The following is a 57,671-nucleotide window of genomic DNA, read 5'->3' as shown; positions in this document are numbered from 1 at the left end:
CATTGCTAGTATTAATAAAATTACTTGCTTCATTAAAAAAAATATCAAATATTATTTTGCCTCAGTTTAAAAAAACCAACGGCTGTAGATTTTCAATTATTGAAATCTATGTTAATTACAAAAGCTAGTTGATGTGGTATTTACTAACTAATTATGTTTTTTATTGTAATCTTTCTTAAAAATGCCCATTCCATAAGATGTGCGACATTTTCAAACTTTATAAATCTAAAATTATTCTGAAATTTTAAAGCTGCAATCTATATCGCTATCGAATAGAAAACAAGCTGAAAAAGTTTTAAAAATACCACTTTAAGGTATTTTACTTTTTTCTAATTAAATCTACAATGACTAAAAATGAAATTATGATTCATTTTTAGTTTGCCAAAATACTAACTGCTGTGGTATTTGTTAGCCTGGCACTTTTTATTATGATTTTTTTTATGTTCATAAACACACGGTTGCAAACCTAATAAATTATTATGTAAGAATACAAATTATTTTTTGTAAATTTTATAGTAATAATTTTTGGAATCTTAAAATAATAAAAACTATTTTTGCGAGCAACTTTATAAAATATATTCTGACTTTTGTGAATTCTTAAAAATAAAAAATGAATAAAAAAAACATCGATATTAGGGTTATATTCTTCTTTGCAGTTTTATTATTGATAGGAATAGTTGCATTTATAATACAGTTTTTCAACCATGTAGATTGCGAAGATGTTAAGTTCTATATTTTCTCTGACCACTCGCAAAGCGAGGAATCCATTGAGTTTTATGACCGAACACATAATGCAAAAACATGGGAATGGGATTTTGGAGATGGGTCTTTATTAGATGTAAGAAGACATACTTTTCACGTGTATAAAAAACCTGGAAAATATAAAATTACATTAACCATAAATGGGGATTGTACCCATACTCGAGAACTCGTAATTAAGGATAAATATGCTGCAGATAAATTTGGAGCACCACAAATTATTGTCCCAAAAATAATCACCGCAGGACAACCTACCTATTTTAGATCCGTATCTGATGATGCAAAAACATGGGAATGGTCATTTGGGGAAAATAGAAGAGGAATTGACGAAACTTCAGAAAATCCTGTATACACTTTCTCAACTCCAGGTGAGAAAACAATTACGCTTATTATAAATGGAGATTTTAGTACTGTTGCCAAAAAAACGATCTATGTACATACCAGAGTAATTAAGAAAACAAATCCGCTGGATATAACGTCTTATGTGTATGAAAAAAAGGCAGAAGCTTTCTCATTACCAAGAGGTTCTGTTAAAAAAGACCCTCTGGAAGATATGCTACAATATGTGCCAGTTGCTCCAAAAACTAAAACACAAAAAGATAGTGTTGCCGCAGTAAAAAAAGCACCTAAAATATCCGAAGATCAGTTCGAAATCTTACTAACTAAAGTTGCCGAAGGAAGTAAAGTCAAAGATGATTTTTCTGAATACTTATGCGATGATTTAGACATTCCGATTGTAAAAAATGATAAAGATTTGTTGACTTTTTCACAATTATGTGCAGCTATTAAAGGCAAAAAAATAAAGATAGAATCAATACGATTAAACAAAGACAAACAAAATAATTGCATTAAAGGATTAAATATTAGCTATAAAGTAAAAAAATACTTGATCTGGACTAAAGATTAAAATAGTATGGAAGAAGAAAAAAACATTTTCAGCGTAGAATTACTAAGTGCATTTGAAATAGCAAGAAAAATTGCTAAAACCAATTCAAACAAATACTACTCGGCAGCCCATTTATTAAAAGCTATTTTAAACAGAGATTTATCTCTTTTGAAGCAACTTGAAACAATGGGAAAAGATGTTTATTATCTTGACGAATGGGCAGAAGTTCGAATGGAAGATGAACCAAAAACAAGTCAAGTTCTTAATGCAGAACCGAGCGATGTAATTGATGAAATCATCAAGGAAGCCGAATCGGTAAGATCCATATTAAATGAAGACGAAATTAGTCTTTATGCTATTATAGTAGCGTTAAGCTCACCTGGAGTAGGATTTAATTTCGACCAGATGAAAACATATCCTATTTCTCGAAACGAACTACTAGAAGACCAAACTAACATACCTCAGGAACTAAACGTTGCAAAACAGGAAGTTAAAAAAGGCTTTTTGGGGAAATATTGCATCCATAAAAATCTTGAAAAAAAGAAAAAGAGAATAGTCGCTATTGGTCGTGAAACTGAACTAAATACGATTAAAGAAATTCTTTGCAGATTTTCTAAACCCAATGTATTATTGATTGGTGATCGAGGTATTGGAAAATCAATTTTAATTGATACTCTCGTTCAAAATGTAATTGCAAATCAGGTTCCGGATGTTTTAAATAAAGTACAACTTTTTGAACTAGATTTATCTTCCCTAATTGCCGGAGCTTCTTATAAAGGTGAAATCGAAGACAGATTAAAAAATTGTATTCAGGAACTAAGACAGTATCCTAAAGCAATTCTTATTATCGAAGAAATTCATATTCTACTAGATAAAAACGGTGGAGATTCAGGCGTATCTAATGTTTTAAAAGGTGAATTAGCCAAAGGATTAAACATTATTGCAACATCTACAATCGATGAATACACCAAACGAATTGAGAAAGAACAAGGTTTATCGGGTATGTTTGAGATTGTAAAACTTGAAGAATCTGATGATGATACTTTGTTCCGAATGATTCGCGAGTCGATTAAAACATATCAGGAACATCATAAAATACAAATCGATGATGAGACTATTACAGAGTCTATTCGCCTATCTAAAAGATATTTAAAAGAAAAAAGTCTTCCAGAATCAGCAATTAATCTTATCGACCATACCATGTCGGTTTTAAAAACTTCTGGTGAAACTTTCCTTAAAGAAAAACAATCTATTCTGGATAAATTACAGCTTTTAAAACAAAATGAAGCTGGTTTATCTGAAGAACAATTAATAAAAGAAGCGAATTGGTTTCTGATAGATTTAATCAATAAAACAACATTTTTAATGGTTGTTGAGGAGCAAAATGACAATAAAACATTTGAAACTTCTGAGTCTATCATCAATCATATCGAAAGCCTGATAAGTGCTATTGAAGAAAGAGCTTTAGACAAACGTGTACATATTGAAGCTTTTGATTTATCGCTTATTATTGCTCAAAAAACAGGCATTCCTGCAGGAAAACTAAAAGAGGAAGAAAAACAGAAACTAAACAATATTGAAGAGGTTTTAGGCCGAAGAGTAATTGGTCAGGATCATTGTATTGCTACTGTTGCAGGATCTATTTTAGAATCAAGATCAGGCTTAAGTAAAGCAGGACAACCTATTGCATCATTCTTCTTTTTAGGGCCAACAGGAACAGGAAAAACAGAACTAGCAAAGAGTTTAGCAGAATTCCTTTTTCAGGATGAAAATGCTATTATACGCTTTGATATGTCTGAATTTAAAGAAGAGCATTCGGCAGCATTACTTTATGGAGCACCTCCGGGATATGTAGGTTATGAAGAAGGTGGATTATTGGTGAACAAGATAAGACAAAAACCATATTCTATCGTATTATTTGATGAGATCGAGAAAGCACATACTTCTGTTTATGATGTATTCTTGCAAATTATGGACGAAGGAAAGCTTCATGATCGTTTAGGTAAAGAAGGGGATTTCTCTAATGCTATTATCCTTTTTACTTCAAACATTGGTGCAGATCATATTGTAGAAACTTTTAATAGTGGTAAAATTCCAACTTCAACTTCCTTAATGGAAATTATGGGGAATTATTTCAGACCTGAGTTTTTAGGGCGATTAACTGAAATTGTTCCTTTTGCTCCTATTAGCAAAGAAAATGCATTAAAAATATTTGAAATCCATCTTAAAAAAGAGTTCATGGATTTACTAAAAAACATCAATATAACTGTTGAAATCCCGATGGAAGCTAAACTACATTTGGCAGAAAATGGATATAATGCTAAATATGGTGCAAGACCTATCAAGAGCATTATTCGCAGTCATTTAAGAAGACCATTGGCCAAGAAAATAATTTCGGGTGAAGTAAAAGATGGAGATAAAATGATTGTCGTAATCGAAAACGAAGAAGTAAAATGGATTAAAGAAGAAGTGTTAATTGACTCTCACAATTAATTAATTCTATTTTATAAAATGAAAAACGCTAAGTATCCTTAGCGTTTTTTTGTTTTTAACTATTTTATTCTTTCTAAACGCGTGGTAGATTATTCTAAAACCAAACCAATTTATCCATCGTCGTCTAGTTTTATTCCAATTTATTATGTCTTTATTTATTCTTTAAAAAAAATAATATCAAGATAAATATGCTTAATTAATAAGTATTTTTATAAATTCTTACAAGGATAAAATTTTAAATGTTTTTTTTGTAAAAAAATGTTAATTAAATTTTTACTCAGCTTTTAAACAGCTAAAAATAAAATAGTTAATACATGAATACGCTTTTTTTATTGTGTAAGATTTTTTCTAAACGGATAGGAATAATTAGAAATTAAGGTTGTAAATAATGGGATAATAGCAAAAAAGCCCAATCCTTAGTAATAAAGAATTGGGCTTTCTATTAAGTTTAACTCCTTTTTTAATTAGTAAATCAGCAGTTTTGTTTAAATAAATCTATTTAAACAGATTTAATTTTTAAAGATAGTATCGAGTATATATTGGCAAACCGTATTGCTTTCTATTTTATCTAATTTACCATTTTTACTTATAAATACGGGTTTATCGGCATCACTTTCAGGAATGCATCCATGAGAGCCTTTAACTAATGTCGCGTCAAGCGGAATCACATTCATAAGGGTACGAAAGCCAAGTTTTTTTCGAATTAATTTAAAAATGATTCGAGGCAAAATGAACTTCTTTTTAGGATCAAGAAAAAGTTCTACGGGATCATAACCTGTTTTTTTATGAATTTCTACAGTACGCGCAAAATCAGGTGCATCACTATCATCCAACCAATAGTAATAGGTAAACCAACTGTCTTGATTTGCAATAAGTACAAGATCACCCGAACGCTCATGATTAAGATGATGTGCTTTTTTCCCTTCATCATCTAAAACTTTAGCTACTCCAGCAATCTTTTCGAATAATTCTTTAAGCTCTTGGAGATCATTTTTATCTTTTACATATATATGCGCTATCTGATGATCTGCTAGTGCAAAAGCTCTGCACTCTCCAGCGTCTAATAATTCTAATCCTCGCTCAACTCGTATTTGTAAATATCCATTAGAGCGTAAAAATTTATTGATATGAATAGGGTTTGTAACCTTGGTGATACCATACTCGGATAAAACAATAACTTCTACTCCATTACTTTCGTAAAATTCAATTAAATCTTTGCATACTTTATCTATAGCTTTTACATCTTTGATTATTTCTGGCGATTTTGGAGCATATTTTTGACAGCAATAATCTAAATGAGGCAAATAAATTAATGTAAGCGTGGGTTTATACCATTCGTAAACCAACTTTGATGCATCGGCAATCCATTGGCTGGAACGTATGGTTGTTTTTGGTCCCCAAAAGTCAAATAATGGAAATGTTCCCAATCTCTCTTGCAAACGATCTCTTAAATTGGCTGGTTTGGAGTAGCAATCTGGTTTTTTCTGTCCATCTGCCCAATATTGCGGACGTGGTGTTACTGTATAATTAGCATCTGAATACATATTGTACCACCAAAACATATTGGCGCAAGTAAATGCTGGATCTATCTTTCGTGCTAAATCCCATATTTTTGGAGTCTGTATTAGTCTATTTGATTGTTTCCACATTTTTACTTCGGCATCAGTTCTATCATACCATCCATTGCCGACGATTCCGTGTTCAGAAGGCCATTTTCCGGTTAAATAAGTAGTTTGAGCCGAGCAAGTAAGAGCAGGAAGTACAGGTTCTATAATGCTTAAATGATTATTTTTTTTAAACCATTGGTGCAAAAAAAGTTCTGAATCCTCGAGTAAAGTAGTCGTAAGCCCTACCACATTTATAACGACTGTTTGTTGCATTGTTTTGTATTTGTATTTAAAGTAAGCTTAGGTGTATAACTGGCTCTTTTATATTATTGGTTACTCTGTTTATAACCCAATTTAATTCTCTCTCGATAGATTTTTCTAAGTCTGTTTGTAAATGAGTTGGCAGTACTTGCCACGTATAAGTCTCAACCTCTAGATGTTTGGTAAATGCTGTTTTACGCCAATTTTCCAAAACATTTACGATATCATTTTGTGTAGATTGTAATAGTTGGTAATCTTCTATAAATATAGGGACATGAAAATGCGTGCGAAGCTCCTTAAAGTCGTCCCGTTTCATGGCTTCTATTCCGTTTTTTAAATCATTAAATTTTAGTAACTCATCATTTGTAGTTTTAATTACAGCCTGATGCAAATACGTAGGTTCATCAAAAGTATGTAGGCATTTTTGCAATTCGTCAATTGGTACATTTGCAGAAGCGGTACATTTTAGAGCTGCGCTAATTTGCAATTTTCCAATCTTTAAACCATGCTTTTCCATTTTCTTAATTACGTCTTCACTTTCTTCAAACCCAATGGCAAAATGACAAACATCATAACAAAGCTGTATATGATTTCGTATGTATTCTTGTGCCTGAGATACAGTGCAAGAAAGGTTTATTGCTAATAATAAAGCGCCTTCTTTAAGTAAATAGTCTTCAAAAAAGGCAATATATTCATCACCGTTTTCAATAATACCATCAGGTTCTGGTTCTATATCCAGATGCATCATTATACCTTTGGCTTCATAAAATTCTACTAACTGTGTAACGACTGTTATTAATTGTTTTGTAGCAACTTGCTTGGCCTGAATTAAATCTGCTTCAGTTTTATACCAATGTTTATACGAAAGTGGTGAGGTCGAAATCCCTCCTTCTATCCCTGAAGGTAAAAGTTGTCCTAAAATGGTAAAAAGTAATTGTGTATAATTTAATCTTTCGCTACTTGTCCAATCAGGCAAATGAACTTTATCTTTAACTGGCTCATTATGAAAATTTCCATACGGAAAACCATTCATGGTAAATACATACATTTCATTTTGTGCTAACCAATCTTTAAAAAGGGATAGATTGTCATCTAATACCAATTCAGTTGCTGCTTGATATGAAAGACGTAAACCTATACCAAATGGCATATCTGGTGAAACTTTCTTTTTGAGAGGAACACAATAGGTCTTGATGCTATTAAAAACAGCTTCCCAAGATTCACCTGCATGAATGTTGGTACAATAGCTTAAATGACCATTTGTACTAATTAGCATACTTCGGTATTTAATTGGCAAAACGAATACAGATATTGAACAGATTCAGCAATTAGATTGTTATCAAGTGCATGTACTTCTTCTCCTGTACCAATATCACTTAATAACATAATTGTAAGCTGACCTCCCAAGTGTTCTCTAAACTCATCTAATCCTTTTATAACCTCATCAAAATGAGTGTCAAGAATAGGGTGATTTATGGCAAAGCCAAGGATTAAGAAACATTTTAAGATTCGATCCAAACTCGGTTTATCTATTTTATTTGATAAATAAGAATAGGCAACATCTAGAGCAATACCTATTGCAACGGCTTCTCCGTGGGTAATTTCGTAATTAGTAAGTTGCTCCATTTTGTGCGCTGCCCAATGTCCAAAGTCTAACGGACGTGATGAACCTTTCTCAAATGGATCTCCTTTTTTAGAAATATGATCGGTATGCAAAGCGGCACAACGGATAATAAGTGTTTCCATTACCGAAACATCCCTGTTATTGAGGGCTTGTGTATTGTTTTCTATCCAATCAAAAAAAGAAGCGTCTTTAATAAGTGCCACTTTTATAGCTTCGGATATTCCGGATCGCCAATTACGCTCGCTTAAAGTGGTTAAAAAATCAGAATCATTAAGTACAGCGTATGGTGGAGCAAATGTGCCCAGAAAGTTCTTTTTACCAAAATAATTCATGCTATTCTTTACGCCTACACCCGAATCATTTTGCGATAAAACAGTTGTAGGTATTCTGATAAGGCGCACGCCACGATGTGCAATTGCAGCAGCATAACCTACAGCATCTAGCACTGCTCCTCCTCCTATTGCGATAAGAAAAGAATGTCTGTCTATTTTGTTATTATTTATTAATTCTAATACAGCTTCAATGTATTCTGAGCTGTTTTTTACGTCCTCTCCTCCTTGTACTACAAGTATATTAGCTTCGGTAATAGCAAATTGATGCTCATTAAAATACCGAATAACTTTTGTTATAAACTGGCTTGTAGCATCTACAACTCCATTATCTATTACTATTGTTACTTTGGGTTGCTGAAAACCTGGTTCTTTTTTAATCACATCGATAAGTGATGTATTGTTTACTTCAAATAAGGAACGACTAAATATGATGTCATAATTAAATGTGACTTGAAAATTTTGCTGAAGTATATGTTGATGTTTCATTTTATGGAATTTATATTCAGGTAACGGCAAATTTTTTGGATAATAAAATAGACAATGGCAATAATGCCAGAACAAATAGCGCATAAACCAATCCTGCTGAGCCTGCTACATAACTGGCATTTAGCGGAATTAAAGATAGTACTCCTGTTTTTACAGCTTTTTGTATATTAACTGGTTGGTTATAAATGAAAGCTTTATATTTTGCAATAAAATTAATTCCGTACCAAAAAAGAAGAAACGGTAATAAGATCAAAAATCTAAAACCGAGTAACTGTCCTATATAAATAAATAGTGCTACAACTATAGCATCTAGAAATAAGGCAAAAAGTATAGATCCTTTATTATTACCAGATGCTTCTTTTTTGGCAGTAAGCGTGATGGCTGCAATAAATAAAATAGGAATTATACCAATGTACCAATAATTATAAACGGCATCATTACTAATACTCATTCCTAAAAGCAAATTCCCTCCCCGACAAAGTCCCATATTTAATGGGCCTATAACTGGGTAATGTTTGCTTATCTTATCATAACTAAGTGCGAGAAGACTAATGATAAAAGCTAAAATTCCGCTAAGAACTGATACTATAAAAGCTAGTCCAACTCCCATAAGTAACATTAGGCATCCAAGAAAAACAGCTTCTTTTTTGCTAACTAATCCACGCGGAAGTATTCTTTCTGGGCGGTTAATAGCATCTGATTTTAAATCGAAAATATCATTAAATACAATTCCGCCACCGTATAAACCTATAGTTGATGTTATTAGCAATAATGCATTAATTATAAAATTATTATTGTCACTATAAAAAATTAAAACTCCCGAAATAGCGATACCCGCAAGAATATCTGTCACGGCTGTAACAATATTTGCGGGACGCAATAAGGTTAATAAATAAAATAATTTACTAGACATTTAGTTTTCTATAATAATATTAGGATATACTATTTCTTGGGCTTCTTGTCCTCTTAGCACGCTACTTCCTTCAAATAAGGTGTCTTGGGTAATAACCATTTCGTTTTTCCAGTCATCTTCATGCATTTGCCCGCTTTGCCCATAAGCTGTAAGGGCATTTTTGTAACAGGTTAAATGCACATCTTCTTTGGCAATTCCTCTTTCGAGCATTAAAGCTGCTGTTTTAGGAACTGATAAAGGATCACTTACACCCCAATCGGCAGAACTATCTACAATAATACGGTCGGAACCATATTGTTTTACAACCTCAACCATGCGTTCATTTCCCATTTTTGTATTAGGATAAATGGTAAAAGCTGCCCAATATCCTCTATCCAGAACTTGTTTAGCGGTTTCTTCATTATTATGATCTATAACTACCATATGAGGCGCAATACCGTGTTCTTCTAACACATCCATGCTTCTAATAGTTCCGTTCTTTTTATCTCGGTGTGGCGTATGAACCATTACTGGTAAATTAAATTTTAGTGCCAGCTCAATCTGTAACCTAAAATATTTATCCTCAGCTGGAGTTTGATCATCATAACCAATCTCTCCAATAGCAACAACTCCTTCTTTGGCAGCAAATAATGGCAATAAGTGCATTACTTTTTCTGCAAGAGCTTCGTTGTTTGCTTCTTTAGAGTTTAAACCTATGGTACAATAATGCTTAATCCCGAATTGTGAGGCTCTAAATCTTTCCCAACCTACCAAAGTGCTAAAATAATCTTTGAATGAAGAAGCTTCTGTTCTAGCTTGTCCTAACCAAAAAGCGGGTTCTATAACGGCTACAATACCTGCAGCACGCATAGCTTGGTAATCATCAGTCGTTCTGGATACCATATGAATATGTGGATCTATATAATACATATACTAAGATTTTAATTGTGAATAATATTTTGTTCCTATTTCATTCCATGTAATAGCACTTTCTAATAGTACTTCATTAGGAATTTCGCTCTCTTTGTAAAACGAGCTTTCTTTTAAAACTTTTATAGCCGCTTGTTTGGTTAATGTATCCCCAGTTTGTAAAGCATTTAGCAAATCGGCAGCTATTTCCTGATTTACATAACCATCAACTAATCTCCATATTTCGGGTGTTACTAATCTGCCTGCCGACCAACGCTCGTGAATGTAATCATGAACTATTAAGGCTAATTTTTCATTTTTACGCAAGTCTAAATCAATGATTTGATACAACGGTCGTCCCATAAAAACGGCTTTTAAAACCAATTGATTCCAAGGATCTGTAGGCAAATATTTTGCAGGAAATGGATTTGCTAATGCAATTGCATCAAAAACGGCAACCATATTTGTTCTGATTCCTTCCTGAACCATTAAGACAAAATCGGGAGCATTCTTTAAGAAATACAATCCTTTATACAAACAAACAAGCTCTTTTATAGCGGCCATTTCGGCCAAATTTTTTATTATCTCAACATTTTGCTCTACTGGTAAATGAACCATTAACAAACAGCGACAAAGCTGTTGCAAATCCCAATTGCTCTGTGTAAAACCAGGATATAATTCTTCTAGTTGTACCTTTTCCTGTTCAGTCCATTCTGGAATAACGGGAGAGATATTTCTAGAGATTAATCCAAACACTTGAAAAAACTGTGCGGAATTTTCAAAAATGATATTTCCTCTAAACCAATCTAATTCAGATCCCGAAAGTTTGCTCTGAATTATTTCTTTTATTAGTTCTCCAGAATCTGTTTTGGTTGGTGTTGCTATCATTGTTTTATAACTTTACTAATTACGCTATCACAAGCTGTTACTTTAAGATGTTCTCTCGAATAACCAAAGAATTGTTATCTGGATCTCTAAAAAAGAAAAACTGATCTACATATCCTTTGTTTGAAATATTAGAGATAATCTCTGCGCCATCTATTACATCAATTACTACATTCTGGGATTTAAAATAAACGAGTGTTGCCTGTATATCATCTACAATAAAAGTTGGTACGGTTCCCGTTTCTGGCAATGGATAAAATGGCGAGTCAATATCTTTATATAATCCAAGCATAAAACCATTTTCGGTTTTATGATTTAGATACAATTGTATAAAAGACTCCATACCATAATTTCCATCGGAATTAAGAGTGTATTTATCATCAACCTTAAATGCCAGAACTTCTTCATAAAACTTTTGAGACACAAGAATATCACTCACTGATAATTTAATAACTACTGCTTTTGACTTGAATTTCATTTTAGAATTTTCTGTTTTTATTCCAATAAATTACTCTCCAACAACATATTCATAACTAGGACCAGCTACAAAACCCGGATGATTAGGATCTGGAATCGCCAACAACTTAATAGCATATAATCGCAAAGAGAACATTAGCCCCATTGCAGTATTAATTTTCTCTGGTTCGCCATTAAATGTTTCGTGTAAACTATTAAGTAATGAAGTATAGTTGTAATTAAAAAACTTGCTATTAATGTATGCTTGAGAATCCTTTGGATAATCGTCCATTTTAGGATTTGGCCACATATTAGGTACTAATTTCGGATTAAAAGGAATTAGAGGTTCACCAAACATATACCCTCCTGTAGGATCTTGCTGTATTGTTTTACCTTTATAAATTTCTTCAAAACGATAATAGTGTGCTAGTTCAGTAACATTCCCATCATCTGCAGAAGTTACAAATGGATTTGTTGTTGTTCCTTCTCCCTGATCAATAATGATGTCTATACCTCGTATAGCTGTTTCTTCATCGACAATTGGAAATAATAAAGAAGCATCATAAAAATTTTCAAAAGTCATTTGATAATTCGGATTTCCAACAAATATTGTCTTTCCTTCTGCTTTTGCAGCAGCTTCAAGTTCACTTATTATTTCCTTTATTCTAGTATAAAACACTCCAATAGTAATTACATCAGAAACTGCCATACGATTATGAATATCAATTGGTTTCTCAGGCTCTTCAATTGCCATAAAAACCTCATTAACAAGTTCTAATGTGAATTTTTTAATTGGCACCTGTAGCCCATCTACCACAGAACCTGGTAATGGTCCGGGATATGTTGGTATAAAACCAGGTTTATTAATAACTGGACTACCTCCTATTGCATTTAATATATTACAGGCTATTGACATGTGTAACATTTCTTCGCCAACTACAGAACTTATTAAATTTGCTATCTGGTCGTTACCCGTTTCAAAAAGTGTAAATTTTGCCGTTAGATAAGGAGGGATTGTTGCATGTTCTAATTCAATGGCATTTTGCAGTGCCACTTTAAGATCCGCAAGAGTTTCTATTTTTATTGTTTTTAAGAATATCATAATTAGATTTTTATTTTATGAGTACTATGCTTTAGTTCCAGTTCCATTATCAATAATACCTTGTAAGTAGTTTAAGATAACCGTCTTTTTATATTTAGAAAGATCTCTTGTAGCAGGCATATAATTTGGATCTTCGGGATCTTTGCTAAAAACTAAATGCAATATTTGTGCGTTATTTTCAAACACCGCTTTATCAGCCAGATTAAAAATTCCTTTGGACATCAACGGATACAAATTGGCGTATTGCTGCATGATAGGCTGTATAAAGCTTTCCCAATCTGGTTGAATTCCCGAAAGCGTTTTAGGTCCATTAAAAATTAGAACACTTAAAGTATTAGAAGGATTTATGTTATTTGGAAAAGTTGCTAGTTGACTCTGTAAGCAATAATTAATACTATAATATTGTCCATCCATAAACTGTGGCGGGTCATAACCAATTAAGTTATATTCTGTTTTATCGCTATTTAACTGATAATATTTAAATTCACGCACAAGTCCTGGATCACTATATGGAATAGTAATGGAAACAAATCCATTATTATCTGTTGCCAGGGTAGCAGAAGGATTTTTTTGGTCTGCTGAAATACCCAATGCTGTTATCGGAGTGCCATTTATTGGACTTGGAGCTAAATTCTGAAATGAATATGGGGGTAATAACGGAGCGTTATTGGCGCTAGGCGGATTTTTAAAATGTGATTTATAGCCGTTGTCATTAACACCTGACTGGAATATAGAAATTACTGTATTTGCCAAAGGTTTCCCAAATGATGTTGCGTAAAAATTAACAACAAATGGGTCGTCAATCTCTTGATCAGGATCTAGTCTGAATACAAATTTATCTGCACACACATAGTCTACAGACTCTGTATAAATTACGCTTGAAGTTTGATTTTTTGTCACAGTAAAAACATTGTCTGGACTAATAAGGATTTGCGTAATAGCTAATGGGTATTGGTTAATGAGATTCAATTGCTCATCAGACAACGGAAAAGTTAAGATTCCTGATGTTCCCATATACCAATCAGGATTTGAATAATCAATTTTCCCAATATCTACATAACTTACTGTTTCCGCAGTACTTGTATCAATAACTAGATGCAAATCTACAAATGAGTTTACTACTCCTCCTGTAGAAAATTGTAGTGCATTACCAAAATCAAGAACAACTTGATTCAATTTTTCATCTACTAATGCAGTAGCATAATTGTAACCTGGTACTGCAGGAAATAATTGTCTCCCTAACACAAAATGCTTAGGCTCGCTGTTACTTGAAGGCCCTATCGAACCCGTGATTCTTCCTAAGGTAAATTGTGGAGAGGTGTAATCTCCATTATATCTGTCTACATTAAACTGTATCGATAATTGATCTGCACTGGCAGATTTTAACTCATTAAGATATCTTGAGTTAGATATTTCAAAATTCCATTCGATATTTTTTAGAATGGACTGATAAGTTGCTCCTGCCGCTGAATCTGCTGATTGATCAACTGATCTGTTAAACCAAATATTGCTAAAGGCAGCTACATCATAATCTCCTTTTACAAGGGTATCGCCCTCATTATTTACAATTCGTACAATAAATCCCCAAAGTTGAGAAACCATTTGTTGCTGACTATCTAAATCTACAATTTTACCTGCTGTACGTGCATTAGTATCTATGATAGTCATACCAATAACAGGATCTAATAATGAATCATCAGTACTTGTTCCGTCCTGATAGGTAACGCTTGTAATTTTACAACCTAAAAATCTCCAATTGCCCGTACCATCTGGATTCCACCAACCGTTTGGAGTATCAGCCGTACTGTAATCCTGAAAATCAGGTTCGAATGTTTCATTATTAAAATGTGAGGGATCATTATTTACAGTCGAAGGATCGGCCTGAAATTGCCCAGAAAATGTAAGACGAGGGACGTTTAGGTATGACATGAATTTAATGTTTTAGCTATTATTAAAAATTACTATTGAAATAAATCGGATTGAAAGTAGGTTTCTCTAGTAAATTTAATTTATCATAATAGTCAGGCATGATAAAATGTTATGTAGTCCGTGTTTTTAGGTATAAACAGGAAAAAAATGGGTATGAGTTTTTTTGAGAAGAAATAAACTGAAAAGCCTAATCTCACTCATAGTTTTTGCAACTTAATTTAGCAAGAAATGGATTTTTAAGAAGACAGCCGGAAATTATATTTGTGTAAATATAAAAAGTCATGAAAAATTTTAAAATTGTTCCTTTAACAAAAGAATTTGCAGATAAGATTCGCAAATCGAATACAGATAATTTCGGAAACCAAGTGTACGAACAACTCGCATCAGGCAAAGGACCGTGTAGGGTTTCTTTAAAGCCATTTAAAGTTGGTGAAGATATGCGGTTGGTTTTTGCTCATAGTCCATTTTCTATACAGAATGCCTTTAATCAATCGGGGCCGATATTTATTCATAAAAATGAAGTTGAACAATATACTGATATTTACAATTTCCCTGTAGAAATAAAAGCCGATAAAGTAAGTTTCCCTTTAACATTAATTGGTTATAACTCGGAGCAAAAAATGATTTTCACAAAATTGGTTGGTGATAACGATGTCGATTTATTGATTTCTGAAATTTTTAAAGAAGAAAAGAATATTGAGTATCTGCACGCAAGAAACGCCGAAGCTGGATGTTTTATCTGTAAAATAGAAAGAGTGTAATTACACACATTCCGTAAATATTTCAAATTAACGTTTTAATTATACCTAAAAAAGCGATAAACCCTGAGATTTATCGCTTTTTATATAGCTAAATAGTTTTTGAACTTCGTTTTACTCTCTTGCCATTTTTACTTTAAACTCATGCTCTACATTTTGATAAGCATCATTACTTACATCATAGACCACTTTGGCAATAGTTCCTCCTGCAAAATCATATTTGGCTTTGTATTGTTTGCTCACTGGATCACCAGAATCGCGACCAATACACAAACCTTCGCCTGAAAGCGCATAATGACCTGCCTGAGTACGGAAAGGTTTTTCTTCTACCACTTTTCCATCTACATAAAGTTTCATTGTTCCTAAAGTTTCATTTTTATCGGTCATTTTTTCTTTTATAAATTCAACCCCAACAATATGTTGTCCGCTTGCAGGCAATGATGTACTTAAAACTTGCTCAGGAGCCAGTCCCAAAAAGTTGTATACATAATTTAGTTTGCCTCCGCTAACAAATAAACTGTAACCACCAAAACGGGAACCTTGTGAAACAATAACACCTTTTGTGTTTTTTGTAAAATCTACTTCGGCCAAAATTTTAAAAGAACGCCCAAGCGTTGGTGCTGCAGAAGCTTCTGGAATTTCAGTTGTTCCGGGATAATAAATAAATTTACCGTCAGCAGGAATTTCTTTATGATATTCCATTGCATGAAATTCGTTTACCGAAACGTCATTTAATGGTAAAACATTATATTTTTTAGCTTCATCCATCCATACTTGCTCTAGTTCTTTAACCTTATCTGGGTATTTTGCTGCAAGATCTGTAGATTCTGATCGATCTGCATCTACATGATATAATTCCCATTGATCTTTATCAAAGTTTCCTATATTTACCGGAAGCGCACCGTGAATTGCTGTGGCTTTCCAGCCATCTTTCCAGATTCCTCTGGTTCCAACCATTTCATAATATTGCACTTTTTTGGTTGTTGCAGCTTTGCCATTATCAAAGCTATATTTCATAGAAACACCTACTAGCGGAGTTTGTTTTACACCATCTACAACATCAGGCATTTTTACCCCACAAACGTCTAATATAGTTGGTACAATATCAGTACAATGGTGGTATTGACTTCTAATTTCTCCTTTGGCTTTAATACCTTTTGGCCAGCAAATAACAAGCGGATCTGCAGTACCACCACTATATCCAGAATATCTCTTAAACATTTTAAACGGAGTCGAAAAAGCAACTGCCCAACCCGTAGGATAATGATTATAGGTATCTTGTGAACCTAATTTATCAATCATGCTTAAATTAACTTTCATATCGTCTGGATAAGCATTAAAGAAATTGTTTTCGTTTACAGAACCATTTGGCGAACCCTCTCCAGATGCACCATTATCTGCACAATACATGATTAAAGTATTATCAAATTGTCCTGAATCTTTTAGGTATTTAATTACACGCCCCACCTCAAAATCGGTGTATTCAGAGTAAGCAGCGTAAACCTCGGCCATACGGCTGAATAATTTTTTTTCATCTGCCGTGAGCGTATTCCATGGTCTTACCGTATCCCCTTCAGAAAATTTTCCTTTTGGCATTGGGTTTATAGGAGTTAGTTTAGTGTCTTTAGGTAAAATTCCTTTATCAATCATTCGCTTTAATACCCAATCTCTATATGCCTCATATCCATCATCAAATTTGCCTTTATATTTAGCAATATAATCAGCCGGTGCGTGATGCGGCGCATGATTTGCTCCCGGATTATACCACATAAACCAAGGTTTATCGGGTTTAGACTGTTTTGTGTCCTGAATATATGCAATTGCTTTATCTGCAAGATCTTTACTTAAATGATAACCATCTTCAGGCTGATAAGGCTGTTCTATAAAATGATTATCTTCTATTAAACCTGGATACCATTGATTTGTTTCGCCACCTATAAAACCGTAAAAACGATCAAAACCTAGTCCCAAAGGCCAACGATCTTTGGAGGAAGCCATATCGAGCGCATCAACAGGAACATTGTGGTTTTTTCCAATCCAGAAGGTAGACCATCCTGCCTGACGAAGAACGGTAGCAAGAGTAGCATTTTCTTTAGGAATATGTCCGCTATAACCAGGGAATCCTACAGCAGACTCAGATATAGAACCGAATCCGTTTTGGTGGTGATTTCGTCCTGTTAATAGTGTAGAACGTGTAGGCGAACATACAGATGTAGTATGCCATTGGGTATAGGTTATACCATCTTTTGCAAGAGCATCCATAGTTGGCATATTAATACGACCGCCATAAGGAGACCAAGCTGCAAAACCAGTATCATCATACAATATAATTAATACATTAGGAGCGTCTTTTGGTGCTTTAGTTTCCAGAAATGCTGGCCAATCCCCTTTTGAATCACGAATATCTAATTTGATATCCCCTTTAAAAGTTTTATCTCCTTGGCTAGGAGGATTTTGTGCCATTGCTGTTACGCAACATAATAAAATTAAATTTTTAAAGATTTGTTTCATAATCATAAAGGTTTATTGTTAATTCATGTCTTTAAAATCAACTAAATTCTTGGCTTCAGCCTCATAGAAAACATATTAAGATTGAGCTGCTTAAGTTGTTTTGCTTTCCATTTTTTATTCTGTATAAATCAAAGTTACATATTGTATAAAGTGCTACTAGAGGTATTTTGTTGCATCTTATAAAATGAAACAAGAAACTGAAACACGTCAATCTAAATATCTTTTTAAGAGAACCTCAGAATATTTTTTTTAACAGATAAAAACTATCACAATAAAGGCTTAAAGAGGGTAGCAAATAATATAGTGTTTCATCATTTTTCTTTAACTTAGCACAGTAAATCTTAAATTATAAGATTAAAACAAACTTTGTTTTTTGCAAACGACTGAATGAAAAAACGTTACTTATTTTTTTCTTACATTTTTTTGGAAAAGCATTTTTATAATAATTTTAGTTAATTGAAAACTATGAATAAATTTGATTTTGGAATCGTAGGACTAGGTGTTATGGGACGTAACTTACTTTTGAACATTGCGAGCCATAACTTTGCGGCTGCAGGTTTAGATTTAGATACCGAAAAAGTTAATTCTCTGCAACAAGAAGCAGATTCTGATCACACCATTGAAGCTACAACAGATGTTAAACATTTTGTAGAACTTATACAAAAGCCAAGAGCTATTATGCTACTTGTTCCTGCAGGAAAACCTGTAGACAGCGCAATAGCAAGTTTACTGCCTCATTTAGATCAGGGAGATATTATAATTGATGGAGGTAACACTTATTTTACGGATACTGACAGAAGGTTTTTAGAATTATCTGCTAAGGGAATTCACTTTTTTGGAATGGGAATTTCTGGTGGAGAAAAAGGTGCAAGATTTGGTCCTGCAATGATGCCTGGTGGAGATCAGAAAGCATACGAAAGACTTCGTCCAATTTTTGAAGCTATTGCTGCAAAAGTAGATGGTGAACCTTGTGTAGAATATTTAGGAAACGGTTCTGCCGGAAACTATGTAAAAATGGTTCACAACGGAATTGAATACGGAATCATGCAGTTAATCTCTGAGATTTATGACCTAATGAAACGTGGTTATAATCTTGATGAAGATACGATTCAGAAAACTTTTGAAGAATGGAACCAAACCGATGATCTTAAATCGTATTTGATCGAAATTACGGGAAACATTCTGAAAGAAAAAGATACTGACGGAACCCGATTAATCAATAAAATTTCAGATTGGGCAAAATCTAAAGGAACAGGAAAATGGACTTCGCAAAACGCAATGGATTTACAAGTTCCTGTACCAACTATCGATGCTGCTGTAGTTATGCGCGATATGTCTAAAACAAAACCAGAAAGAATTGAAGCCGCTAAAAAATTAGTTTGGAATGCTGCCGAAACCGATGTAAATACAACCGAAGCAATTGCTGCATTAAAATCTGCATTATACTTTTCTATAGTGGTAACTTATGCACAAGGATTAGCTCAGCTTCATACTGCTTCTAAAGAATATAATTACGGATTAAATCTTGAAACTGTTGCCAAAATATGGCGCGGTGGATGTATTATTCGTGCCAACATTTTAGAAGATTTCAGAAAAGCGTATGTTACAAAAACAGATTTACCTAACTTACTTTTAGATGCTGGAATCGCTTCAAAATTAACAGAAAACCAATCAGGAATGAGAGCAGTTATACAATTTGCTGTACAAAAAGGATTGCCTGTAGCTGGACTCATGAACTCATTGGCTTATTTTGATGCATACAGATCAGAAAATCTACCAACAAATTTAATTCAGGCACAACGTGATTATTTTGGAGCACATACCTACGAACGTATTGATACGACAGGTGTTTTCCATACACAATGGTCTGAATAAAGAACTTTAAGCAACACAACACACTAAAATGAATAAGTTCAAGAATATAAATCCAACAATCATTGTTATTTTTGGAGGAACCGGTGACTTGGCAAAGAGAAAACTCTTTCCAGCATTTCAAAATCTGTATCTGGACGGTCGTATGTCTGAAAAATTTCAGATAATCGCACTAGGAAGAGCAGAAAAAAGCAATGAAGACTTTCGTAGCTATGTATTAGAAAATCTAAATACCTTTTCAAGAAAAAAAGGACTTTCAGATTCAGAAACTCAAAAATTTCTTTCGCACATAAGTTATCAAAGCTTTGATATTGATAAAGAAGATTCTTATCAAAGATTAAATGAAAGAATAAATAGTATTGATGAAGCCTTTGAAGAACGTGCTAATCGTCTTTTCTACCTTTCTATTACGCCCTCTTTTATAACTACAATTTCTAGTAATATTAAGAAAATTGGCCTTGCGGCTAATGCCAAACAAGACCGCATTATTATTGAAAAACCTTTTGGTTACGATAAAACTTCTGCGATTGAACTTAATGAAATGCTTTCGCACACTTTTAAGGAAGAACAGATTTACAGAATTGATCATTATTTAGGTAAAGAAACCGTTCAGAACATTCTTGCTTTCCGTTTCGGAAATTCGATGTTTGAACCTTTATGGAGCCGTAATTTTATTGATTTTGTACAAATTACAGTAGCAGAAGAAGTTGGTGTTGAAGAACGTGGCGGATTTTATGAAGGAGTTGGTGCATTAAAAGATATGATTCAGAACCATTTGCTTCAAATTTTATGTATGACAGCTATGGAAGCTCCTGCATCATTAGAAGCTGATGATATCCGAAACCGTAAAGCTGATGTTTTAAAATCTATTCGACGTATTAAACCCGATGAAGTTGATCATTACATTGTAAGAGGTCAATACGATGCAGGTTTTATAAAAGGAAATCCAGTTCCGGGATATCGTCAGGATAAAGGAATTGCTCCAGATTCTAATACGGAAACGTACGTAGCAATGAAAATTTATCTGGATAACTGGAGATGGCAAGGAATTCCGTTTTACCTGCGCACAGGAAAAAGAATGGAAGAAAAACAATCTTCAATCATTATACAGTTTAAGCCTGTTCCGCATTCTTCATTTTCTTATGGAAAAGAAGGTATGACACCTAACAGACTTATTATTAATATTCAGCCTTCTATGGATATTAAGTTGCAGTTTATGACCAAAAAACCTGGACTGTCACTTTCTCTAGAACCAGCAGAAATGATTTTTGATTATTTTTCTTGCTCTACAATGTCACCAGAAGCTTACGAAACACTAATTGCCGATGCGTTGGCAGGAGATCCTACCCTATTTATGCGTTGGGATCAGGTAGAACAAGCTTGGGATGCTATTGATACTATTCAACAAGTTTGGAAAACTATAGCACCAACCAATTTCCCTAATTACAAAGCTGGAAGTTGGGGACCTGAAGAAGCCGACGAATTATTGGCTCGCCAAGGTCATGCTTGGATTAGAAATACACAGAATAAAATAAATGAAGTAACTCCAGATGATACAGATATACAATAATACAGAAGAAATTAATACCGCAGCCGCAGATCTTTTTGTAGCAGCTGCACAAAAAGCAATTACAGAAAAAGGTAAATTTACAGTTGTACTTACAGGAGGTTCTTCTCCTGCAGGGATTTACAAATTATTAGCTTCTGATGATTATAAAAATAAAATAGACTGGAGTAAAGTTTTTATATTTTGGGGTGACGAACGTTGGGTTCCTCTTAATGATGACTTAAGTAATGCGAAAATGTCTTATGCTGCTTTATTAAGCCACGTTCCTATTCCGTCAGAAAATATTTTTGAAATGTATAAAGACGGTGTTACACCCGAAGATTATGCGGTTACTTATGAAGAGTCTATTAGAGAGGTCTTAGGAAATGAAGGAAAGTTTGACCTTATTTTATTAGGAATGGGCGACGACGGACATACAGCTTCATTATTTCCTAATCAAGCAGTATTAGAGGAACAAAACAAATGGGTTTCTGCCTATTACCTAGAACCTCAAAAAATGCACCGTATTACACTTACTGCACCATTAATAAATAAAGCAGAAAAGATTGTTGTAGTGGCTTTTGGGGAGAAAAAAACACATGCATTAAAAGAAGTAACAACCGGAGAATACAATCCTACGCTTTACCCAATGCAATTAATTAAACCAGTATCGGGAGAACTATTATTTCTTGTAGATAAAGTTGCTGCTGGCGCTAATTAAGAGATTGTTTTTATTAGCCTTTTGCTAAAAATTATACTTTACAGTAATTAGGATATCTATAAAAAAAGAGATAAAGAAGAAAATCTTCTTTATCTCTTTTTTGCTTTAATTTTATTCATATTAAAAATAAAAAAAGCTCGAAGTCCCGCAAAGATAACTCCACGGGATTCAAACCTTAACAAGAAGTGTTTACAAATCAACCTTCAATTAATTTCTTATTTTACTGTATACGTCATACGGTTTGCTTCACAAAGTCTGAAATAGCCTAATGCAAAATTATTAGTATCTGTTGTATTAATTATATTTCCTCTAATATTGCCTGGTACTGCAGCAAAAGGATTCGAATTTGTAACCTCTAAAATTAGATTCATATAATTATAAAAGTTCTTAGAAATACCACGATGTGTTATGTTAAGAGTTATTCCTGGCTTAAGATCTGCATCAGAAAATTTTTCAACCAATTCATTCCCATTAGCAAACTCGTCACTTGATGATGTGTACTCCGGAAAAGGAGACAAAACACTTTTATAATCTGTCAGATAATAATTAGTCTGATCAGCTGGGTCTTTATAATAAAATGATACTACAATAAGATCCGGTCCAGATATATCTGGCATAAATTCCTGATCTATTTTTTCAACTACCGGCACAGATACTAATTTTTCAACAGCCGTTAAGCTTTGTCCATCGACTTGTGCAAATAATTTGTATTCCATATTAATTACAGGAACAAAATTAGTACAGACATATAATCCCGGCTCAGACTCATTAAATGTAAAAACAACTCCATCACTATTTTCAACTCTTACCTGCGCTCCAGAAACCTTTGGTGTAGTGGCACTGTAATAAGGGGCCATTCTGCTTATTTTTATCGTCTGTTTGCTACCGTCAGTTCCTTTTACCCAAACTATCTCGGCGTCGATTACAATTTTAGGTTCTCCAGTTTCTAAATCTAGCTCAACAACCTTATCACAGGACAGAAAAAGGGAAACAAAAAGAAGGCTAAATAAAGTAAATGCTTTACTTTTTAAATTATATTTTTTTAATCTTAGCATGCTATTAAAATTTAAAATTATAAGAAACACCGGGTACTAATCCGTAAATAGACAATTGTTTAGACTCATTTGCTCCGGTATTATTATTTTGCGAAAACATCATCGATGCAGCATTTTGCCTGTTATAAATATTATAAATACTAAATACCCAGTAGCTTTGCCATCCTTTCTTTTTATCTGGTTTAGGAGTATAAGTTGCACCAATATCCAAGTGATGATATGCAGGAAGTCTGTTTGAGTTTCTCAACGTATAATTAGGTACGTTTCTTTCTGCAAATTCATAATAACCATTTGGGTATGTTACTGGCTGACCTGATTGTAAGGTGAAATTAGCGTTAAAAGACCATTTGCGATTAAACTCATAGTTTGCAGTAATATTCAGATTATGCAATTTATCATATCCTGATAAATACCAATCTCCATTAGCAATACCCGGCTCTTGAGGAGTTCTTCCAGGTGTTTTTTGTTCTGCCTTAGACAACGTATAAGCAACCCATCCTGTAAAACGTCCTGTATTTTTTCTGAATAATAATTCCATACCATACGATCTTGCTTCTCCATTTAGGATATCCTGCTCTATATTATTGTTACCCAATAAATTTGCACCATCGATATAATCGATACGGTTTTTAATTTTTTTATAAAATAATTCTCCCTCAAAAGAATACTCACGTTCCTTAAAGTTTTGGAAATATCCTACTGCATATTGATCCAACATTTGTGGTTTTGTAAAAGGTCCGCTTGGAGTCCAGATTGTCATAGGCAACGGCGCACGGGTATTAGACAACATATGGATATATTGCGCCATTCTGTTGTAGCTTGCTTTTACTGAAGTTTCATCATTAAAAGCATATGATAATGCTAATCTTGGTTCAAAATTACCAAACTTACTGATGGTTTTTCCTTTTCCGTAATATGTACTTCCTATTGGTGTAGCTTGTTCGTAAATATGATATAGCGGATTGTATACTACTGACTCTCCATTTTCATAAGTGCTAATGGTTTCGCCGCCTAAACGATAAAACGTGCTGTAACGAAGTCCGTAACGAAGATTCAGTTTATCTGTAATCTGATTTTCGATATCAAGATATGCAGAAGTTTCTAAAGCATATTTTTTATCTAATTGTTTGTAATTATACTGCGAGTTAACACCATACGGACGGACAGTTCCCGGATTAAAATCATAATATAAACCATCAATACCATAGTTAAGTTTAAAATTATCTGATATCGTATGATTCCAGTTATATTTAAGTCCGTAGTTAGTAATCTTACTATCCCATTGAAACTTTTGAAATGGTATTTCTAGATTAAATTTATAATCGCTGTAAAAAACAGAAAGGCTTGTATTTAACTTTTCAGAAAATTTATGTTTCCAGTTAACCGTTCCCATAGTATTACCGTACGTACTGCCAAAAAAATTATTAATATCAAATAAATCATTTCCTAGATAACCCGAAAAAGAAATTGTGTTATTGGCTCCTAAACGATAATTAAGCTTGGCATTAATATCATAAAACATAACAGAACTCTTAATATCGGTAAGTTTTAAAAATAAATGCGCATAAGAAGCACGACCTGCAATAACAAACGAACCAACATCTTTTTTTAGAGGTCCTTGCACCAAAAGGCGGCTTGATATAAGACCAATACCTCCGTTTATTTTATAATCATTAAGATCTCCTGTTTGCTGTGTTACATCCAAAACTGAAGAAACGCGTCCTCCATATTTAGACGGAATCCCTCCTTTATATAAGTCTAATCCGCTAACAACATCTGCATTAAAAATAGAAAAGAAACCAAACATATGTGAATCTCCATATACTGGAGCTCCATCTAAAAGAATCAAATTCTGATCTGCAGCTCCTCCACGAACATTAAATCCTGATGAAGCTTCACCTGCATTTGTGACACCTGGCAAAGTCAATAATGATTTTAAAGGATCTGCTTCACCCATTGCAGTTGGCAATCTTTTAATCTCTGCCATCGAAAGTTTATTAACACTCATCTGAGTATTTTTTACATCAACCGCCTTGCTTGTCGTTATAACTACTTGCTCTAACTCGTGGCTGTCTGACTCTACGCTAAAATCAATTTTTGCATCCTGAGAAACAGTAACTTGTCTTTTTTTATTCTTAAACCCCACGTAACTTACCAAAATAGTATAAATTCCGTTATCTAAGTCTAGAGAATATCTTCCGTTTATATCGGTTATTGCTCCTTTTTCGATTTCCTCAACATATACATTTGCGCCAATTACGGGTTCTCTTTTTTCATCAAGAACTTGTCCTGTTAATTTATTTTTTTTGGCTCCTTTTGTAACCTTTTGTTTTACAAAAATATTATTGCCTACTATCGAAAAATGAATTGAACCAGCCTTATTAATTTCATTTATAAGTTGTTTTATATCGATATTAGTATAAGTCTTTTTTTGGGTAAAATACTTTTGACTTATATTAATCTGATCCGTATAGGCAAATTTAAAGTCGGTTTGACTCTCAATTTGCTTAAAAAATTCCTTTAATGTTACGGTTTGATCTACAGTTACGGTTATGTTTTGAGAGAACATACTCCAACTGAGTAAAAAAAAGCACGTTGAAATTATATGCTTCATGAATTTTTGTATTTTTGAATATTATTAAATAGATAGTTTCATACTATCTTAACTATAGGAAGGATGTTTAGTTTCGCGGCTAGTGCATCCTTTTCTTTTCTATTGAAAAGTAATCTGCTTTAATTTTTCATTTACTTCATAGTTTAGGTTATACATTTCGGATATTAATAGAATAATTGTTTTTAAATCTTCCTTTTTATTTATTCGCACAGTAATTCGTTGGTTATAATACTCTTTTGGGATTGTCACTTTGTAACCGTAATTAGATTCGATATAAGTACTAATAACGCTTAGTTTTTCATCATCAAAATCTACAAACCTACTAAATTCAGTTACTGAAGCAGTTTCGTTCCCGTAGATGAATTTCTCTCCGGGTTTCAAAATCCATTTTTGAGTCTGATTTTTTACACTCATCTCAACACTTCCTTCATAAAGTTCTACCGCCACTTCTTTTTTAGGATATCCTTTTACTGTAAAAGCAGTACCTAATACTGTAGTTGTGGTTTCGTTGCAAAACACCTGAAAAGGATGTTTTTTATCTTTTTTTACTTTAAAGTAAGCTTCTCCATTAATCTCTACTTTTCTATTGATAGCAAAATTAGTGGCATACATAATTTTAGAATTCGGACTCAATTCTACTTTTGTACTATCTGGTAAGGATACAATTTTGATTATAGAAGTAGTATTTACTATTGTATTTTCGACAATTTCGATATTGTTACTTATCGGATCATTAGTAAAATATAGACCTGTTCCTACAAGGGCAAAAATTAAAACTGCGGCTGCTGCATAATAACGCCATGGTTTATTTTTTTGCTTTTTAGGTGGGAATGCTTTTAGTTGAAATTCTTCCCAAGAATTCTCTTTTTCAATATCGGAATGTGAAAAGGGAGTTTCGTCCCATAATTTTTTTAATTCCTCATCTAATTTCTTTTCGTCCATATCTTTTATGCGTTAAAGTTTTTGACAATAAAATCCTTGTTTATTAAAAACACCATAAACCATTTCTTTTATATCTCTATTGGTTTCGATTCTTAGAATATGGTCACTATTATCCAAATCAAAATTCATTATACAATCAGAAATGATAAACTGCAGAAGCACTACAATAAAGCTTGCATCTTCTTTGGTTGTAACATCTGTTTTATAAGATTCAGTACGCATTTTATGTTTCCGTTTATATCTATAACAAACGAGAACATAAAAGTTCCTAATGCTCTTCGATTTTTTTTCGAATAAATTTACTGGCGAGATAAATATGATTGGCAATGGTCTTTTCAGAAAGATCCGTAATCTCTGCAATCTCCTTATAACTAAGGCTTTCCAGTTTATGTAAAGTGTATATTTTTTGTTGTTGCTCAGGAAGAAGATTTATGAAATTATAAAGTTTTTCTTTTCTTTCTTCAAAAATTATTGCTTCTGTATCTTCTTCTTCAACTCTTACAGGGAAAGTATCAAGCTGAATAATCTTATTTTCTCTGTTAACATGATTAATAATGATGTTCTTGCATATGGTAAACAATTGTTTATCAAACAAAACATCTTCATTAAGCAATTCTCTTTTATTATATAATCTTAAAAAAGTTTCCTGAACAAAGTCTTGTGGAGTAAGGACTGTAAAATTAAATCGTTTGGCAATGTTTATCAGTTTATCATAGTAATTAAGATAAGCCTCTTTGAAAGATGCTTCATTACCATTTTTTAAACTTAATATAAACTTTCTGTTGTCCATAACGCAAATATGATCTTAATCTTAAACCTAATGCCCAAAAATAATAGGGCACTTTACAGTAATAGCTAAGACTGGCTGGTTTATTTTTTTTAGTAAACCTTTAGGTACAAAGAACAGAAATTTTCTTCTAAAATTATTTAACAGGAAAAAAATAGTTTAAAAAAAATTTCTCACGGCATTCATAACACTATTATTACTCCCAATACAAATGCATTCTAATATAGATTCTTGTAGTAAATGACCTAAAACAGACTTCTCCTCCTCTATCAGTACGCTCCTTTCTTTAGCAAATACTTCTTTCTCTTTGTTTTTTGTTTTTAACCCGTTGGGCGTAATTTGTTTACACATAGTCCCGAAGCCTCGGGATAGAATTACACCCAAGGAATTTGCATTTATATTGAGTATGAAATGAAAAACGAGTAAAAATACCTAGTTGGCTTTTGAATTTTAACTTTATTATTGTGGAAATAAAATTCTAGAAAAAGTTAGACGATAATAACGGTTTATTCTTAATGAAATAACCTTCTAATGTTCAAGATAATGCAGGAGTAACTTTTTAATAAATAGTCTATTAACTTTAAAAAATAATATTATGTTTAAACGTAAAGACCCCACAGAAGGAAATGATTTATTTCAGGCATCTTCCTTTTTGACAGAAAAGGGAAATGACGCATTATTAAGGTCTGCTGAAGAAAACAAGAAAGATATATTGTTTGATTTAATGTCAGGATATGAAAAAGTTCAAATTAATGATCCAATTAGGGCCTTTCATGAAAGTGACTTAGAAAATATAGGAAACAATGTAAAATACGGTGTTTTAAAAGTATTAGAAGGTACTTGGGTAAGTTATAAAAACAATAATTATAATGAGCTAAGCAAAAATAAATTAATTGGAAGCGGAATACATACTACTATTATGCCTTCGCCAGGTACAAATTTGGGTACTATTCCGGGGAAATATAGTTTTGATTGCGAAGAGTATATAGAGAAACTAACTTTTAATCTAGTTGAAGGTGGCGTACGTAATCGTGGTGGTGCAAATGAACAATTTTGTGGTGCTGTTAAATATGAACAAAGTATTAAAAGTGTAAACCGTATAGAAGGTGAAACAGCGCTAAAATACACTCCTATTCATGAGGAAAACGGTATGTATTTATGGCTTAGTGATATTTTTAACCATGCAGCTACCGAAAAATCTATTAAAGAAGACCGTGGTTTACACCCTATAGAGCCAGATGACAAATATAAAGACCTATATAAAAGTGGATATAAAGATGAAATTCTTTATTTGGTTACAAACGCCGATGGCAAAAATGAATATGTAACTCAGGAAAATTTAAACGGACGAGAGTATTCTCAATTTATTCCCGCCAAAGAGCTTAAACCAGGTGATGGTCAAAAAGGGCCTTATTTTATACCTGATTATTCTATTTCTCGAAGCGGAGTGATTCCGCATGGTAGTACCATCACTTTATTAGGAGATTTGGTTCAATCAGGACCTAGTTGTTTAAATACTGGTGCTCCAAATTTCCCTAAAGGACTAGCTGCCTGGGATTTTGATCATCTTTCGATTTCGAGAACTATGGGTGGTGCTGATGCAAAAGCAAATCCTATAGATCTTGATAAACCTGCGCCTGATTGGGTAACTCAAAAACTTGACAAGCATAATGACCCTAGAGAAAATAAAATATATTCACAGCGTATACTTGCGCATCATTTATATCCTTATTCCGTAAGACCTGATTTACGCCTTCGTGACTCTATTAAAGGAGAAGTCATAAAAGACCATGTGCATATCCAGATGTCATCTAAAAATAAAACGGGCGCTCAAGGCGGAATATTAAATGTGCCGTTTGTAAATCGTTTTGCTCCTACTGTCGAAATGAATATGCAAATGTGGGTTGAAACAGTTATTGAAAACGGAAAAGAAATTCTTCAGTTGCAATACGAACAAGTTATACTTTTTGAATTTCATTTTGGTGATGATGGCGGTACTACAAGTTGGCCACATATACAAATAAACACGCTACGCAAAATAGAAGATGTTTCTGAAGAGCAAAGACTTTTAATCGATGAGCAATTTAATTCTAATAAAATTAAATCTTCTGGATCAGCTTCAGAATGTCCTTATCAAAAGCAATAAAATCTAATAAAAATCGACTACATCATTGTGCTAAAGTGTTCTGGTGTTAGTTTAAAAGCTCAAATCCCTCCAATTTGAGCTTTTTTTATGCAGTTCATTATTTTGGGAAATATTTTTTTTACTTTCTATAAAATATTACTTTGAATGTTGTTTTAACATAACGTTTACAAGGCATAGTAAGCCATTTGGTTCTGGATTGCATGAATAAAAATACATCTGTACTATTATTTTATATGTTTCATATTATAATATGAAACATATAAACAGGCATCTCAAGTTTATATTTCGCTAATTTTGAGAGACCACATATTTCTTTATCCCCATTTAGATTTAAAATTTTAGCAGTATTAAAATTTTAAGTTATCGTGGTCAATAAATTGTTCATGTCCACCTTTCAATCCAGAATGTCTATGGAACAATCTATACTATTTAGGTTTCTTTTTAGGAAACTAATTTTTATTTCGTTTGTAGTTATTTCTTTTACTACCAAGTCTTATGGACAAAACTGTTCTGTAAACGCAGGTGTACTTAATGTCACTATATGTGCAACAGACGATTTAATCCTTGCCGGAAACACACCATCGCCTATTACTGGTAATGTACTATGGACTCAAATATCGGGGCCCACTGTAGTTATAGATTCTCCTAATAGCCCAACAACAACTGTAGGCGGTTATACGGGCGGTAATACTTATATTTTTAGATATAGCGCCACTTGTGCTGACGGAATTGCAACCTATCAGGACAAAGTTGTTAATGTACAACCCATTACGATTGCTAATGCTGGTAATAACATATCAAGTTGCCCTAATAGTAACGGGACACTTACAATTATGGCAAATACTCCAAAAAACCCCGGAGAAACAGGATTTTGGGATATTGTTGGAGCTAATAATGCTGGAGTTGTAATTAATTTTCCAAACCTACCTACATCAACTATTACCTTACCGCAAACGAGTTGTGGTACAAGTACGCTTGAGTGGGTTATAGAAGGGCCAGAATATTCGCCAGGACAACGATGCCGAACTTCATCGCAAATCACAGTGACTAATTATGGAGGAGTTACTCCAGTTACTGCTGGAGCAGACCAAACCTTAAGTAATTGTTATACTACTACACAAACTACAAATCTTACTGGTTCTTATGGCGGATGTAATATTAATGGGCAATCTGGTCTATGGACATTTGTAAGTGGTCCTAATACTCCAACTATTAGTAGTCCAAACTCTAATAAAACTCAAATATCTAACCTTGTTCAGGGAATTTATACTTTTAGATGGGCAGTTACTGGACCATGTGCCTCTGGGAATGATTTGGTTACCATTGCTGTTCCTGCTGCAACGCAAAATGTAACTACTTTACCAGGTGGAGATGAAAATATATATTTCTGTAATAACACAATTACTCAAGTTACTCTTGTAGCTCAAACTCCTTTGTATGCAGGTGAAACAGTACAATGGACTCAGATTGCGGGAGATCCTGGTGCAATGATTGTTTCACCAACCAATCCAACAACATTAGTCACTAATATATCAAATGCTGGTAATCCATATAAATTTAGATATACCTTAACCAATAATAATACAGGTTGTGTTTTTACCAAAGATTATAATGTACAATATAATGGCGCAACAAGAACAATTGTAGCTAATAATGGTGAAGATATGGTGGGAAGTTGTAATGCAACTGTATTTACAATTCCGCTTACAGTTACAGGAACAGGCGTAAATCAATACAGGATTGTAAGTGGCCCAAGTGGTTCACCTTTAGGTCCATTTCCTACTGCTTTACAAGATATTGGAAATTCTTTGACTCTTACCCTAACCTCATCTGGAGATTATAGTGTCGAATTTATCAGGAGTCAGAATGGATCTCCTGTTAATTGTGATTTTGGGTTTGATACGATGACAATTTTAGTTTCTGGAGCTCCAACACCTTCTAATGCAGGTTCTGATGTGAGTTTGCCTTGTGGAGACACAACAACAATGCTATCTGGAGTGGCAATAGATGATGGTTTGCATTTTTGGAGTCAGTTAAGTGGCCCTAATACCGCTACTATTGCAGATATTTTTGCTGTCGATACACAAATAAGCGGACTTATTCCGGGAACATACGTTTTTCAATATATAACAAAAGGTGGTGGTGCAACATGTGGTTTCTCTGTAGCTTCGGTAACTATATATGTTTCTGCAAGCAATCTCGGAACAACAGATGCGGGGCCTGATCAGATTGTTTGTGCCAATTCGCAAGTTACTATGGCTGGTTCACCCCCGCTAAGTGGCGAAATTGGAGAATGGATTCAAACAGGCGGCCCCAATATAGTTATTTTTTCAAGTCTTAATGATCCAAATGCTGTTGCTACAGGTTTTGCCACAACGGCTTCTGCATATACATTTGAATGGACAATATCCTATCTTCATCCTGGTCCAGCCTGTAGTGCATCTATTTCTGATACAGTTACAATTACGACAAATAATGCTCAGGCTGCGTCAAATTCTGATGCAGGACCAGATGCATGTTACCCATCTGGTACAAGTACTTTTAATCTTGCTGGTAATACTCCTACTCTTACAGAATCTGGAGTTTGGACTGTTGTTCCTACAACCGGAGTTGTAATTGCAAATCCAAATGATCCTAATACAATGGTAACTGTTCCCGGAAATGGAACTTATGTTTTTACATGGTCTATAGAAACAGCGACCAGACTATGCGAACCTAACAAAAATAGTGTTTCTGTAACTATAGCAAATACTCCACCAGAGGCAAATGCAGGCCCTGATCAGGAAATATGTGGTAATACAATTACGATGGCTGCAACAGCTACTAGCGGTGGAATTGGAACCTGGACAAGAATTTCGGGTGCAGGAAATTATAGCATAAGCGATGAACATGACCCTAATGCAGTTTTTACCTTTGCTTACAGCGGTTATTATATTTTTAGATGGACTATAAATGCCGATGTTTGCGGTGTTGCTTTTGATGATGTAACCTTATCAATTGGAATTCCTCCTCATGCAGCAGTTGCAGGCCCAGATCAATATATCTGTAGTAATAACAGTGTTACTATGGCTGGAAATAATTATGATGACTTTTTTGAAAGCGGACAATGGACTTTACTCTCTGGAGCTCCTAATCAGCCAAATATTGTAAGCCCATCTAATCCTAATACTGTCATTAATGGCCTTGTAGCTGGTACTTATACTTTTAGATGGACAATTTTAGCAAAAAATATTTATTTATGTAGCGGTAGTTTTGATGATGTGACTGTTGTAGTTGCTCCTGCTGCCAATGCAGGCCCTGATCAGTCTTATTGCGATGTAAGCAGTATACAACTTATAGGAAATAATAATTCGACAGGAACATGGGTTCTTACTAGCACAACAGGAAACGTAAATGATGTAAATATTACACAATCTCCGCCAGACAGTTACATTGCAAATGCAACAGTTGTACCCGGAAATAGTTATGTTTTTACTTATACGACCAATCCTGTTACTTATCCTGATAGTTCGGTTTGTCCCGGATCATCAGATTCAGTAAATATCACTGTTTATAGCGGAGCAAGTGTAGATCCGAATGCTGGAGCAGATCAAATTTTATGTATTCAGGATGTTGGAGGAGTTACCTCTCTAGATGGAAACATTCCTCCTCCAGATGTTTCTTTAGCTCAATGGCAATTTGCTTATCAGCCTACGGGAAGCGTTGCTGTTATCGATACTCCTACTGCTCCCAAAAGTACTCTTTCGGGTTTAACAGTTCCTGGACTTTATATTTTAGAATGGGTATTTGAAAGTAATAGCTGCCGAACCTTATCTGATATTGTTAGAATAGAAATGAATGCTGCTCCAAGCACTGCAAATGCAGGTCCAGATGATACAGCTGCTTGCCAAACAACATATAAAACTGCTGCTGTACCACCTACAGTAGGTATCGGAACTTGGTCTTTTGCCACCCCAACAGATGATCCATCTGCAGGCGCTGTGGTAATAGATAGCCCAAATAGCCCCGTGACAACTTTATCTAACATTACAACGTTAGGAACATATATCTTAACGTGGACTGTAACAAATGGTCCATTTAGTAATCCGTCTTTATGCCAGCCAACCTCAGATACGGTTGAAATAACATTTAATGACATACCTCCTTCTATTGCAAATGCTGGCCCTGATCAAGAATTATGCGATGTTACTCTTGCTACTATGAATGCTGTGGCAGTAACTTCAGGTTTAGGGACTTGGACACAAGTTCCTGGCGGTCCTAATACAGCCAATATTGCATCACCAAATAATGAAAAATCTCTAATGTTAGGGTTGATTCCTGGAACGTATGAATTTTTATGGACAACTACGACTCTTAATGTAAACGGATGTATCTCTCAGGATTCTGTTAAAGTCACAATATATCAATTACCGTCAACTGCTAATGCCGGACCAGATCAAACAATTCCGCAATTCTCACCAGTAAATCTAAATGCTGTTCCGCCAACTGTAGGAACAGGAGTTTGGACTCAGGTTTCTGGCCCAACAATAATAGGATTTGATGATGATACATCTCCTACAACTGCAATTGCTGGAACAATCTCTGGAACTTATGTTTTACAATGGACTGTAACCAATGGTAACTGTGCTGTTTCTACAGATACTGTTACTCTTACTATTCTGGCTGTTGCTGATTTGGAGCTAACAAAATCTGTTACGCCTAGCAAAGGAAGTGCAGGTGATGTTGTAACTTTTACTATTCAGATTTTTAATAACAACTCATTGGGTGGTACAGTCGATGCTACTGGTGTAGCTGTTCGCGATTTCCTTCCAACTGGTTATACTATAGTGCCGGGTTCTGTAAATCTTGCGGGACAATACAATATTGGTGATAATACAATTTTATGGTCTAATCTAATGGTTCCTAACGGAGGCAGATTAAATTTAATTTTTAAAGCCACCATTAATTCAACAGGATCTTATGTAAATGTTGCCGAGATAGTTGCTTCAAACCAATTTGATCCTGATAGTACCCCAAATAATCATGTTCCAACAGAAGACGATCAGGATAAAGCTGCTATAATACTGGATGTTGTCGATTTATCGCTTGCTAAATCAGTATCACCAGCAGTCGTGAGCATTAATGACAATGTAATATTTACTATTAGTGTTACCAATAGTGGTCCTAATAATGGTAGCGGAATAACTGTTCTGGACAAATTACCTCCGGGATATACTTACGTGAGCGATAATGGTGCAGGTAAATACAATAACACTACAGGAATCTGGAATGTTGGTAATCTTAATAACGGGAACTCTATCTCGCTCCAAATTACAGCAAAGGTTAATGTAGCAACCTCAGCTAATTATATAAACGTTGCCGAGATTCAAACCGCGCGCCAACTTGATCCGGATAGTACGCCTGGTAATGGACTTCCTGAGGACGATATGGATGATGCCGCTATAACTTTAAAATTAGCCGATTTAGAACTTAGTAAAACCGTCTTGCCTACAAGTGCAGCTGCTGGAGATGTAGTAGGCTTTACGCTCACTCTAGTAAATAAAGGTCCAGGAAATGCTACAGGAGTAAGTATACAAGACGTTATTCCGGTTGGGTATACATTAGTTCCGGGATCAGTATCTAATGGCGGAATATATCAGGTGGCTAGTGCAACACTTGAGTGGAAAAACTTAGCATTGGCCAACGGTGCTACTACAAATTTAACATTTAATGCAACTGTAAATCCTACAGGTAATTATTTAAATACAGCTCAAGTAACGGCAAGTGATTTGCTAGATCCTGATAGTACACCAAATAATGACGATGGCGACCAGAGTGAAGATGATGAAGCTAATGCTAAAATTATCTTTATTGGCCCATCTGCAGATTTATCTTTAGTAAAAAATGTAGTTGCAGGAAATACAAGCCCATTGATAGGAAGTCAGATTTCATTTGAACTTATTATTACTAATAGCGGGCCAAACAATGCTACAGGAGTTCAGGTACAAGATTTGTTGCCTGATGGTTACGAATTTACAAACTATAGCTCATCTGCTGGTCTTTATAATGATACTACAGGTTTCTGGAATATTGGTAGTATTGATACAGGAGTTTCAGAATCTCTTATTATTGATGCAAAAGTATTGCCTTCAGGTACTTATTTAAATACGACTCAGGTTACAGCAAGTGATTTGCCTGATCCTGATAGTACACCAAATAATGACGATGGTAATCAGAATGAAGATGATGAAAGTAGCGTATTTGTTACCCCAATTCAGCCTTATACAGATTTATCATTAACCAAAACAGTAAATAATGCAACACCATTAGTTGGCTCACAAGTTACTTTTGAAGTCATCGTAACCAATAACGGTCCGCAAAATGATTCAGGTGTACAAGTAACAGATTTATTACCTGATGGATATACCTACAACGGATTTACAATTTCTACAGGAACTTATAATCCAACAACTGGAGTGTGGACTATTGGTAATATAATTAACGGAAAATCAGAAACATTGCAAATAACAGGAACTGTAAAAGCAACTGGTAATTATATAAATATTGCCGAAGTTACTGCGTCTGATCTTCCTGATCCTAATTCTACACCAAATAACGGAGTACCAACAGAAAACGATTATGGAACAGCGACCACAACTCCTATTAATCAATCTTCGGATTTATCATTAACCAAAACAGTAAATAATGCAACGCCAATAGTTGGCTCACAAGTTACTTTTGAGGTGGTAGTTACCAATAGTGGTCCGCAAGATAATACAGGCGTACAAATTACAGATTTGCTTCCTGATGGATATACCTACAACGGATTTACAGTTTCTACAGGAACATATAATCCAACAACAGGATTGTGGATAGTTGGTAGTTTAGTTAACGGAAAATCTGAAACATTACAGATAACAGGAACCGTAAAAGCAACAGGTAATTATATAAATATTGCCGAAGTAACTGCAGCAGCACTTACTGATCCAGATTCTACACCAAATAACGGAAATACTGCCGAAGACGATTATGCAACCGCTACAGTAACACCAACAAACCAATCTTCGGATTTATCATTAACCAAAACGGTTAATAATGCAACGCCTTTAATTGGCTCACAAGTTACTTTTGCTGTAGTTGTAACTAATAATGGTCCACAAGACAATACTGGCGTACAAGTAAAGGATTTATTACCTGATGGATATACTTATAACGGTTTTACAGTTTCTACAGGAACATATAATTCAGTAACAGGATTGTGGTTAATTGGCAATTTAGTTAACGGAAAATCAGAAACATTACAAATAACAGGAACTGTAAAAGCTACAGGCGATTATCTAAATATTGCCGAAGTAACCGCAGCAGATCTTCCAGATCCTAATTCTACACCAAATAACGGATTACCTACAGAAAATGATTATGCAACCGCTACAATAACACCAACAAACCAATCTTCGGATTTATCATTAACTAAAACGGTTAATAATGCAACACCATTAGTTGGCTCACAAGTTACTTTTGCTGTTGTGGTAACCAATAATGGTCCGCAAGATAATACAGGCGTTCAAGTAACGGACTTATTACCTGATGGATATACTTACAACACATTTACTGTCTCAAGAGGAACATATAATGCTACATCAGGATTATGGACAATTGGTAATTTAGCCAACGGAACATCAGAAACACTGCAAATAACAGGAACCGTAAATGCAACAGGCAATTATCTAAATATTGCCGAAGTAACCGCAGCTAATCTTCCTGACCCTAATTCTACCCCAAATAACGGAAATACTACTGAAGATGATTATGCAACCGCTACAGTAACACCAACAAACCAATCTTCGGATTTATCATTAACCAAAACGGTTAATAATGCAACACCATTGGTTGGCTCACAAGTTACTTTTGCTGTTGTGGTAACCAATAATGGTCCGCAAGATAATACGGGTGTTCAAGTAACGGATTTACTTCCAAACGGATATACCTATAACGGATTTACTGTTTCAAGAGGAACATACAATTCAGTAACAGGATTATGGACAATTGGTAATTTAGCCAACGGAACATCAGAAACATTACAGATAACAGGAACTGTAAAAGCTACAGGCGATTATCTTAATATTGCCGAAGTAACCGCAGCTAATCTTCCTGACCCTAATTCTACCCCAAACAACGGAAATACTGCCGAAAATGATTATGCAACGGCTACAATAACACCAACAAGTCAGTCTTCGGATTTATCATTGACTAAAAAAGTAAATAATTCAACTCCGCTGGTAGGTACAATCGATACTTTTGAAATTGTAGTAACTAATAGTGGTCCACAAGATAATACGGGGGTTGAGGTACGTGATTTGCTCCCTACAGGATATACCTACAATAGCTTTACAATTTCAACAGGAACTTATAATCCAACCACAGGAATATGGACAGTAGGTAATTTACGCAACGGAGCATCTGAAACTTTACAAATAACCGCAATTGTAAATCCTACCGGAAACTACATTAACGTTGCCGAAGTAACAGCAGCAGATCTTCCTGATCCAGATTCTACGCCAAATAACGGGGTTACTACAGAAGATGATTATGCAACTGCATTTGTAACACCAATATTGAAAGCAAATGATTCTGATTTATCGTTAACAAAAACCGTAAATAATGCAACACCTTTAGTAGGTTCACAGATTGTTTTTGAAGTTATCATCACAAACAATGGCCCATTAGATAATACAGGTATTGAAGTACGAGATCAGCTTCCGACTGGATATACTTTTAATGGCTATTCGCTTTCAACAGGAACTTATAATTCTACAACAGGATTGTGGACTGTAGGTGGCTTAATTAATGGAAAATCTGAAACCTTAGAGATAACAGCAACTGTAAACCCAACAGGGAATTATGTAAATGTTGCCGAAGTAACTGCAGCTGATCTTCCTGATCCTAATTCTACACCTAACAACGGTGTACCAACAGAAAACGATTATGCAACTGCAACCACTACTCCTATCAATCAGACTGCAAATTTATCTTTAACTAAAACTGTAGATAAGTTAAGTCAGCTAATTGGTAATCAAGTAACTTTTGAAGTTATTGTAACTAATAGTGGCCCTCAGAATGTTACAGGTGTAGAAGTAACCGATTTATTACCTTCTGGCTATACTTACACTAGTTTTACAGCTACCAAAGGAACTTATAATAAGAACAACGGAAAATGGAATATTGGATCTTTGATAAACGGAGATTCACAAACATTACAAATTACCGCTATTGTAAACGCAACAGGTAATTATGTAAATGTTGCCGAAGTTACAGCGAGCAGTTTACCAGATCCAAATTCAACTCCTAATAATGGCGTTGTAACCGAAGATGATTATGCAACTGCCGTAGTTACCCCAACTAGTCCTTTGGCTGATTTATCGCTTGTAAAAACGGTATTAGGAGGCAATTTGAATCCTGTGTTCGACTCAACGGTTACTTTTGAAATTACGGTAAGAAATAGTGGTCCACAAACGGCAACTGGAGTAAAAGTAATAGACTTACTACCAAGCGGATATCAATACATCACATATAGCTCAACAGTTGGGCAATACCTTAATACAACTGGAATTTGGGATATTGGAACAGTTTCTAATGGTACTTCTGCCTCTTTGTTTGTTACTGCAAAAGTTAACACAACAGGCAATTACACTAATACATCTGAAGTTTACGCTTCAAACGTATTAGATCCGGATAGCACGCCAAATAATGGTGATCCTAACGAAGATGATATCTCAACCATTACCCTTGTTCCTGTTGCCGCTGTTGCAGATCTTTCGATAGATAAAAAAGTAGTTAATAATACCCTTACGCCAAATGTAGGATCTCTAATTACTTTCTCGGTTACTGTAACTAATTCTGGGCCGAGTACAGCAACTGGCGTAACGATAAAAGACATTTTGCCTTCAGGATATGATTTTGTATTCTACAATGTAACATCCGGAAGTTATAATCGCTTTAACGGAATATGGTCGCCAGGAACGATTTTATCTGGTAATAGCCATACTTTATTAATCAATGTTTATGTAAAAAATCCAACAGGAGCTACAGATGAATATCTTAATACTGCCGAAATAATGACTTCAGATCAATTAGATCCTGATAGTACACCAGGTAACGGAATCACTACAGAAGATGATTATGATAGCATATCAGTAACACCAGTAATTGTTATGGCAGATTTATCTATTAGTAAAACAGCATTAAATCAAAATGCTACTCATGATGTAGGTTCACAAGTTATTTTTACTGTAACTGTTACCAACGATGGCCCGGCAGATGCAACCGGTGTAGTAGTTAAAGATTTATTGCCACCTGGTTTTGAGTATGCAACAAGCAGTCCTACAAGTGGTCTTTACGACTATATTACGGGAGTTTGGAATGTAGGATCTATTCCTAGTGGTACCAATCAATCTCTGGATATATACACTAAAGTAAATCCACCAACAGGAGTTGCTAATGAGTACACAAATACAACTGAGGTAATTGCTAGTAACCTACCTGATCCTGACTCTACGCCAAATAACGGAGTTGTTACAGAAGATGATTATGACAGTTTACAGATTAAAGTAGCTGTTGCCGATTTAAGTTTAGAGAAAACTGTTAGCAATAAAAACGCAAATGTAAATGAGGTTGTAACTTATACTATACAACTCAACAACGATGGGCCTAGTATCGCTACAGGAGTTGCTGTAGAAGACATGATTCCTATAGGATTATCTAATATTACGAGCATTAATAGCGGTGGAATATTTAGCAAAAGCATCATAAAATGGGTAAATCTAACCGTGCCTGTTGGCGGAATAACGCTAACTTATCAAGCAACAGTCGAGAATCCGCATGGGCTGGATAGTTTCGATTATCTAAACATTGCTCAGGTTACTGCTAGTAATCAGTTTGATCCGGATAGTAAACCAAATAATGATAATGGAGATCAAAGTGAAGATGATGAAGATTCTGAATTCATAAACATCCCATCAACAGATATTGCCATAAATAAAGAAGTAGATAAAACAGATGTTCCAATGGGTAGCGAGGTGATATTTACAATTATAGCAGAAAACCTTGGCGGCTTAACAGCTACAAATGTTGAGGTACAGGATGTTCTCCCAAAAGGATATGCATTAACTAGTTTTACGGTAACATCTGGAGCGTACAATAGCACAACAGGAATCTGGACAATACCAAGTGTAAATGCAGGAAGTTCTCAAACATTGACCATCCATGTTAAAGTATTAGACTTTAAGGATTACTTGAATACGGCAAGTTTTATAAAAATGGATCAGATAGATACCAATTCGTCAAACAATCAGGATACGGCAACAATTGCTCCTAATTGCCTGAAAGTTTACAACGAATTTTCCCCAAATGACGACGGACAAAATGATACTTTTTATATCGATTGTATTTCACAATATCCTGATAATCGCCTTCAAATATTTAATCGTTGGGGGAACTTAATTTATAATAAAAAAGGATATAACAACACTTGGGATGGAAAAGCAGATGGGTCTGCGAAAGTGCTTCCGGAAGGAACATATTTCTACATCCTTGATCTCGGAGATGGTTCTGCTAAAACCTCAGGATGGCTTTATTTAAAATAAAATGAATAACCAAAATTAAATTGGCTATGATTCAAAATATAAAAAAGATTTTCACCCTCATAACGATGCTATCTGTATTTGGCGCTCTTGCACAACAAGATCCGCAATACACGCAGTATATGTACAATACGCTAACCGTAAACTCTGCGTATGCCGGCTCGTTAGGACATTTGGCCATAACCGGAATATACAGAACCCAATGGGTTGGACTTGAAGGAGCGCCAAAAACGGCTTCATTTAGTTTAGATACACCAGTAGGAAAACGTGTTGGATTAGGTTTATCTGTAATTAGTGAAGAAATCGGCCCATCTGAAGAACAATACATCGATGCTAATTTCTCTTATACCATACAATCAGGATTAACTCATAAATTATCTTTTGGTATAAAAGGCGGCGGACGTGTATTAAATATAGATTGGACAAAAGGAAGCTACAGAGATCCCGATGCTCAGTTCCGTGAAAACATTACCAACAAATTTCTACCAGTTATTGGCGCAGGTTTATACTGGCACGGAGAAAGAGACTACATCGGATTATCGATACCAAATTTTATGACACGCGAACGATATGATTATGATGACATTGCAGATGATCTTGTAAACCAACGCATGCACGTATATCTTATTGGTGGAATTGTTTTTGACTTATCGGCAAACACTAAATTTAAACCAGCAACTTTAATAAAATATGTTGCAGGCGCACCATTAATTGCTGATTTTTCGGCCAACTTTATGTTTAACGATTGTCTAACTCTTGGCGCATCATATCGTACCTCAGATTCTGTAAGCGGACTCGTTTCTTTACAAATATCACCGCAAATACTAGTAGGTTATGCGTATGATTATACCACAACCGAATTACAAAATTACAATAGTGGTACACATGAAATTATGCTAAGATTTGAATTAGTGTCACGCAAAAAAGGATTAAAATCGCCTAGATTCTTTTAATACTATGCTATATGAAAAGAACGATTATTATACTTGTATTATTAGTCATGCAGTTGGTTTATTCGCAAACGAAAAACAAAACTGCCGATGCTCTATTTGATAAAATGTATTATATAGAAGCCGCAAAATCGTATGAAATGTCAATAAAAAATGGCGATGTTTCTAAAGAAATTTTGCAGCGTGCTGGTGATGCCTATTATTTTAATACACAAATGGAAAACGCCAGTAAATGGTACGGTAAGCTCCTTGCCGATTATTCTGATGAAGTTTCGGCTGAATATTATTTCCGTTACGCACAATCTTTACAAGGAATCCAGAATTATGAATTGGCTAAAAAATGGATAAAAAGTTTTTCTGAAAAGCAAAAAACATCAGATTCCAGAGCCGAGAATTTTTCACTAAAAACAATAACACTCGAAGACATTAAAGCCATAAAACCACAGTTTATACTCGAAAATCTTGATATTAACTCGGCGTACTCCGATTTTGGTCCCATGTTTTATAAAGGCGATTTAGTTTACTCGACAACCGTAGATTCTTCTTATTTAAAAACAGATAAATACGGATGGAACGATCAGCCATTTTTAAACCTTCAGTTAGGAAAAATAAGCCCTACCCAAACAGATGTGACTTTTAAAGAACGTTTTGGAAAAGAGATTACAACAAAATATCATGAAGCTTGTGTGGCTTTTTCGCCTGACGAAAAAACAATATATTTTACAAGAAATAATTATAACGGAAAACTGAAAAGAGATTCTAAAGGAATTAATAATTTAAAAATTTACTCAGCAAAAGCGGTAGAAAACGGAAACGGTACTGTAAAATGGGAAAACATAAAGGAACTTCCTTTTAACAGCGATAATTATTCAGTTGGACAACCATCTGTAAGCAAAGACGGTAAGAAACTCTACTTTATTTCGGATATGCCCGGAACAATAGGTTCTACGGATGTTTTTGTAGTAGATATTTTAGGCGAAGATCAATATTCGAATCCTAAAAATTTAGGCGAAAAAGTAAATACTAGCGGGCGCGAAATGTTCCCTTTTATAACTGATAAAGCTTTATACTTTTCATCTGATGGTTTTCTGGGTTTAGGCGGACTTGATGTATTTGAAAGCCGATTAAACAACGAAATTTTTAATATTCCTGTTAACCTTGGAGCTCCACTAAATAGTAGTCTGGATGATTTTGGTTATATTGTAAACGAAGAAACGAACAAAGGTTTTGTATGTTCTAACAGAAAAACAGGCAAAGGTGACGATGATATTTATTCTTTCGAAAGAAGTTGTACACAAACTATTAAAGGGCATGTTTTTGATGCTATTTCTAATGCAAAAATAGCTGGTGCGATTGTTACGCTTAAAAACAAAGAGAATCAAAAAATCGACGAAACGGTTTCTAAAATTGATGGCAGTTTTGAGTTTGATGGAAACATTGCTTGTAGTACATCTTATACAATTGAGGCTGCAAAAGATAATTTTACAACCAATACAACAGCAATTACTACAGCCGAAAGCTCTGGGATTATTCAAGTTCCAATAGGTCTTGATCCTGGACTTATAGAGCGTAAAGATGGTTTATTGAAAATTAAAATTGGTATTATTTTCTTTGATCTTAATAAATCAGATATTCGTTATGATGCCGCAATAGAGTTAAACAAGGTAGTTTTACTAATGACTCAATATCCAGGTGTAATTATAAAGATAGAATCCCACACCGATTCCAGAGCTAATGATCAATACAATCTCGAGCTTTCTGACCGACGAGCTAAAGCGACTAGAGATTATATAATTTCTCAGGGAATTGCTCCTGATAGAATCGAAAGCGCAATAGGTTATGGAGAAACACAGCTTCTTAATAATTGCTCAAACGGAGTTCCTTGTACTGAAGCACAACATCAAATAAACAGACGTAGTGAGTTTATTATTACTAAGATGTAATTTAAAAAAAATAAAATTATTGCAGTCTTGATTACTTAGTAAAACCTATACATCAAGAATTAAGATATAGTATAACACAAAAGAAGCCGTCTCAAATCTTACATTGATACGGCTTCTTTTATTTTATTAATCAAGTCAATCCTTCACAGTACAATTCATCATAATAGCCTTCTTATAAAAAGCCCAGTATTTGCAGAAAAGTCATTGGTAGTACTTATCTGAATTAAGTCAGTTCCAATTCCAAACTGCCATCCATTATTCTCCAATCCTAACCGTAAATACTGACTTGCAGTATTATAGCCATTACCCTTTAGATTAAAGTTTAATGATCCTATAAACTGCATGAATAATTTCCAATTTTCATTTTTACTTATTGTTGGATTATAGGTCATAATTGTAAAAATTTCTCCGTTAGGTGATTTAATAGGTTCAACAGCTGCAAAAGCTAAAAATGAAAAACTCCTAATCGCTTTACTATATGCTATGGCTATTTGTGGAACAAACCCCGAATTGGTGGCGTAACCACCTCCTCCTACACTAATTAAACCCGCTACATCATAAAAGAAAAGAGATTGCCCAAGGATTGAGCTTTCTTCAAATTTTGCATAAGGAGATTCATATCTCAAATAACCAAAATACCCAAACCTACTTTTATCATGCATATATTTAGTCATATACATTTGATGGGTAAAAGCTCTGTTCCCTCCTAAAACTTCTACAGGAATGTCACGATTTTGACTGTAAGAAGTTGCAGTTAAAAATAAAACAAAAAAAACTACTCGTGTATATACATATTTTGGCTTGTAATTATTAGAGTCAATTTTAATATCAAACATAATTTATTTTTGAAATTTTTTAAATGTTTAATGATGGAAAGTGTGGCAAGACTTCTTCTGCTAATTCATTGATGATTTCGGGTATTGGTCGTTTACTAAACTGAATTCCTAATGCAGCATGGTTTACTCCTGCTTCCTGCCATTCGTTTAGCAAATCAATAAGTCCTAATCTTCCAGTTTTTAGCACAAACCCTCCTCTTAATGGTGTTCTGGGAAAATATGGATCTTCTGCCAATTCTATCCATTCATTGGTCATATGAGGCTTAAATTGTTGATTAGGAATTAAAGCTCTCCAAACACTTATTTTTTCACCCAGTCTAATTGTATCATTTTTATGAGTGGTTGCTCCAGGATAAGTAATCCAACCATCACTATTATTTGCTATCCATTCTAACGATTGCTGACTTGATCCTGTAACAAGAGCAGGAATAGATTTTGCCATAGGTTTAGGAATCAGATCCAAACCATTTAGAGAAGTTAGCTCAGAATTAATTCTAGGAAATGATTCCTGACCTATCTTACGTAATTCTTCTAATACTTGTCTAAAACGTTCCCCACGCTTTTCAAAAGGTTGTCCGAATGCAGGAAATTCTGCTGCACGATCTCCAGAACCAACTCCCATAATTAATCTGTTGTTAGATAATTGATCTAATGATCCAGTAACTTTTGCTAATGAGATAGGATGCCAAAAAGGTAATACAATACTTCCTGTGCCTAGAGCAACATTCTGGGTTTGTCCTGCAAGGAATGACAGATAAGTAAACGCATCATATACTTGACCAGCGTCTCCAAAACCAGGATCAAACAATGGAATATCACGTACCCAAATAGCACCAAAATTTTTATCGTCAATTTGTTTGATATACTTAGTATGCTCATTAAAAATATTAAGATTGCCAGCATAGAGGTCCAAAGGCAAAAAGATACCAAGCGTTAGTTTGTTTGGAGCATAAATACGATTGAATGCTTTGTGATTTTCAAAAGTTCGAATTGAATTTTCCATGTAATGTAATTTTTTAATTATTTGTATTTATAGAATATTAGATATCTAGAATTATAGATATCTTGTTTTAAAAAATAGAATAGTACCTTTTCAGGCATCCATCCTAAATCATTTTAAGATTATAACTGAACACCTAATTTATTGATCTGCATTAAAATTGGAGTTTCTAACTATAGCGCCTGTTTAATATAATCTCCTAATTCTTGAATTTTTTCTTCGTTACGCTTATAATATGTCCACTGCCCTTCTCTCACTGATTTTAATAAACCAGCACTTACCATTGATGACAAATAGGATGACGTTGTAGATTGAGAAATACCTGCTTTCTTTTGTATAACGCTCATGCATACCCCATAATCTTTTACCTCAGGTTCAATATCTTCAATAGCAAAATGAGCATGCGGATCTTTTAACCACGACAAGATTAGTATGCGGTGTTCGTTTGACAACATTTTAAACAATTCAATCATATCTAGATATCTATAATTATCGATACAAAGAAACTAATAAATAGTTATACTGTCAAAAAAATTGACAAAAAATATTTATATCACACGGTTAAAATAGGAATAAAAGAATAACACCCCACAAACATTGTCAACGGTTTCAACCGTTGGAGCGCAATGCATCGTCCCAATCTGTCATTTCTCATCGTAAGATTGATTAGTAATAATAAGAAACCTCCAAAATCCGAAGATTCTGGAGGTTTTATTTTCAAATTCTTAAGCTATCTCATAGAAGTTAAAACTATAAAATAGTTATTCTAATCAACCACCACCACTACGTTTTGCAGTTGTAGTTGCTTTTAGTTTATCCTGAACATTTTTAAACATTAAATAATCAGAAATAGTCGTTGGCCCAGGATATAAATTACTTTGTACTGCATGAGGTGGATATTTTTCGTATGTTTTAACAAAGTCACCAATTATATTTTGGATCGTAGGTAGAAACCATGTTTTTTCAGTAAAGTTATTCATAAACAAATCATATCGTTCTTGAGGATCTGCCCATAAATCAAATATCTGAGGCACAGTTGCTACATAATTGCTTCCCCCTTTCCACCCTAAATTAGAGTCTACGGCCAATCCTCCAGTGCTTGCACCATTATCACCACGTAAATTAAATACGGCTTTAAATTTACCTATTCTGATAGCTCCAGGAGTTAACTCATCTTCTGTAAAATAAAACCACATATCTCTTTTTGATTTTCCTGTACCAAATAAAACTGGAGACATATCGTAACTATCAAAAATAGTTGGCTTGCCTTCTCTGTCTATAGTTGGTAATTCCTGACCAGACAATGCTGCAAATGTTGCCATAAAATCTAGCGTTCCCAAAATATCATGGTTTTGAGTTCCAGCTTTAATTTTACCAGGCCACCATGCTAATGTCGGAATACGGCTTCCTCCCTCACGGTCAGTTCCCTTTGTCCCTCTAAATGGTGTATAACCACAATCTGGATAAACATCCTGCCATGTTCCGTTATCTACTGTATATATAATTAAAGTATTTTCTGCGATTCCAAGATTTCGTACTTCATCCATAATGCGACCTATTCTGGTATCAAGCTCTACAATACAGTCCGCATATTTGTTTTTACCAGATGATTTTCCTGCAAAATCAGGATGTGGTATGTTTGGCTGATGATTTTTGGCAAAAGATATTTCCATAAAAAAAGGTTTATCTTTTTTCCCATTTTCTTTCAACCATTTTATAGATTCCTCTTCGGTATATTGGTCTAGATATGGAATTACTTTTCCATCTATTTTTCTAACTTCTCTATAAGGTTTTCCAGCCTCACCTTCTAAAGCTCCTTTAGTTCCTTTTACCCACTGTGCTCTAATATTTTCAGGCATATCAGCATTCCACTCAGGATCAGTATACGTATACGCATTTAAGTGATATAACGTTACGTTTTTCATCACATCAAAACCCTGAGCGATTGGCATCGAATAATCCTCTTCGCCAAGATGCCATTTTCCAGCAAAGAAAGTACTATAGTTTTTGCGTTTTAACAAAGAAGCAAGCGTCCATTCGGCTTTTGGCAAACCACCACCATCTCCAGGAAATGCAACAGTTGTCATACCGCTTCGGTTAGGGATTCGCCCAGTTATTAAGGCTGCTCTTCCGGGTGTGCAGCTTGGCTGTCCGTAAAATGACCAAAATTGAATTCCTTCTTTAGCCATTTTATCAATATTAGGAGTTGCAGCTCCACGACCCTCTCCTCCACCATAGGGACCTAAGTCGCCCCATCCGGTATCATCAGATAATAAAATAATAATATTTGGACTCTTTTGGGAATATCCAATTAAAGTCGCAAAAGAAAAACATATCACAGTAAGAACAGTAATAATGTTTGATTTTTTAATAGGTACTTTTTTTGTGTTCATAATTTTTTGGGGATAAATTAGTATTAAGGGGTAATATTATTTTATCTGATTTATTGGATATGAAACTTATGCAACTTAGAATTTATTTAAAATCAGACTATTTGGCTATTTTTTTTTAAATGCTAAAAGCACTTTTTATTCTGACTAAGGAATTGCAGAAAATATTGGTTAAATCAAAACTAAAAAAAATAAAAACCCAATCAATTATGTTCTGTGTCCAAAAACGTTTCATGTTACAATGTGGAACAAGTTAAATGCAACAATACTATTTTGGATATGAGACAAACAAAGCATTAACATCAATAAAGAATTTTAAAAAATATTATATCTAATCCTTAACTTTTGCAGCACATCCCTAAATTATAGGCACAAAAAAAGACTTTAAGTTTTTCCCTAAAGTCTCCGTTTGATAGCTGCGATAAAATTTTATTCCGTTTTTCCCTTAAAGCTTGCATAAATCGCCATTGCATGTCCATGTCCCAATTCAAACTCTTCTTTGAGCCAATTTGTTATTTGGGTAGCCTTTACAGTTTCGATAATATTCCCATCTTTCACGAATCCTTTCTTTTCAGCAAGTTCTTTAAACTGGGCTGGTGTTTTACCCGTTTTAGTTTTAATGTTGTCTATATACGCTTGAAATGACATAATTTTATAGATTTAGTTTGTGATACAATTTATAATAAATAGCTAATATTCCCAAGAAAATTTCTAAGATTAGTCTGCAATAAATATACTTGAGATAAAAAATTAATTTTTAGCAGATGAATAATAGAACATCCATTGATGTCCAAATTTATCTGTAAGATGACCAAATAGGGCTCCAAAAAAAGTCATTTCTAATGAATGAGTTGCATAGCCATCTTTGGCCAGATGAGCATAAGTTTTTCTTATTTCATCCTCACTATTAAAAGTAAGCATCATTGCGACAGCATTTCCTTTAATAAAGTTTTCTGGTGCCATATCTGATCCCATAATTACAATAGAGTCACTTTTGAGTGTGGCGTGCAAAATACATTTTTTCATTTTTTGTGGCAAATCTTCAGCCATTGGCGAATCGGCTATGGTTTGTAGCTCGAGTTCACCACCAAGACATGCTTTGTAAAATGTCATGGCTTCCCGACAATTGCCATTAAATGTTAAATAAGAATTAAGCTGTACCATTTTTATTGTTTTATTATTGTTGCGGAAATTGAGCCATATCCATGTATAGAACATCCCAAAGATGACCATCAAGATCCTCAAAGCATCTTTGTTGCATAAAACCATAATCTTTAGCTTCGGCATATTCCTTACCTCCTGCTCTTAAAGCTTTATCAATTGTTGCATTAACTTCTTGAGTGCTATCTAGGGATAAAGAATTAATAACAGAAGCGGTTTTAAGAGTATTACCGATTTCTTTTTTGGTAAATTCATTAAATTTTGAATGCGTTAAAAGCATTACATAAATTTCTTCGGTCAGAACCATGCAAGCAGCAGTTTCGTCTGTAAACTGTGGGTTATTTGTAAATCCGATTGCTGTGTAAAAAGACTTTGCCTTTTGTAAATCTGCTACAGGCAGATTGATAAAAATTTTAGTTGCCATTTGTTTAATTTTTTAATTGTTAAATTGATTAATACAAAGATCGAACAGAAATAGTAGAACAAGAATATATAAAAATGACAACAAAAGGGTGTTTTACGACAAACTATATTTATCTTTGAAATGGTATGAAATTAAAGCTATGACAAAAAAAGTAAGTGTCCTTGTTCCTGAAAGCTCTGTTTTGCAAGCCATTGCAGATCCTCAGTATCTATTTTCGGCAGTAAACCAATTTATGTTATCTTCTGGCAAAGAACCGCTGTTTGATGTGCAGTTAGTTGGCTTAAAGAAAGAAGTAAAACTAAATGACGGGTTATATTCTGTAAACGCCTCTCACCTTTTAAAAGATATTACAACAACTGATTTAATTGTAATACCTGCATTATTTGGTGATATGAAGAATGCAATAGCACTAAATCAACAATTTTTGCCTTGGATAAACGAACAATATGATAAAGGTGCCGAAGTAGCTTCTTTATGTGTTGGTGCATTCTTGCTGGCTTCTACAGGATTATTGAATAATAAAAAATGTTCTACACATTGGGGATTTCAAAACGAGTTTAGAGAAATGTTTCCCGAAGTAGAAGTTGTCGACGGAAGTATAATTACCGAAGAATTGCGTATTTATTCTAGCGGAGGTGCAAACTCTTACTGGAACTTGTTGTTGCATCTGGTAGAAAAATATACGGATAGACAAACCGCTATATTGGCTTCTAAATATTTTGCTATTGATATAGATAGAGATAGTCAGGCAGCATTTGCCATGTTTCAGGGTCAAAAAAATCATAATGATACGGCAATAAAGCAAACGCAGGAATTTATTGAAGATAATATTCAGGAAAAAATTACAATCGATGAATTGGCAGAACTAGTATCATTAGGCAGAAGAAGTTTTGAAAGACGATTTAAAGCCGCAACCAACAATTCTGTTTTAGAATATATAAATAGAGTGAAAATTGAATTTGCCAAAAAAAGCTTTGAAACCAGCCGTAAGAATATAAACGAAGTAATGTACGATGTAGGCTATACAGATACCAAAGCATTTCGTAGTATTTTTAAGAAAGTCACTGGATTAAACCCTATAGAATACCGTAATAAGTACAATAAAATGGTTCTTAACTAAAAAGTTGTATTTATTAACCCGATTGTACAGATATACAAAACGTTAGCGCGGAAATTCTTTCCGTGACTGCAAAATATAAGATATCATTCTAAGTTCCAGAGGAACGCTATATTTATAGAAATTCATGTTTTTTTTTGTAAAACCCCGTAGGGGGTGGCATATGAATCCGCAGAAAAATCTAAATATCGCTACGCTGTAGCTTTACCTCAAGAACCTGCATATTTTCTATAAACATGATGCTCCGATGGAGCAATTTCACTTCATATTTTCTAAAACTTTCTGAGAGTTATAGTGTCTTCTAAACTTGAAAATCACATTTAATTACGGGAAATTCCTTGTATATGTTATCTCACTTAAAGTACCCAAAAAACACTTTTTTAAAAACATTACTTTCATATATTTGTTTACTACAAAACCAAAGTTTTTTCACAAGCTGACATTATAAACCACTTAATCAAACAATTAAACCAAAAATTATGACAATAAAACATTTAACGGCATTTTTGTTTTTTGCCTTACTTGGGTGTAAAAGTAATCAGGAAATTAATAAGCAAAATATTGAAAATGCTATTACAAAAAATGCCTTACAATTATTAGAGGACAAAAGATTTCATTCTGTTTCAATAACTGTGTTTAAAGATGGAGAGTCTACAATAAAACATTTTGGAGAATTATCTATCGGAAAAGGAAACAAACCAAACGATTCTACACTTTATGAATTAGCTTCTGTAACTAAAACTTTTACGGGCTATGTAGCCGCTAAAGCTGTACTTGATAAAAAAATAAATTTAGATGATGATATTAGAATCTATCTAAGCGAGCCTTATCCTAATTTAGAATTTAATGGGGAATCCATAACAATCAAACACCTTCTCACGCATACAAGTGGGTTTCCTAATTTCCCTATAAAAAGCGAAAATAAAGAAGCTTTTTTTGAAGGATTAAAACTAATCAAAATTGAAACTAAACCTGGAGAAATATATTCCTATTCAAACACAGCTCCAGAGTTAACAGCATATATACTTGAAAAAGTATATCAAAAGCCATTTGAGGAATTGGTAACTGAATTTGTTTTGAAACCAAATAAAATGAACCAAACCAAATTCACCTTAAATGATAATGAAAAAGCAATTTTAGTAAAGGGTTACAATGATAAAAACGAATTAATGCCAAACTTCAATAGAACTTTATGGGGAGGAATTTCAGGATTGCACTCTACGCCTGCGGATTTAGTAAAATATATGAAATTGCAACTTGACAAGTCAAATCTTGTTGTAAATGAATCTCATAAAAAATTATATAAAGAAGGTTCAGATTTTTGGGAAGGTTATCATTGGTATATATTAGAAAATGATAATGAATTAATTTATAGACATCACGGAGGCATATACGGAATGCAAAATTGGTTTGTGATTTATCCTAAAAAAAATATGGGAATATCTATATTCACAAATACCAGCTTTAATGAAACAGGAGAAATTTTGGAAAAAGTGGTTAATAAATTATATGAAGACCTAAATAAATAGATATAAACTGAAAAACAATAGGCTTAATTTCATGATGATTTTATGCTTAAAAAATTAGCCATTAACCCTACTTGCAAATTTTTTAAAACTTCTAAAAAAAGGTGCTGTCCAAAATTAGACAGCACCTTTTTTATATTACTTAAGAAATAGTGAATTTTGTAAATAGCTATTGCGAAATAGTATTGTTTTTTGGTGGAAAAAAGAAATGTGAAGGCTTACTTAAAAAATACCTAAAGATTGCTCTTGCTACTTGTCTTAATTCCAAAAGCGGAATGTTTCTGGAACGAAATGCAAGTCCCAGCGACAAGCTGAAACTTACCATAAAATTGACTAAACCTATAAGACCGATACCAATCACAGACCAGATAAGCATCCATTGGTCAACATAAAAATCAGCGCCATATATCGCTAATGCGAAGTTTCCACTCGCAAAAGTAATGTGCCTAACATCGATATTTAACCCGAAGAATATCCCAATAAAAGCTGTACTTCCCATAAAAACTCCAAACCAGAAATTAGAAATAATCCCTGCCCATTTTTTTTCATATAACGATGCCAATTTCTTAGTCCACTTCTTGCCTAAACTTAATTTTAATAATGGGTGTTCCTGAATACGATAGTAAATATGATTGTGTTTATCACGATTAGCAATACTACCAGCAATAATTCCTGATAAAAACAGAAAAACTCCTGCTATGGCTGCATGAAAAATTGCTGCTGAATAAATCGGATTTAAATCCTGTAATAAAGTTGGCCACTTTTCCTGAGCTATATTATAATGAAATATTTGATCAATAAGCCAGATACCAAGTAATGAAACAGGAAAAGCTACAATTACGTTCCCTACAAAAGCAATAAACTGTGAGCGGAATACTCGGGCAAAAAATATGGCAAATTCTTTATACTTATAATCTTTTTTATCTTGTGTTTTTTGCTTAAACCCTTCTTGTAAAGCTCTTACCAATGCAGAAGCTGTCATTGCAGGTTGCTTTGTTGCGAGTGTAAATCCAAGAATATAAATGATGATGAATCCTATAGAATAATTCATGCTATATAAAAAAACATGTCCAAATCCGCTGGCTTCTACTTTTCCTAATAAGAGTTTGATAATACATAATATCCCTACGATAAAACCTCCTCCAGCGGCTGAAAGAAGCATTTTATAATATTCTTTACTACTGTTGGTTATATAATGTTCTCCCGTATTAGCGGTATGTTGGGTTATTTCATAAGATAAAAGTTGCGTACTCTCATTAACTAATTTCTGAATATTGTTTTTATCACAATTGTATTTAATCAATTTATATGATAACGAAATAGTATTTCTTTTGGCATCTTCTTCATTACCTCTTATTAAAAGCGGCAACAACGATTTTAGTCTTTGAAGTTGCTGACGGATTCGTAGCAAACTTTGATTTACGTGCAGCGAAATACCAAATTTGTTGCTGTTCTTAAAAGCTGTTTCTATATAAGCAACACATTGTTTATGCAGAATAACTAATTGTTTGTACCCTAAATCTTCTTCATCGATAGAATTCTCAGGAGATTCAATCAGCTTTTCATTCATTAATAATAATTCTCGCTGAAAAGCAATAAATGGACTCTCTAGATTTTCATATTCTGGTACCATCTGGATTACATCTGTTTCCATTGCCGATCCACAAATGCGGTACGTAATAACCTCCATCGCAAAAATGAGCTCATTAAACGAGGATTTTTCATCCGTTAATCCATAAATAGAACGAAATTTAAGTAAAGAAAATAACTCCAGAATTTGTTCTTGAGGTATTTTTTTTATCCATATTGGGTCTGTATTTACAAAGAATAATTGATTTAAAATAAATTGTAAAGTGTCCTTTTCTGGTTGCTCAGGAATTAATTTGGCAAAAATCCTTTTGCGTACTTCAAAGAAGAAATTGGCATCCTGAAGAATACCTGCGTCCGAAAGGATTTTATTAAACTTTTTATTTTCTAAGTGAGCATTAATGCAAACCATTAATCCATTACGATAATTTTGATTCTCTTGAAGTAAATTAATTAGTTCTGATAAATCAACAACAGTTACTGTTTTTGGATTCTTAGGGCGAACTAAATTTACCAATTCTACCAGTAATTCTACATTTTCGCTATTAAATTCCCATAACTGTTCGTTATTAAAGTTTTTTTCAAAATAGTATTTTAATGTCATTTTTGGTTTTCTCCTCAATTTCATTCTAATCAAATTTTATTATAGCTAACCCTCTTATATTAGATACAAAAAAAGGAAGCTCGTTTACGTAATGCAATATACTGTATAAGAATTACAGTCATTTTAATTTTCTCTTAAAGTATTCAGATAGGTACTATTTGTTGTCACCAAAACAATATTGTATTTCTGCATTTATTAAGAAAAATTATTTCAAATTTTTCTTCCAATCGTACGGTAATAATTTATCTAGTGTAGTAAAGACACCATTTGTGACTTCTACAATCGCATTACGATTTTCTTCTGCTAATTGACTAATCAATTCTCGACAGCGACCACACGGAGGGACTGCGTTACCCGAACCATCTACTGCTACAAATGATTTTATCTGATACTCATTATGCTTGAGCATTTCGGCTACAGCACTATGCTCTGCACAAAATCCCATTGAACAGGCTGTATCTATACTAATGCCCGTATAAATATTTCCTTGAACTGTTTCGATAGCTGCCGCAACATCGCCATAGGCAACAAAATTATTTAAAGTCGTCGCCTTCGCAAATTGCATTGCGATTTCTTTTAAGTCTTTATTCATCGTTTTAAAACGTTTATTATTAAAAATAAGAGGTTTTTAAGTATTATTTAATGGAACATCTTAGCAACATTTTGATTGCCAAAATTGGTTCTTCTAAACTTTTTTCTAGAACAAATCTTATATGAAGCAGATTGTCCAATATTAACTGTGTTTTGCAAATAAACACATTCTTTTTATTTAAAAGGAGCAAATAAGCATTGGATTAAGATATTTAACTTTATCGTATCAGCCTATAATAAAAATTTTAAAACCTTTGAAGCTTCTTTTTTTAAAGTGTATTTAGCTACTTTTTTTAAGGTAATTTGCAATTTAAGTTCTTGTTTATCTTGATGGTGCGTACTCTAAAAAAGTACTTTTTATAAAAGATAGAAAAACTGCCCAGAGAATAATTCTGGGCAGTTTTTAATTGATTAATCTAATTTTATTATTTAGGATTAATTAACATATAAGTAACCACTTTTTTCTGTTCTTGTTTCAGCATTTGTTTGATAACGCAGGATGTAAAAATACGTTCCTGCGGGTACAACATTCCCTTTTTGAACAGTCGTTCTTCCGTCGGAAACACCACGAAATACATTATCATTAGATCCATATCCGCTGGTTTCATAGATTTTAACTCCCCAACGATTATAAATTTCGACTGAATTGTCTGGATAATGTTCTAATCCTTCTATTTTGAAATAATCGTTTATTCCATCACCATTGGCCGAAACGGCATTATATATTATTACTCCTGTAGGTGTAACAGCTGCTTCTGCCCTATTGTTATCCTGATTAGGATCTGCAGGTGTTGAAGCGTTTAAAGAGGCAATATTAAGATAATCTCCTGTTCCTTTTACCTTTGCCGTTAACGTTAAAATTTCGGTTGTTCCTGCGGCTAAAACGGGTAAATCCCAAACTCCATTTGAACTAGTATATGTTCCTGAAGTTGTTGTTGATATTACATAACTATATCCCGATGGCAACATTTCGTCTATGCTTACATGCTGAAAATCACTTGTGCCAATATTTGTTGCTGTTATAGTAAATATAACATTTTCTCCAATAGTTGGCGTTGGATTGTTTACCGTTTTTCCTATCGCAATATCTGAACAAACAGTTACTGATACTGGAAAATGAATTGCTACAATCGGATTACAATTAGAAGAATTTATAAATTCTACCTCAACAGAACCATTTCCTGCTGTTGTCCATGTAACAGTTACAAAATCATCATTTAATTGTCCTCCTGCTTTAATTGAACCTCCTGTAACCATCCAATTGTAATCGGACATTGCTGATGTAGTTTTATACGTTACTTCTTCAGCAATGCATGTTGTAGCTTTCCAGCCAATGATTTCTCCTGGTAAATCGGTTCTTATTATTGCTGTTACGGCTAAACGTGTAATGCTTTCACAAGTTCCCGCTGTAAGTGATCCATAATAAACTGTTCCGTTTACAAGAGTTGTTCCTGCCGAAACTATATTTCCGCCATTTGCAGCATCATACCAAGTTACATTACTTTCGTTTGTAACTAAATCTGAAACTAAAGCATTTGATGCTAAACAGAATTCTTGTGTTGCACTTCCTGTTGGTGTTCCTGCATCATTTATAATTGCTGTTACGGCTAAACGTGTAATGCTTTCGCAAGTTCCCGCTGTAAGTGATCCATAATAAACTGTTCCGTTTACAAGTGTTGTTCCTGCCGAAACTACATTTCCGCCATTTGCAGCATCATACCAAGTAACATTATTTTCGTTTGTAACTAAATCTGAAACCAAAGCATTTGATGCTAAACAAAACTCTTGCATTGCATTTCCTGTTGGCGTTGCTGCATCGTTTATCATTGCCGTTACAGCCAAACGTGTAATGCTTTCACAAGTTCCCGCTGTTAATGATCCATAATAAACTGTTCCGTTTACAAGCGTTGTTCCTGCCAAAACTACATTTCCGCCATTTGCAGCATCATACCAAGTCACATTATTTTCGTTTGTAACTAAATCTGAAACCAAAGCATTTGATGCTAAACAAAACTCTTGTGTCGCACTTCCTGTTGGTGTTGCTGCATCGTTTATAATTGCTGTTACGGCTAAACGTGTAATGCTTTCGCAAGTTCCCGCTGTTAATGATCCATAATAAATAGTCCCGTTTACAAGTGTTGTTCCTGCCGAAACTACATTTCCGCCATTTGCAGCATCATACCAAGTCACATTATTTTCGTTTGTAACTAAATCTGAAACCAAAGCGTTTGATGTTAAACAAAACTCTTGTGTTGCACTTCCTGTTGGTGTTCCTGCATCATTTATAATTGCTGTTACGGCTAAACGTGTAATGCTTTCGCAAATTCCCGTTGTTAACGAACCATAATAAA

Annotated in this window: 38 protein-coding genes (1 of these 38 running past the window's edge); 12 read left to right on the top strand and 26 right to left on the bottom strand. The window is 34.1% G+C overall.

All coding sequences use genetic code 11. From position 1 onward, the window contains the following. Positions 1 to 33, bottom strand: the 5' end (the start) of a protein-coding gene (locus IW20_RS22835) for a C40 family peptidase (protein ID WP_035628065.1). The gene continues 609 nt to the left of window position 1, outside the view; 33 of the gene's 642 nt are visible here — the first part of the coding sequence; its start codon is at positions 31 to 33; its stop codon lies off the left edge, out of view. Positions 34 to 610: 577 nt separating this feature from the next. On the opposite strand from IW20_RS22835, the gene IW20_RS22830 reads away from it, so the two are divergent. Together IW20_RS22830 and IW20_RS22825 are read left to right on the top strand one after the other, a co-directional pair. Further along, the gene (locus IW20_RS22830) at positions 611 to 1,666 is read left to right on the top strand and encodes a PKD domain-containing protein (protein ID WP_035628064.1); all 1,056 of its coding nucleotides are present in this window, start codon (positions 611 to 613) and stop codon (positions 1,664 to 1,666) included. Between the two features lie 6 nt (positions 1,667 to 1,672). Next, complete coding sequence (locus tag IW20_RS22825; RefSeq protein WP_035628062.1) at positions 1,673 to 4,138, top strand: AAA family ATPase; 2,466 nt, start codon at positions 1,673 to 1,675, stop codon at positions 4,136 to 4,138. Between the two features lie 509 nt (positions 4,139 to 4,647). Here the strand turns inward: IW20_RS22825 and IW20_RS22820 are convergent. From IW20_RS22820 to IW20_RS22780, 9 genes are read right to left on the bottom strand one after another with little or no spacing between them, the layout of a single operon-like run. Continuing rightward, positions 4,648 to 6,018, bottom strand: a complete 1,371-nt coding sequence (locus IW20_RS22820; RefSeq protein ID WP_035628060.1) for an alkaline phosphatase family protein — start codon at positions 6,016 to 6,018, stop codon at positions 4,648 to 4,650. 16 nt (positions 6,019 to 6,034) lie between these two features. Further along, complete coding sequence (eboE, locus tag IW20_RS22815) at positions 6,035 to 7,282, bottom strand: metabolite traffic protein EboE (RefSeq protein WP_035628059.1); 1,248 nt, start codon at positions 7,280 to 7,282, stop codon at positions 6,035 to 6,037. After that, complete coding sequence (locus IW20_RS22810) at positions 7,276 to 8,448, bottom strand: 3-dehydroquinate synthase (protein ID WP_035628057.1); 1,173 nt, start codon at positions 8,446 to 8,448, stop codon at positions 7,276 to 7,278. Before IW20_RS22810 ends, eboE begins: the two co-directional genes overlap by 7 nt. Before the next feature lie 16 nt (positions 8,449 to 8,464). After that, positions 8,465 to 9,361: a UbiA-like protein EboC gene (gene eboC / locus IW20_RS22805; RefSeq protein ID WP_035628055.1), complete on the bottom strand. Its 897-nt coding sequence runs from the start codon at positions 9,359 to 9,361 to the stop codon at positions 8,465 to 8,467. Beyond that, positions 9,362 to 10,270, bottom strand: a complete 909-nt coding sequence (locus IW20_RS22800) for a TatD family hydrolase (protein WP_035628053.1) — start codon at positions 10,268 to 10,270, stop codon at positions 9,362 to 9,364. Positions 10,271 to 10,273: 3 nt separating this feature from the next. Next, the gene (locus IW20_RS22795) at positions 10,274 to 11,137 is read right to left on the bottom strand and encodes an EboA domain-containing protein (protein WP_051886136.1); all 864 of its coding nucleotides are present in this window, start codon (positions 11,135 to 11,137) and stop codon (positions 10,274 to 10,276) included. Positions 11,138 to 11,174: 37 nt separating this feature from the next. Beyond that, positions 11,175 to 11,612, bottom strand: a complete 438-nt coding sequence (locus tag IW20_RS22790; RefSeq protein ID WP_035628051.1) for a VOC family protein — start codon at positions 11,610 to 11,612, stop codon at positions 11,175 to 11,177. A gap of 30 nt (positions 11,613 to 11,642) precedes the next feature. After that, positions 11,643 to 12,692: a ferritin-like domain-containing protein gene (locus IW20_RS22785; protein ID WP_035628050.1), complete on the bottom strand. Its 1,050-nt coding sequence runs from the start codon at positions 12,690 to 12,692 to the stop codon at positions 11,643 to 11,645. A 24-nt stretch (positions 12,693 to 12,716) separates the two neighbouring features. Then, entirely contained in the window at positions 12,717 to 14,621 is a 1,905-nt protein-coding gene (locus IW20_RS22780; RefSeq protein ID WP_035628048.1) for a hypothetical protein, read from the bottom strand. A 281-nt stretch (positions 14,622 to 14,902) separates the two neighbouring features. Between IW20_RS22780 and IW20_RS22775 the strand changes: the two genes are divergently transcribed. Further along, complete coding sequence (locus tag IW20_RS22775; RefSeq protein WP_035628046.1) at positions 14,903 to 15,382, top strand: DUF1203 domain-containing protein; 480 nt, start codon at positions 14,903 to 14,905, stop codon at positions 15,380 to 15,382. A 111-nt stretch (positions 15,383 to 15,493) separates the two neighbouring features. Here IW20_RS22775 and IW20_RS22770 read toward each other — a convergent pair whose 3' ends face one another. Further along, positions 15,494 to 17,890 (bottom strand): arylsulfatase, encoded by a 2,397-nt coding sequence (locus tag IW20_RS22770; RefSeq protein WP_081912550.1) that lies wholly within the window; start codon positions 17,888 to 17,890, stop codon positions 15,494 to 15,496. Positions 17,891 to 18,355: 465 nt separating this feature from the next. On the opposite strand from IW20_RS22770, the gene gndA reads away from it, so the two are divergent. The 3 genes from gndA to pgl are packed head-to-tail and all read left to right on the top strand — an operon-like array spanning position 18,356 to position 22,029. Continuing rightward, positions 18,356 to 19,765: an NADP-dependent phosphogluconate dehydrogenase gene (gene gndA, locus IW20_RS22765; protein ID WP_035628044.1), complete on the top strand. Its 1,410-nt coding sequence runs from the start codon at positions 18,356 to 18,358 to the stop codon at positions 19,763 to 19,765. Between the two features lie 28 nt (positions 19,766 to 19,793). Beyond that, entirely contained in the window at positions 19,794 to 21,332 is a 1,539-nt protein-coding gene (gene zwf / locus IW20_RS22760; protein WP_035628042.1) for a glucose-6-phosphate dehydrogenase, read from the top strand. Continuing rightward, entirely contained in the window at positions 21,313 to 22,029 is a 717-nt protein-coding gene (pgl, locus tag IW20_RS22755) for a 6-phosphogluconolactonase (RefSeq protein WP_035628040.1), read from the top strand. The genes zwf and pgl overlap by 20 nt, the downstream gene beginning before the upstream one ends. Before the next feature lie 215 nt (positions 22,030 to 22,244). On the opposite strand, the gene IW20_RS22750 is transcribed toward pgl, so the two are convergent. The 5 genes from IW20_RS22750 to IW20_RS22730 form a co-directional block, all read right to left on the bottom strand. Continuing rightward, entirely contained in the window at positions 22,245 to 23,084 is an 840-nt protein-coding gene (locus IW20_RS22750) for a DUF4249 domain-containing protein (RefSeq protein ID WP_035628086.1), read from the bottom strand. A 4-nt stretch (positions 23,085 to 23,088) separates the two neighbouring features. Further along, positions 23,089 to 25,698, bottom strand: a complete 2,610-nt coding sequence (locus IW20_RS22745) for a TonB-dependent receptor (protein WP_035628038.1) — start codon at positions 25,696 to 25,698, stop codon at positions 23,089 to 23,091. Positions 25,699 to 25,797: 99 nt separating this feature from the next. Beyond that, positions 25,798 to 26,640 (bottom strand): FecR family protein, encoded by an 843-nt coding sequence (locus tag IW20_RS22740; RefSeq protein ID WP_035628036.1) that lies wholly within the window; start codon positions 26,638 to 26,640, stop codon positions 25,798 to 25,800. 12 nt (positions 26,641 to 26,652) lie between these two features. After that, complete coding sequence (locus tag IW20_RS22735) at positions 26,653 to 26,862, bottom strand: hypothetical protein (RefSeq protein ID WP_035628035.1); 210 nt, start codon at positions 26,860 to 26,862, stop codon at positions 26,653 to 26,655. A gap of 46 nt (positions 26,863 to 26,908) precedes the next feature. Next, positions 26,909 to 27,430, bottom strand: a complete 522-nt coding sequence (locus IW20_RS22730; protein ID WP_035628033.1) for an RNA polymerase sigma factor — start codon at positions 27,428 to 27,430, stop codon at positions 26,909 to 26,911. A 592-nt stretch (positions 27,431 to 28,022) separates the two neighbouring features. On the opposite strand from IW20_RS22730, the gene IW20_RS22720 reads away from it, so the two are divergent. From IW20_RS22720 to IW20_RS22705, 4 genes are all read left to right on the top strand, one after another. Continuing rightward, positions 28,023 to 29,573 (top strand): peroxidase, FMP-type, encoded by a 1,551-nt coding sequence (locus IW20_RS22720; protein WP_035628029.1) that lies wholly within the window; start codon positions 28,023 to 28,025, stop codon positions 29,571 to 29,573. Positions 29,574 to 29,956: 383 nt separating this feature from the next. Then, positions 29,957 to 41,194, top strand: coding sequence for a PKD domain-containing protein (locus IW20_RS22715; RefSeq protein ID WP_240478525.1), 11,238 nt, complete (start codon positions 29,957 to 29,959; stop codon positions 41,192 to 41,194). A gap of 26 nt (positions 41,195 to 41,220) precedes the next feature. Continuing rightward, on the top strand, positions 41,221 to 42,144 hold the full coding sequence (locus IW20_RS22710) for a PorP/SprF family type IX secretion system membrane protein (protein ID WP_081912549.1): 924 nt from the start codon (positions 41,221 to 41,223) through the stop codon (positions 42,142 to 42,144). Positions 42,145 to 42,155: 11 nt separating this feature from the next. Next, positions 42,156 to 44,084: an OmpA family protein gene (locus IW20_RS22705; protein WP_035628026.1), complete on the top strand. Its 1,929-nt coding sequence runs from the start codon at positions 42,156 to 42,158 to the stop codon at positions 44,082 to 44,084. 158 nt (positions 44,085 to 44,242) lie between these two features. Here the strand turns inward: IW20_RS22705 and IW20_RS22700 are convergent, their stop codons facing one another. The 7 genes from IW20_RS22700 to IW20_RS22670 form a co-directional block, all read right to left on the bottom strand. Then, positions 44,243 to 44,920 carry a hypothetical protein gene (locus IW20_RS22700; protein ID WP_035628024.1) on the bottom strand — a complete coding sequence of 226 codons (678 nt, stop codon included), beginning with the start codon at positions 44,918 to 44,920 and terminating at the stop codon, positions 44,243 to 44,245. A gap of 19 nt (positions 44,921 to 44,939) precedes the next feature. Continuing rightward, entirely contained in the window at positions 44,940 to 45,923 is a 984-nt protein-coding gene (locus IW20_RS22695; RefSeq protein ID WP_035628023.1) for an LLM class oxidoreductase, read from the bottom strand. 170 nt (positions 45,924 to 46,093) lie between these two features. After that, entirely contained in the window at positions 46,094 to 46,375 is a 282-nt protein-coding gene (locus tag IW20_RS22690) for an ArsR/SmtB family transcription factor (protein ID WP_240478524.1), read from the bottom strand. A 315-nt stretch (positions 46,376 to 46,690) separates the two neighbouring features. Further along, complete coding sequence (locus IW20_RS22685) at positions 46,691 to 48,313, bottom strand: arylsulfatase (protein ID WP_051886132.1); 1,623 nt, start codon at positions 48,311 to 48,313, stop codon at positions 46,691 to 46,693. 426 nt (positions 48,314 to 48,739) lie between these two features. Then, positions 48,740 to 48,958: a DUF4287 domain-containing protein gene (locus IW20_RS22680; protein ID WP_035628021.1), complete on the bottom strand. Its 219-nt coding sequence runs from the start codon at positions 48,956 to 48,958 to the stop codon at positions 48,740 to 48,742. Positions 48,959 to 49,060: 102 nt separating this feature from the next. Beyond that, positions 49,061 to 49,474, bottom strand: coding sequence for a VOC family protein (locus tag IW20_RS22675; protein WP_035628080.1), 414 nt, complete (start codon positions 49,472 to 49,474; stop codon positions 49,061 to 49,063). A gap of 13 nt (positions 49,475 to 49,487) precedes the next feature. Then, a complete protein-coding gene (locus tag IW20_RS22670; RefSeq protein ID WP_035628020.1) occupies positions 49,488 to 49,895 on the bottom strand; it encodes a VOC family protein in 408 nt (135 codons plus the stop codon). Between the two features lie 139 nt (positions 49,896 to 50,034). On the opposite strand from IW20_RS22670, the gene IW20_RS22665 reads away from it, so the two are divergent. Both IW20_RS22665 and IW20_RS22660 read left to right on the top strand, forming a co-directional pair. After that, complete coding sequence (locus IW20_RS22665) at positions 50,035 to 51,015, top strand: GlxA family transcriptional regulator (RefSeq protein WP_035628019.1); 981 nt, start codon at positions 50,035 to 50,037, stop codon at positions 51,013 to 51,015. A gap of 476 nt (positions 51,016 to 51,491) precedes the next feature. Next, entirely contained in the window at positions 51,492 to 52,541 is a 1,050-nt protein-coding gene (locus IW20_RS22660; protein ID WP_035628016.1) for a serine hydrolase domain-containing protein, read from the top strand. Between the two features lie 166 nt (positions 52,542 to 52,707). Here IW20_RS22660 and IW20_RS22655 read toward each other — a convergent pair whose 3' ends face one another. The 3 genes from IW20_RS22655 to IW20_RS22645 all read right to left on the bottom strand — a co-directional run. Then, a complete protein-coding gene (locus IW20_RS22655) occupies positions 52,708 to 54,729 on the bottom strand; it encodes a site-specific recombinase (protein ID WP_035628015.1) in 2,022 nt (673 codons plus the stop codon). Between the two features lie 205 nt (positions 54,730 to 54,934). Further along, the gene (locus tag IW20_RS22650) at positions 54,935 to 55,321 is read right to left on the bottom strand and encodes a cytidine deaminase family protein (protein ID WP_035628013.1); all 387 of its coding nucleotides are present in this window, start codon (positions 55,319 to 55,321) and stop codon (positions 54,935 to 54,937) included. Positions 55,322 to 55,755: 434 nt separating this feature from the next. Next, the coding region (locus IW20_RS22645; RefSeq protein WP_035628011.1) for an Ig-like domain-containing protein at positions 55,756 to 57,671 on the bottom strand (1,916 nt) is incomplete at its 5' end.

It is taken from the genome of Flavobacterium hydatis (assembly GCF_000737695.1).
Taxonomy (GTDB): Bacteria; Bacteroidota; Bacteroidia; order Flavobacteriales; family Flavobacteriaceae; genus Flavobacterium; species Flavobacterium hydatis.
This window is presented reverse-complemented; position numbering and strand designations above follow the sequence as displayed.

Excerpts from the sequence above, each read along its gene's own strand:
- IW20_RS22830 (WP_035628064.1), top strand. The coding sequence starts at position 611 with ATGAATAAAAAAAACATCGATATTAGGGTTATATTCTTCTTTGCAGTT.
- IW20_RS22825 (WP_035628062.1), top strand. The coding sequence starts at position 1,673 with ATGGAAGAAGAAAAAAACATTTTCAGCGTAGAATTACTAAGTGCATTT.
- IW20_RS22820 (WP_035628060.1), bottom strand. The coding sequence starts at position 6,018 with ATGCAACAAACAGTCGTTATAAATGTGGTAGGGCTTACGACTACTTTA.
- eboE (WP_035628059.1), bottom strand. The coding sequence starts at position 7,282 with ATGCTAATTAGTACAAATGGTCATTTAAGCTATTGTACCAACATTCAT.
- IW20_RS22810 (WP_035628057.1), bottom strand. The coding sequence starts at position 8,448 with ATGAAACATCAACATATACTTCAGCAAAATTTTCAAGTCACATTTAAT.
- eboC (WP_035628055.1), bottom strand. The coding sequence starts at position 9,361 with ATGTCTAGTAAATTATTTTATTTATTAACCTTATTGCGTCCCGCAAAT.
- IW20_RS22800 (WP_035628053.1), bottom strand. The coding sequence starts at position 10,270 with ATGTATTATATAGATCCACATATTCATATGGTATCCAGAACGACTGAT.
- IW20_RS22795 (WP_051886136.1), bottom strand. The coding sequence starts at position 11,137 with ATGATAGCAACACCAACCAAAACAGATTCTGGAGAACTAATAAAAGAA.
- IW20_RS22790 (WP_035628051.1), bottom strand. The coding sequence starts at position 11,612 with ATGAAATTCAAGTCAAAAGCAGTAGTTATTAAATTATCAGTGAGTGAT.
- IW20_RS22785 (WP_035628050.1), bottom strand. The coding sequence starts at position 12,692 with ATGATATTCTTAAAAACAATAAAAATAGAAACTCTTGCGGATCTTAAA.
- IW20_RS22780 (WP_035628048.1), bottom strand. The coding sequence starts at position 14,621 with ATGTCATACCTAAACGTCCCTCGTCTTACATTTTCTGGGCAATTTCAG.
- IW20_RS22775 (WP_035628046.1), top strand. The coding sequence starts at position 14,903 with ATGAAAAATTTTAAAATTGTTCCTTTAACAAAAGAATTTGCAGATAAG.
- IW20_RS22770 (WP_081912550.1), bottom strand. The coding sequence starts at position 17,890 with ATGAAACAAATCTTTAAAAATTTAATTTTATTATGTTGCGTAACAGCA.
- gndA (WP_035628044.1), top strand. The coding sequence starts at position 18,356 with ATGAATAAATTTGATTTTGGAATCGTAGGACTAGGTGTTATGGGACGT.
- zwf (WP_035628042.1), top strand. The coding sequence starts at position 19,794 with ATGAATAAGTTCAAGAATATAAATCCAACAATCATTGTTATTTTTGGA.
- pgl (WP_035628040.1), top strand. The coding sequence starts at position 21,313 with ATGATACAGATATACAATAATACAGAAGAAATTAATACCGCAGCCGCA.
- IW20_RS22750 (WP_035628086.1), bottom strand. The coding sequence starts at position 23,084 with ATGCTAAGATTAAAAAAATATAATTTAAAAAGTAAAGCATTTACTTTA.
- IW20_RS22745 (WP_035628038.1), bottom strand. The coding sequence starts at position 25,698 with ATGAAGCATATAATTTCAACGTGCTTTTTTTTACTCAGTTGGAGTATG.
- IW20_RS22740 (WP_035628036.1), bottom strand. The coding sequence starts at position 26,640 with ATGGACGAAAAGAAATTAGATGAGGAATTAAAAAAATTATGGGACGAA.
- IW20_RS22735 (WP_035628035.1), bottom strand. The coding sequence starts at position 26,862 with ATGCGTACTGAATCTTATAAAACAGATGTTACAACCAAAGAAGATGCA.
- IW20_RS22730 (WP_035628033.1), bottom strand. The coding sequence starts at position 27,430 with ATGGACAACAGAAAGTTTATATTAAGTTTAAAAAATGGTAATGAAGCA.
- IW20_RS22720 (WP_035628029.1), top strand. The coding sequence starts at position 28,023 with ATGTTTAAACGTAAAGACCCCACAGAAGGAAATGATTTATTTCAGGCA.
- IW20_RS22715 (WP_240478525.1), top strand. The coding sequence starts at position 29,957 with ATGTCCACCTTTCAATCCAGAATGTCTATGGAACAATCTATACTATTT.
- IW20_RS22710 (WP_081912549.1), top strand. The coding sequence starts at position 41,221 with ATGATTCAAAATATAAAAAAGATTTTCACCCTCATAACGATGCTATCT.
- IW20_RS22705 (WP_035628026.1), top strand. The coding sequence starts at position 42,156 with ATGAAAAGAACGATTATTATACTTGTATTATTAGTCATGCAGTTGGTT.
- IW20_RS22700 (WP_035628024.1), bottom strand. The coding sequence starts at position 44,920 with ATGTTTGATATTAAAATTGACTCTAATAATTACAAGCCAAAATATGTA.
- IW20_RS22695 (WP_035628023.1), bottom strand. The coding sequence starts at position 45,923 with ATGGAAAATTCAATTCGAACTTTTGAAAATCACAAAGCATTCAATCGT.
- IW20_RS22690 (WP_240478524.1), bottom strand. The coding sequence starts at position 46,375 with ATGTTGTCAAACGAACACCGCATACTAATCTTGTCGTGGTTAAAAGAT.
- IW20_RS22685 (WP_051886132.1), bottom strand. The coding sequence starts at position 48,313 with ATGAACACAAAAAAAGTACCTATTAAAAAATCAAACATTATTACTGTT.
- IW20_RS22680 (WP_035628021.1), bottom strand. The coding sequence starts at position 48,958 with ATGTCATTTCAAGCGTATATAGACAACATTAAAACTAAAACGGGTAAA.
- IW20_RS22675 (WP_035628080.1), bottom strand. The coding sequence starts at position 49,474 with ATGGTACAGCTTAATTCTTATTTAACATTTAATGGCAATTGTCGGGAA.
- IW20_RS22670 (WP_035628020.1), bottom strand. The coding sequence starts at position 49,895 with ATGGCAACTAAAATTTTTATCAATCTGCCTGTAGCAGATTTACAAAAG.
- IW20_RS22665 (WP_035628019.1), top strand. The coding sequence starts at position 50,035 with ATGACAAAAAAAGTAAGTGTCCTTGTTCCTGAAAGCTCTGTTTTGCAA.
- IW20_RS22660 (WP_035628016.1), top strand. The coding sequence starts at position 51,492 with ATGACAATAAAACATTTAACGGCATTTTTGTTTTTTGCCTTACTTGGG.
- IW20_RS22655 (WP_035628015.1), bottom strand. The coding sequence starts at position 54,729 with ATGACATTAAAATACTATTTTGAAAAAAACTTTAATAACGAACAGTTA.
- IW20_RS22650 (WP_035628013.1), bottom strand. The coding sequence starts at position 55,321 with ATGAATAAAGACTTAAAAGAAATCGCAATGCAATTTGCGAAGGCGACG.